The sequence below is a fragment of the Nostoc sp. genome (genome assembly GCF_036917275.1).
Taxonomy (GTDB): Bacteria; Cyanobacteriota; Cyanobacteriia; order Cyanobacteriales; family Nostocaceae; genus Nostoc.
Window position 1 is genome coordinate 57,672 of sequence record NZ_JBALDF010000061.1, and the last position, 57,671, is coordinate 115,342.

Consider the following 57,671-nt stretch of genomic DNA (forward strand, 5'->3'; position numbering starts at 1 on the left):
AGTCCAGAAGCAGGGGCTATTTAGTGAAGGCGCTGTCCAGGAATTATTCATGAATTTATTACCCATCCTGGATTACGTTCACTCTAAGCATATCGTTCACCGCGATATTAAACCGGATAACATTATTGTGCGTCATCGGGACGGTAAACCGGTGCTGATTGATTTTGGTGCTGTACGGGAATCAATGGGAACAGTGGTGAATTCTCAAGGCAATCCTACCAGTTCGATTGTGATTGGTACACCAGGCTATATGCCGAGTGAACAAGCCGCAGGTAGACCAGTTTTTTCTAGTGATTTATACAGTTTAGGAATGACGGTAATTTATTTGTTGACTGGTAGACAAGCCCAACAACTAGAAACGGATTCGCAGACGGGTGAAATTGTCTGGCGACAATATGCCAGTCATCTTAGCCCAATTATGGCAGGAGTAATCGATAAAGCGATCGCTTATCATCCGCGCGATCGCTACCCCACAGCCAGAGCAATGCTGGATACTTTGCAGAGCATAGCAAATCCTATTCCACCGACGCAACCCCTCTTGACTCAACCGACTGTAGTCTCTGCACCGCCACCTCAGACAGTGCCTGTCAAACCACAGCCTAACCCTCAAGGTAATAGTCAGAATAATATCCTTATCGGCAGTTTAATCGCAGGTGGGTTAATTGGTGCATCTGTGATTATTAGCCAGGTAGTAACAAAATCTTCTCAATCTACAGCAGACAAAACGGTGTTACCTTCACAAACACCGTCAACTGTCACAAGCCCCGTTATAGAAACTCCCAAATTGATCCCAACGATCCCATCTGTTCCTACTCAATCTACGCCTATCCCAACTACATCAATACCGCCAGTTGATACCAGGGCTGTCAACACTTATTTCTGGCTTTCCCAAAGACTTATAACTGATGCAGATTTGGATGGTAAAAACGGTTTTGAACTAGATATTATGCGAAATTCTATTTTTGCCAGTCACGGCCGCCGTTTTGATACTCTTGAATTACAAGATTACTTTAATAACCAACCTTGGTATCGTCCTATATATTTACCAAAGGCATTTCCACCTAAATTGCTGTCAAAATTAGAGCAACAGAATGTAGAGTATATCAGCAAATATCAAGCTCGTTACGACTTGAGATATTTTAAGAAATAAGATTTTCATAATTATACCATTTCAGGAAATACCTGATATATATCAGTAGGGGCATACTGCTTTACGTCCTGAGAACCGATGGATTTTTTGCAAATATTTTTGATAAATGCTATACTTTCTAAGTATATTTGCTTAGACTTATCAAAGGATTTCTTAGAGTAATAGTTAGATAATATATAGGTCAGCTAGTGTAACATATTGGACAGATTATTAAATATTTAATAGCCTAAAATCGTCAAATATCAGAGGCTAATCTTAGTGAAGTCTATATGGAGTCAGAGATAAACTCTGTTCTTCTCCCCCAAAGTCCATCTTTAGATACTAGGCAGTTTCATAACCAGGCATTTCTATTTAAGATATAAGATTGCTATATCCAAGATAAGCAATCCATAAGTTAAAAAAATGCCATGTTTATATTTTCTTTGTTATTTTGTATTTAACGGGACAGTTCTTCCTGATTTGGTGGGTTTAAATAACAATTAGTTAAACGATTTCCCCCCAAAGATGCATGTAAAATCTTTGCATTGTGCTTACTTTACTTTCCAATTTACAAGCAGAATGCAAATTGACCAGATAGATTACATGGTAATATTCCCAATCTGCAAATAGCTCATCTACATTAGGAAAACCTTGCCTACGACTATGCTTAAAACAAAAAATCGACGTATTTTTCTGCCTGCTTTTATTAACCATTTAGAAGAAAAGGATCAAACAGTCCGTAAAAAGCAATTTGCTTTACCTAAATTAGATTTACTGCAACCATTACGTCAATGGCTGGACAAATTTGAGATTCAGAATCGGAAATTAGCCAAATTTATTGCTAAACTGATTCCCGCCCAGTGTCCATTCGAGCGTGATATCATGCTTTTTGGTCGCACAATAGGCCACATTCCGCCAATGTGCAAACTCAATCCCCTTTATAACGAACTTGTCTACTTGCGTTTTCGGGCTTTGTGTTATCTAGTAGATCAGTGTGGAGAGGATATTCAATCCTACTGCTGATAACTAGAGAAAATACAATATGGAAATTAAAATTGAGCATCAACCTACACAAGAACACCTCAATGAATTGGGTGTCTCTAAATGGGAAATTTGGAAAAAGGAAGTTTCCAAATTCCCTTGGACTTATGATTCTCAAGAAACTTGTTACTTTTTGGAAGGTGATGTAGTTGTTACTCCTAATGGTGGACAACCAGTGCAAATGGGGAAAGGCGATTTGGTTATTTTTCCTTCTGGCATGTCCTGCATATGGGAAATTACAAGCAACGTGAAAAAACATTATTACTTTGATTAGTCAATAGATAAGAGTGATCCCCTTTGTCTACTTGATGATCCCAAAGCCCAACGCTTCACAACATCTCATAACTTAATTTAGATTTTTACTATATGGATGTTCGCAGCGAGTGTCGTAGAATCCGTAAATTGCTTATATCAATATCGCTCGAAATTCGTTGCGACTCCATCCCCTAAACAATATTCCTAGAAATAAATAGTCTCATTTCCTTCAAATTTGGCAGAAAGTTGTTGCCAGGTTAGTAGTTGATAATTAAAAATGTGAAAGCCATTGATCCCCGACTTATTTTACGAAGTCGGGGATCTGGTGATAGCGATCGCCACCACTCTTAATCTTGGCAGTTCATAATCGTGTTAGTGGGAGTTTAGTTACAGAAGATGCTGTGTAGCAAAAAAAGGTTTCGCTTCACCGCAATTTTATTGAGGAAAATCATTAAAAATGTTACTGCATTTAAGTACTTGGCAAGAAATCGAAGCTTATTTACAGCAGTCAAAGGGAATAATTTTTCCTATTGGTTCCACAGAACAACATGGGCCAACCGGGTTAATTGGTACTGATGCTATTTGTGCAGAAGCGATCGCAGCTGGTGTAGGTGATGCAACTGGCGCGATCGTTGGCCCGACAATCAATGTGGGCATGGCACTGCATCATACTTCCTTTCCTGGCACAATCAGCCTGCGCCCCAGCACTTTAATTCAAGTAGTGCGAGATTATGTAACTTGTTTAGCCAAAGCTGGTTTTACCAAGTTCTACTTTATCAACGGACATGGTGGTAATATTGCCACCCTGAAAGCGGCTTTCTCAGAAACTTACGCCCATTTAGAAGATTTACAGATTCTTAATGCTCAACAGGTGCAATGTCAAGTGGCAAACTGGTTTATGTGCGGTTCTGTATATAAGCTAGCTAAAGAATTATATGGGGATCAAGAAGGTTCTCATGCAACGCCAAGTGAAGTAGCCCTTACCCAGTACGTTTATCCAGAGGCGATTAAGCAAGCGCCCCTTTCACCCGAAGTTGCAAGCGGATACAGGATTTATAGCGCAGCTGACTTTCGAGTGCGTTATCCAGATGGACGCATGGGATCAAATCCGGCTTTAGCAACGCCTGAACACGGTAAACAACTTTATGACTTGGCGGTGAAAGAACTTAGCAATGGGTATTTGGAATTTGTGAACGCAGAATAAAAGTCATAGAAAGACATTGTAGAGATGCGAGTCAAATTGCGGTAAATCGCCCAGACAGTGCCTGGCAAATCTAACTTAGATACTGAAATGCCGCAAACACTGTCTGCGGAATCTAATTTATCAACTTAGTTTATTCTCCTTTCACCGCAGCCTCGATTGCTTTCACAAATGGAGCAACTCACCACTGATCTGAAACTTTTTGAAGTGCCTCAAATATAAATGCACTTTGATTTTTTGGCTTATTGCTCACAATCTGGAGAATCTACTCTGGTTGAAGCGGTTGCCAAGTTTGGCGACGAGTCTAGCTTTTGGTATATTATGCTTGTGCGATCGCTCTCAAAATCTCAACTTTCAACCTCTGAACTCGGAAGTTCGACCTTTTTGCTCGAACGTTGAGCCTTTGAACTCGGAAGTCCGACCTTTTTGCTCGAACCTTGAGCCTCTGAACTCGGAAGTCCGACCTTTTTACTCGAATGTTGAGCCTTTGAACTCGGAAGTTGCACCTTTTTGCTCGAACCTTGAGCCTTTGAACTCGGAAGTTGTACCTTTTTGCTCGAATGTTGAGCTTCTGAAGTTTAAGTTTCGGGTTCTGAGGTTAAAACTTGAAGGTATAAGGTTGGATGATGGTGATTGAAGATGCGGTTTTCTAATTAGCAGAAAGCTGATTGAGCTATTTTTTCTTCTTTAGTTTTGGTTTCAGATGATCTGGCAGATTCTCAGACTGAATTGTATTACAACCCCATTTATAAGCAATTTCAATAGACTTTCCTGCTCCAAGAGCATCATAAAATCCCGTAGCAAAATGAATTGCGGCAGCATCTCCAATTGCATCATTCATCCCAATCACATAGTCAATATGTTCTACAATTGCCTCTGCTTGCACTTCTGAATAGCAAGCATTAAGGAGAACACATTCGACGTGTTCAGCACACAGTTCAAATGTATTTGCTAAAGCCTCTGTAGTGACTAGTTTTGATTGTCCGTTTTCATCTTCTAGCACCAATCCTTCATTTCCAGATCCATGTCCGCAGAAATGGACGATTTGTGGTTCATAATCTAATAAAGCTCGACGTACATCAGCAGCCCGAACAGCCCATTTCTGTTTTAATCTGAATTGATCGCGTTTCTGAGATCGACGTAAACCCTCATCAATTTCTCGTACCTCCTCACCCAAACGTAAGGGAGTTGAATTATTAGGATTTGCTGCCAAAATTAGTATTGTTTTCATGGGGGATGACTTTTTGTGAGTCACAATCTGGAGAATCTCTTCCGGTTGAGGTGGTTGCCAAGATTTGCGCCGCATAACATTCTGGGCATTCAGCAACGTTCTTCTTAACCACGTTAATTCAGGAAACTCCTCAGCAATACGCTCAATCTCGATACACGCCTGAGATGTCCCAGTTTCCCTAAGTTGTGTTAAAACACTGTCTCTTAAGTTAGCAACGCTCTCTCTAGCGCCCATATTGTGAGCAAGAACCTCATTGCTGTGATCAGGATCTTCAGCATAAGGATATTGACAAACTAGCCAGATGTATAAATCCGCTAACTGTTTTTCAGTCAGCTTCAAATGCAAACCATGCACGTAGCGGTTAGTGACTGTTTCAAATACTTCTCGCCCAAAGTCTGTATCTTGCTGAATAGCCGACCAAATAACCGCCCAGCTAATAGGTTCTGCACATTCGACTAATACCTTACCTGCAACTATAGCTTTCTGGTGTGCTTCTTCTTCTAAAGGTAGAGGAATAGAAACAAGGGATTGAGTAAACTCTCTAGCTCCAATCGATTCACGTTTTAAAAGTTCTTCAAGTAACTGTCCTATACATTCAGGCTTAATTGCTGCATCCTTAACCTTTTCGATAAGAACAGCTTTAAAACGCTCATCCCAGCATTTATCAAATTTATTAAGAATGAAGATAGAGCTATGTTCCTCATTCTCCTTATTAATAATAGACACCAGCGTATTTAAAGTTTCAATAGGAGCATTTATGTATGCCAACTTGACTAATTCCGTATAGTAATGTTCTCCTTGGCTGCTGCTGTCATAAGGAAAAGCGACAATAACAGATGCCCATATTTGCCATATTTTAGATGATAGAGTATCTATAAATTCAGGAGTTTCTTGCAAAAGCAACTGTAAAGCTCTACAGCCTGCTAATGCAGGTCGATTAAACGTGTTTGTTCCTATCCAGTCGTAAGCTATTTGACTGTATTGTTCAATGTATTTTTTAGCACTATTGATAATCTTTTCACGAGTTCTTACATCAGCTTCTTGCCATCCGGGAAGTTTAGTTAAATCAGACTCAAACTCTTGTTCATAACGTCGGCTATTTAGCTTGAGAGTCATTTCTCTGTTCAGTTGCCACCAAGCTGATAGATTTCCTGACTCTAATTGTTCCAGAAATAAAGTCACTCGTTCTTTAGGTGGTGGCTCTAGAGGAGATTTTTGTCTGCGCTCCCCCTGCTCTTGCATTATTTGATATTCAGACCTTAGCGTTTCAGCCTGGGTTGAGTTCAAATCAATTGTTGAGAAATAAGATGCAAATTCTTCACGCAAGATATTATTAGTCTGACTAGCTGTAAGGATAGCATCTATCTGCTTCGCATCTTGACGGTGAAATGTCCACTTAATTAGTGTTGCCCAGATTCGCTCTTCTGGAGAATCAACATTTTTCAATTTACCGATCATCCATAAAACATCTTCCTTGTAAAGGATATTTTCTGTTAAAGAACTTGCCAAAACATATGAATCTTGTTCTAACGTTGAGACTATTAGAACTGACTGCTCAACTAGTTTACGCCGTTGATTCAAATTATTGATAAGTGATGATTCAAATTGCGTTTGAAGTTCGTTGTTGTGAGTTATGATTCTTTGATGTTCTCTCCACTGTATTAAAGCTACTTTAGTAAAACTTTCTGCTACATTAGGTAAGTCAAAATGTTCCCAAGCTTTTAAAAGGATAGCATCTGCAAGTTCCTCAAAGGGGTGTCCAAAGCATCTAATACCTTGCTTTTCAACCCAGTTGAGAGCAACTACCAGATCATCTTGCTTAAGTTTTGGTACAAGTTCATAATTCAGAAATCCTTGATACGCTCCAAAAAAGTTTATCTTCTGAGGTGGAGTAAGGACGTTAAATAAATCCTCTGCTATAAAGTGATCGGGCCAAAGTGCGCTCAAAGCATAACCTTTAAGTTGGTCATCTTCATCTTCTGAAACTTGATCACAAGCTAGAGGTTTCAACCGCAATCGTGTGCTTCCATTACCAACTGTGCCGATTGCCTTTGCTGCACTAACTCTGAGGTGAATTGACTGAGATGAATCAAGTGCTAGATTGATGAACTCCTCCTGAAGTTCACAAACCTCACAAGCCTGAGCAATGTCTATCGCTGCATCTCGCGCATCGATTGGCTTGCTTGAATCCTGAATATATGGGTGCAATTGCACCGTTAGCCCAGAATGTTTAAGCTTTTCGTATCTTCCGTAATTATTTCCATATAAATCAAATAACTTTCCCTGCTCGTACTGTTTTAATAAGTTATCAACTATTGCTGCTCGAAGATTTGCATCTGTAGGTATGTCGCTTCGCAACAGTACATCAGGATCAGTCTTCATAATTTTGTGAAGTACATCAGTCCTCATGCTAGCTAACCATGCTGCTGTTTCATGAAGTTGTGGGATTAACTTACGTTCAGGATCATCAGGTGAAACAATTAAACTCATTACTTGCTCTAAAAGTGTTTTGTGGTGAACTAAGTATCGTGCAGCAAGAAACTCAGCATAGGTCTGATGAGCAAAACCAATTCGATGGGGACCGCGCGAAGAAAATAGTTCAGTAACAGACAAAACCTCTTTAATGCAGTTTTCGTCAATTGGAAACTCTTGCTGATTAATACTTTCTTTACATATGCAAATATCCCGAATAGCAATATCAGAATTTGGTATAGTACCATATTCTGGACTTATCCAGATGGCAGAGCGATTGGAAAATAGAAGTAAAGTTGCAATTCGACTTGCTATAACTAATCGGTGTTTTGCATCTAAATTCCCGGTAAAGCCAGAATCGCAGCGATCTGGGTTCACCTCTTCACATAGTTGTAAACAACCTTCTTCGTATAAATCCTTCTGAGAGGAAGAGAACCGTTTATTTTGATAAGTACCCAGAAGTAATTTTAATGTGATTGGCTTGATAGCAAGTGGAATAGCATTTTTATTAAAGACTTCTTGTAAAAAATCATCAGAGTTGATGTTACCCTTATTTGCCGCTTCAATTACATCTACTCGACATAGAGGAGCTAGCTCATATACCGCAACATTAGCTTCTCCCCACTTGTCTTTTAGCTTCTCCTCTAAGCTATCCTTCCAATCAGCCGTCCTACAAGTGATCCGAAAATACAGGCGATCGCAAGGTAGCTGTTCTATTTCACGTTTAAGAATTCTGACAAGTATTTTGATAGAAAGTAATCCCTCATCTAGGCTATCCAGAAAAAGATGTAGTTTATTTGTTCCTTTGCGCCAAGCTTGCAATGTTTCATCGCGGAAAATTGCATCACATAGTTGTTTGTCTGAATCATAATCACCAAGTCTGAACCACAAACAAACATTTTCTGAGCCACTAAACTTGTGAGAAACTTGATGATATGCTTGTTCTGTTGCTGTGGTCTTACCCATACCAGCTTCACCTAGCAGTACCAAACAGGGCATCTCAAATATAGTTTCAAAGGCAACTGAGTCAGATTTGCAAAAATGTCCCCACTCAGAATCTGGATTGACTAAATATCCACCATCACGTAGATCGATGTGACCTGACCGGGAACACCAGAAGCGCTTCCATGTGTAAACCTGACTTGGCATTTTTACTTACAACGGGCTGAGAATATTTTTACTATGTTAACCGCACCCAATCCTTAATGTTGTTCCATCGGAAACGAGCTTTTGAGATATTATGCGTCTGCGATCGCTCTCAAAATCTTAACTTTCAACCTCTAAACTCGGAAGTTGTACCTTTTTGCTCGAACGTTGAGCCTTTGAACTCGGAAATTGTACCTTTTTGCTCGAACGTTGAGCCTCTGAACTCGAAACTTCGACCTTTTTACTCAAACGTTGAGCCTTTGAACTCGAAACTTCCACCTTTTTGCTCAAACGTTGAGCTTCTGAACTTGGAACTTCCACCTTTTTGCTCAAACGTTGAGCTTCTGAACTCGGAACTTCCACCTTTTTGCTCGAATGTTGAGCTTCTGAGGTTGAAACTTGAGGGTTTGAGGTTGGATGATGGGGGTTGGAAGGCGATCGCTTCTTCTTCTGCTCAAACCTGTCAACAATATTACAACTCTCCCTGAATAACACGGGCAATGCTACAAGTATGCGAGAGAATACGACTCATCGCATTAATCATCTCCAAATGGATGGAGCTAGCATTAAGACTCACAGAATCTCCTGAACTGAGATGCTGGTAATGCCTTAGATAAATTTCCCGCTTAATTTGGTTGAGCGACTGCCGCTACGCCAAAACTTCACCTGCGATTAATGCAATGCTTACAAACGCCCGACTCTTATCTCCCATCTTAGGTAAAGCATGAACTATAGATTGGTGAATACTAGTACACATCGACGGAAATAAACTACCCATTCCAAATCGCTCAAAGCCGCGAAATTCGAGCTTTTTGACTTTTGACTTCCGCGTAGCGGTACTAGTCTTGTATTTATCACAAGTCCGGGTGATCGCAACAAGGCGGGCACTCTCACCATCGCATTCACCATAACCTTTACTTAGACTATGTTTCGGACTTTTAGGATAGGTAAGAGTTTTGAGCGAGTGGGAAACGCCTAAATCTGACTTTTATAAGGTTTTGAGAAATCTAAACAGTCCGTGGAGATCAGTTTCGTGGTAAAAAAGAACGGTCTCGTAGATTTAACAAGACGTTAATCATAAACGCTGCCTTCATTTTATCAAAAGTTCCTAGAAAAATATCTGAATCAATCACAGTTAATTACGTTAAAGATGTTAGTGTGATTGCTACAGAATCAAAAGCAAGTCAGAATAGAAAGACTTGCAACAACACTACCTTTACTAATACAAAAAAGTTGAGGTGTCATTTTCATCACTGAAACATTTTAATTAAAACTAATTATCAATCCCAAATCATATATCTGTAAAAAGATTTGCGATCGCCTGTTTTTTCCTCGGTTTTTACTTAACCAGACAAAAGGCTTAACAAATTAGTTGAGCAACTTGTTAAACCTTTTGTTAAAGTTAGGCAAACTTTCGCTACAGTCTAATAGCTAGCTAAGTTCATAGCTGAACAAACCTGCCTCTACCTGTTTAGCGTTACTTGATATTATCAGGTATGATCGCTTTATACAATAGGTCAGAAAGAATCCCTTGTTTGATATCAATCTTACGCGAGATGGCTTTTTCATCAAAATAAAAATCAGCAACGCTCTGCTGTAGGGCAATGATCCCAGGTGTAATTTTTTTCAATTTATAAGTACGACGGCTTGCCACCTTTAGTGCAACTGCTGGAGTTAATTTCTGTTCATCAACTAAAATTTTGGCATAATCGCTTGGGTTTTTTTCAGCCGCTTCTCCTACCTTCTCTGCTTCCTCTAAAAACACTCGCACCAATTGCGGATTTTGGGTGACAAATGCACGCCTGCCAATATAAAACCCGTTGAGAATGTTAATTCCTGCTGCATTTCTCAGATTCCGAATCGGGGTAGTACTTTCCACAGCAGCTAAAAGGGGATCGCCACCCACCCAGGCGTCAACCTTGTCTTGAATAAAGGCATCGCGGGCTTGAGTTGGAGTCAAAGCAACGATTTGAATATCGCTAATTTTTAACCCTACCTCTTTCAACGCTTTTGCTAGTAAATACTGTGCATTCGACCCTACCTGAAAAGCAATTTTCTTACCTTTAAGATCCGCTACTTTCTTAATGGGAGAATTAGCTTTCACCACAATACCTTGGTTTGTACCATCGGTGGGCGTGCGTCCAGTAAGATAGACAACTTGAGGGATGAGGCCTGGGCGTGCAGCTTGGTCAAATATTGGAGGTGTCTCTCCCACAGTACCGATATCCACTTTACCTTCATCCAGCGCTTTTATCAATTGCGGCCCTGCGGCGAATGGTCCAACCCAATTCACGGTTACACCCAATTTTTTAAAAAGTGGCTCAACAGTTTTTTTGGACTTGACAATATCACCAGAACTTTGATACGCCAAGTTAATTACTTTGGCTGTCTGTGCTTGGGTGCTTTGCACAAGGCTACCCACCAAGGAAGATGATAAAGTAAACAGTCCAAGTACTGAATATTGGACAATACGCTTTAAGACTGTACGGCGTTGTGGTTGAAATGGCTTGATCATAAGTTGTGATTTTCCTTGTAAGTTTTAACCTTTAAGTTGTCAGTCTTACTTTCTTTCAGCAAGTAAGATAATAGGACGTTGTTATTTCAACCTCCTAGAACACCACTTTATAATGCAAAATTGAGATTACGTTAATTGAACAAATCTCTTTTTGCATTTAGTAAATTGGTATTCTAGTTGTTTTGAAAAACAGACTTCCTATTTAAATTAGTCTCTACTTTTCACTTATCAGTGTTGGTGGAGTAATAGATGCATATTCTTTAGGTGTGAGCAATGCTTCCTGAACATCAATCTTTTTGGGTAAGATTTTTTCCTGATAAAATAAATCTGCAACACTTTGTTGAGCTTTCATCAATTCTGGAGTAATTCCTTTTAGTCGATAATTAGCGCGTCCAGAAATTATTTCTTGAATGGGTAGATCAATTTTAAGTACGGGTGCTATTAGTTTGGCTACCTCTTTACGATTTGCTTCTGCCCATTGACCATTTTTATCAATCTCTTCCAAGATAATCCGAAGTAATTCCGGATTTTCCCTAGCAAAGTCGCGTGTTCCTACATAGTATCCGCCTGGAGTACCAATATTTGTAGCATCCCTGAGCACACGCGCACCGTGGAGTTTTTCTACTAAAGCTAAGTGAGGATCACCAGTTACCCAAACTGGAATAGTTCCCTGAATAAATGCACCACGGGCTTCAACATTGGGCATACTCAAAACTTTAATATCACTATATTTTAAACCAACTTCTTCTAAAGCTTTGATGATAAAATAGTGAGAAGCTGAACCTTTTTGAAAAACTACTTTTTGTCCTTTTATATCAGCTAAAGTCTTAATTGGAGAACCTTTAGGAAGTGCGATCGCACTCCCTTTACCAGAAATAGCAGTAATTCGTCTACCAGCAAGATAGACGATTCTTGCACCAGCAGCTTGAGCAAAAATGGGAGGAGTTTCTCCAACTGATCCAACATCAATTTTGCCGACATTCATCGCTTCCATAAGTTGCGGACCTTGAGCAAATTGTGCCCACTCAACTTTTATACCCAAGGGTTCCAGACGTTTTTCTAAAATTCCTGTCACTCTAACTAAATCACCAGAGCTTTGATACCCAATTCGCAGCACTTTTGTTTTAGAACTAATGGTTTTTGTTGCTGCTGTCTCGGCTTTTGGATCAGTTGCATTATTTGTATTCTTGCTGGGTGAAGTACAACTTATTAATGTGCTAGATAAAGCCAAAAAACCAGACATTAAAAGTAACGATAGTTTTCTGATTTTTATTGACTTAGTTTTAACAGAATTGCTAAACACTTTTATTCCTCAATGTTAAAAAAATATCTGATTTTAAGATAATTGATCATGTTTTAAATAAATTGTTTTACGTTTTTAAATCTAACCGTAAAGCATTTTCTAAAAATTAATCTTTGTCTGAATTGTAACTATTTTCTTATTTAAGAGTAGTGTTGCTCAACACTCTTTTTAGGATAAAAAATATATTTTAATTCACTTTATAATAAAAGTTTATATAAAAATAATCACAATTTATTTATAAATAAATTGCGATTGTTTAGTGTTTTTTAATTAAATAGTCTTATCTAATAAGTCAAGTTTTCTTCTATATTATTTATGAATAATGGTGGATAATTTTCAACTATCATTCTGGTTTTTGAGAGACGCAATTTCTTGCATCTCTACTTCAGATATAGAGACTAAAAGGGACGACTACCTGCAAGGCTAACCCGCTTTAATACCCGTCGCTCATTCGGATCGAATGCTTGACGATAATGCAAGGTAGCTTGATTATCCCAGTAGACAATATCGCCTACAGACCATTTGTGTTGTCTCCTGTATTTTAGTTTCTTCTTGGGAATAACTACTTATTCGCTAACACCTCTGAAGGAGTAATTTTGGCGTACTCTTCAGGTGTCAAAAACCCGTCTCTAACATTCACCTTTTTGGGGATAAGTCCTAAGGTGTACCACTTGTCTGCAACTTCCTGTTGCTTAATAATGGTTTTCTCAGTAATTGGTACTAGCCCATAATCATATTTTTTATGCATTATTTCTAGAGTTGGTTGATCTAGCTTAGTTACAGGAGCAAGCAGTTCTGCTACTTCTTTGGGATGATCCTTAGTCCAGATTTCTGTCTTTTCTAGCTCCTCTAAAAATACTTTGATTACATCAGGATGAGCCTGATAAAATTGGCGCGAGGTTGAGTAAAAGTTGCCCGTATCCCTCAACTTCCCGCCATCTGCTAAAACACGAGCGATTTTATTTTGTACATTTCTAGTAGCGAATGGCTCCCAAATATACCAAGCATCTACCTTGTTCTGACTAAATGCCGCATTTGCGTCTGCCGGTGCTAAAAAAACTGATTGGACATCGCTCAGTTTCAGTCCCGCATCTTCTAATGCCTTAACTAATAGGTAGTGGCCAATGGAGGCTTTCTGGAAAGCTACTTTTTTGCCTTTCAGGTCGGCTACACTTTTAATCGGAGAGTTTACAGGAACTAAAAGTGAGATAGATTTCCCACTAGGATGTGTATTAGCTAGATAAACAAGAGGCACTCCTGCTGCTTGTGAAAAGACGGGAGGCGATTCGGCTGTAGATGCGATATCCAATCCATTTGCATTCAGGGCTTCTAGCTGTTGTGGGCCAGCCGCAAACTCAGGCCACTGTACTTTAAAACCCAGAGGCTCTAATCGCTTTTCCAAGGAACCCTGCTTTTCTAAAACTGCTAGAGCGCCAAGTTGTTTTGAACGGACAATCCGTACTACTTGCTTGTCAGTTGACTTCTCTGTAATGCTAGATGAAGCTACCGACTCAGGGGAAGCTGCTGATTGCTGAGTGTTATTTTTTGCTTCACTACAACTCGATAAAACCGTCGATAGCATTAAGCAATAGCCCAGAGAAAACAACAAAAAACGACGTGTTGTTCTCTGGTTTTTCCTAAATTCAAACTTTCCTTTTAAAGCTGACATGAGTTGTTTTATTTATTCCCTTTTATGTGGCCAGAACAATTATGATTAATTGCGAATTAAATAACAAAAAGACCTCTTGCTTATTAATATAATTCAAAACTAGACTAATTAAATATTTTTCTATAATTAAAAATATCTATCAATCGCTGATTTAATTCACATTGATTTACTAGCATCATTGTTATTAAATTATGTAAAGCTATTAGAATTACATAAAACAAGCTGTCCAACAATGCATAAACAGCTAGAGCAGGCGGCAAAAGTCTTTTTAACCGCATCGAAAATATAATCCAGTAGTGGGTATAAATCCCCCACTAATTGTATTCTAAATTTTGATTTATCTTTTAATAAATCAACTCTTAGGTTTCCACACTGCATCTTTGATTTTAAAAGTTTTAGGAATCAGCTTTTGACCGTAAAAAAGGTCAACTACCTGCTGTTGTTCGGTGACAAATTCATCAGTTATATCAAACACACCAAAAATAGGGCGTCTCTCTAAAGCCCATTTCCAGACTTCTGGTTTTTCTCTAGTTTGCGCTGCCAACAACTTAGCAACTTCATTGGGGTTAGCTTTAGCCCATTCTTCTACCTTCCTTTGTTCTGACAAAATCACTTTCACCAAGTCGGGGTGATTTTCAGCAAAATTGCGTGTAGCGATATAGTAGGCTCTTTGTGGAGCAACATCAGAACCTTTGACTAAAACTCGTATTTCATTTGCTTGCTCTTTCCGAGCGTAAAATGGATCACTAGTGGGTAACACGTCAACTTTGCCACCTTCAAAAGCAACCTGACTTTCTGGAATAGTCAGGTAAGCAGGCTGAATATCATTGAGACTTAATCCGCCACTTGCTATAGCTTTCAATAGCAAATATTGCAGGGCTGTTCCTTTTTGTATAGCAACTTTCTTACCCTTGAGTTCAGCGAGGGTTTTGATTGGTGAATCTTTACGGACAATAACTGCTTGAGCGCCTGCGTTGGTGCCAGTAGCAGCAACATAAACAATGGGATTATCACCAGCTTGGGCAAAAATCGGTGGTAGGTTTCCAACATTGCCAATATCAACGCTGTTTGCGACCATTGCTTCCATCATTGTGGGGCCGCCCCGGAATTGTATCCACTTGATAGTGATGCCATCAGAAGCAAAGCGCTTTTCCAAATAGCCCTGAGCTTTGAGTAAGTTCAGACCAGGAGTACCGCTTTGATGACCAATGTTGATAACCTCTAGTTTTTTTGAGCTTGCAGTAGTTTTATCAACTTGGGGACTATTAGTTTGAGTGCTTTGAGAGCTACAGCCTGTAACTAACAGAAAAGTCGTAAACACCAGTAAAAAATAACGAGCTATACTCGCAGGCAACCATGACTTTCTGTAGCTTCTGAGCATGATTAAATGTAATTTATTGAGGGAACTGGATATTTTTAGTCTTAATTTTGTTGGACTTGATTTTATTGATGATTCAGGTTTTTTAGTCCTAGATGCTCTCGCAATGTATTGCCAGTGTACTCTTTACGGAATAATCCCCGTTGTTGTAATTCTGGAATCACTAAATCCACAAAATCTTCAAATGCACCAGGAATATAAGCTGGTGAAATCACGAAACCATCAGCGCCTTCATCTTGGAAGATTGCTTGGAGTTGGTCAGCAATTTGAGTAGGGCTACCAACAATTTGTAGAACTAAACGACTTTGACCGTAACGTTTCCCAATTTCTCCCAAAGTTAAACCTTGGTCTTGGCTCAACTTCAAAATTTGGTCATACATACTCTGACCACCTTCACGAAATTCTAATTCACTTAAAGGCTTATCTAAGGGAAATTCCGAGAGATCGTAATTGAGGGCATTAGATAGAGAGGCCAAACCCACTAATGGGTGAACTAATTCATGGTGTAGTGCTTGTTTTTCTCTGGCAATACTTTCTGTTTCCCCGATAAAAGGCACTACAGCGGGTAAAATTTTGCAATCTTCTGGATCACGTCCATATTTTCCCATCCGCGATTTCACATCTTTGTAGAAAGTTTTCATATCAGCGGGTGTGAGTGGAGATGTGAAAATGGTTTCTGCCCAACGAGCCGCAAATTCTTTACCACGTCCAGAAGAACCGGCTTGGATAATCACTGGACGACCTTGGGGGGTGCGAGGAACTGTTAAAGGCCCTCTCGTTTTGAGCCATTTTCCAGAGTGGTGAACGTAATCGACTTTAGAAGGATCGGCAAAAATTCCATTTTCTTTATCTAAAACTAATGCACCTTCTTTCCAGCTATCCCAAAGTTTAAAAGTAGCTTCGATAAATTCATCGGCGCGATCATAACGTGTGTCATGTTCTAAATGTTTTTCTATACCAAAATTTTGGGCTGTACCATCACCACTAGAGGTGACAACATTCCAAGCGGCCCGACCTTTAGAAAGGTGATCTAATGTCGCAAATGTCCTGGCTAAATCGTAGGGAGCATAGTATGTTGCAGAACGTGTTACACCCACTCCGATTTTTTGGGTAGCAACAGCCATTGTCGTCGCAACTAGAACAGGATCTAGGGTGACAGCACCTTGAGTACCATACTTGACACTGGTTTCAAAACTGTTGCCATAGCGGTCTGGAAGCGCCAAAATATCTGCGAAGAAAACTAAATCAAACTTACCGCGTTCTAAAGTACGGGCGACATTTTGATAATACTCTGGTTGGAGAAAACCTGAATGTGTTTTGGGATGACGCCAGATGGCATGACTGTGAATAACATGGGAAGCGTGCATGAAGCCAGCCAAGTGCATTTGCTTTGACATTATGACACTTCCTTGTAAAATTCAAATTTTTTGTAGCTCAGTTTTTTCAATTGGTTAAATTCGCTTATATAATGCATGTGGGTCATCGGGGAGAACTTTTTAATAAATAAAAATAATTTTTGTAATGTCTGAAGTTAGGAAATAGAGTGGGTATAACCCACCCTATAAGGAACTTGATGAACTGAAAATTTAATAGTTATAAGGGAAAAATTTAGGAAGTGGAGTGAGAAAGACCCACTCCAATGTCGTGCTAGTGGAAGATTGAAACTTGTGAATGAAACTTTGTCTTGTTCGTGTTCAATTTTGCTAGTGCTTCCAAGTGACTAGGATTGTAGCTTTGAGTTCTTCTGTAAAATGTCCAGACGGCTCAACTGCTAATAGCGCTTCTCTAAGATCCGTTTCAAATGCTGGGGCGTTATCGCCATAGAAAATTTTGAGAGAAAAGGCTGTGGTATATAAGTAGCCAAGATAGCTATCGAGAGTCCAAGATTTTTCAAATGGCACTTCATAGACTTCTTGACGAGCAAAAGCTGAATTGCCAATTACGACTTCATGGGGAGGATCGACTGGCTTACGAGTGCCTTGTCCTCGTTGTCCAGTCCGTCGCTCTTCACCTAACCATTTCTTCACTATTCCCACAGCAGCTTGTTTCCAAGGTAGATTGCTTTCCCAAGGGTTGTCACCAGTGTTAAGCAGTGCTATTGCACCATCATCAGTAAGCAATTCATAAAGGCGTTCAAGGACGAGTTCGCGTTCCATCCAGTGGAAGGCTCTACCAATAGTGGCTAACTTAAATTTCCCTAAACTAGAGTCGATTAACTCTGCTCCTTGTTCTAACCAAGTAATATTATTTGCTCCTACTGCTGCTGCTTGCCGTTTAGCTTCGGCAATCATATCGGGATCGGGATCGATCGCAACAACTTCCTCAAATCTGGTTCGCAGACCAATTGAAATTAATCCTGGCCCAGTACCTAAGTCAAGAAGTCTTCCTTGACCATTGAGATTAAATATTTCGGCTAGTTTGTCGAATACAACAGGTGGGTATTTGGTTCTATATTGAGCGTAGCCCTCAGCGGCTCCCTCAAATAAACTTGGGTCATAGGTAGGAAGTGTTTTCAATTGAGTCATATCAATTTTGGATTTTAGATTTTGGATTTAAGTAAGTAAGGTGGAGATTATAGAACGCCCACCCTACAAGACAGCGAGTAGACAGCTTAAATATTGGGCATTGGAGAGTAAGGAGTAGGGAAATGGAGAAGCAAATAATTCTTCCTTATGCCCCATGCCCTAGGAATATTGCGTAATAACAGGTAGCTGATCGTTGAGTACCCAATCGCCGATCGCTCGCAATTTGTAGTCCACAGGATCGTGGAGAGTAAAGGTTCGCAAATCCCGCCAATAACGGTCAAATCCATATTTGGTTGCAGTGGCGCGAGTTCCGGTAACTTCAAAGATGCGGTTGGTAATATCTATACCTACACGGGTAGCTAATGCCTTGGCTGCGGAAACTGCGATCGCAACTTCTCCCCTCTCTTGATGAGTCAGTGCTGCATCCTTGTCCCATGCTGCTTGCACCTTTTCGGCTGCTTGGTCAGCTAGAGCGATCGCAGCTTGGATTTCAAGCCAAAAATCCCCGTAATGATGCAGAATATATGGGTCTTGAGTAGCACTATCTACGCCTGATGTAATCCACGGTTTAGTAGTAGTTTTAGTATATTCACGAGCGGCGGCAAAGGCTCCTTTAGTAATTCCCAGATAAACGTTGGTTTTTGTTAGCTGGGCAATAATCCCAAGAAAAGTTGAGAAGGCACTATCAGGGGGATTTGGTGGCCCTAAAATCTCATCTTTTTCTACTAAGACATTATTAAATGTATAACTACCGCTATCAGTGCGACGTTGCCCGATGTTGTCCCAATCTTGATTGGAAACTAACCCTTCCCTGTCTTTGGGAATTATGAATATGAAGGGCAATTCTACGCCATCTTCCAAAGCGGAGAATACCCGATAATCTGCAACAGAAATACCCGTACCAAAGCTTTTAAGACCATTAACTCGAAAATTATCGCCTTCTGGGTTAATTTTCAGCCTAGTGTCTTTTGTATTGATGGCATTTGCCCAAAATAAGTTATTTTTAGCAGTTTCTCTATAATATTTTTCCTTTTGGGCTGGTGTGCCGGAAACGTGACCCAAAGCTGTTAAATTGAGATGATTACCATATAATTGGCCAATTGAACCATCTGCTTTTGACAGTTTTCTAACAATTTTTAAGGCATCAATCCAAGTTGCACCAATTCCACCATATTGCTTAGGTACATTCAATGGGAACAAACCACTTTCACGCAGTCTATTAATTTCCTCTTCTGGAACTCCGGCTTTGGCATCCCGTTCAACTGCGGATTGAGCAAGTTCCTTGGATAAAGAAGTTGCTAGGTCAATGTAATCCTTTGGTTTTGTAATATCTAGCACCATAATCAAATCATCCTTGGTATTGTTTCAGCAGTAGGCAGCAATCAGACACAGAATTTAGGAGAAATGTAGAGTGGGCAAAACCCACCCTACAAGTGAACAGAGGAAATGGAACATGGAACACTGTTGGGGATTGGGGATTGGGTACTGGGGACTGGGAAAACTCTTACCTAGTCCCCAGATCCTAGTCCCCAGTCGCTAGAAATTTATCTGCGGCTTTCTCAACACCTGTACCTTTGAAGAAGTCTTGATTGAGACTGGTGTACAACTCTAAAGGATGGATTGAGAGGAAGTAGCGGAGGTCTTCTTCGGTAATGATTTCCTGTTCTGCCATTGAGTAGGCGTTGGCAGTAACGGCGGTGATATCAGGCACATCCCAGTGACCAGAATCAGAACCCAAGAAGGCTTTAACACGATCGCCAAAGGGATTCGCGGCGCGGTTAAATACTTGGGATACACGGGTATCGTCTGATTCCGTACCGAAGTAGAAATGATTCAAGAAGCGATCGCGCACATCTTCTGGCTGATCAATTCCTGCTAGTTCAAATTCATCGAGTTCGCCTGGATCTTCTGGAGACAATAGTTGATGGTGGAATCCTAAACCGTCACCAATTTGATCTAAGCGTCCATCTACAAGTTCGCCACCGTAGCGAGTATATAACTCTACTAATGCTTCCTTGTCGATAATAGCAGGATTGTTATTTGACAACAAATGTTGTTTATTGCGGGTTTCCCAATGCCAAATAATATCAGCGTATAGACTAGCACCCCAAGCTGAACCACCTTCTAGAAAGGCAAACTTTAGTTGCGGGAAGCGGCGCGTAACTCCACCAAAGAACAGCGATTTGCATAATGCTTCTGCTGCAAAGGCAAAGTGATTAATGTGATTATACTGGGCATTGGTAACAGAACGCTGAGTTGTCCAACCTTGGCTAGAGGCATGAGTTGTGGGTACAACTTTTAGTTCTACGCACTTAGCCCAGAATGGATCGTAATCATACTGGCTATCTAAGCCAAAGTTATCAATCCAAACCACTTCGTTAGCGACTTCTTTACCGTATTTTTCAAAGGCAGGAATTGGACGACGGACGTAACCGGGGATTTGAATCGCTTTGAGTCCCAGAACATTCACTGCATATTCCAACTCTTCAATCCCTTCTTCGGGAGTGTGCAGTGGAATCGCGGCAATGGGTGTTAAGCGATCGCTATAAGGGCGGAAAATGTCAGCATGGTAGGTGTTAACTGCCCGACAAACAGCCCGCCGCATTTCTTCGTTACCGATATTCGGGGCCATCGTTGCCAAGTTGGGGTACACAACGGCAAAGTCTGTACCTGCTTCTTGCAAGCGCTCATGCAGTAACTTGGGCAAGCTAATAGTAGCCAAATTCAAAGTATTTTTTGTGGGACGACCCCACCAGTTAGGGCGATTGCTGCGATAAGCAAAACGTTCTTCCCAAGTTTGTTTATACCACTTAAAGCGGGATGATCCTGGTAAATTTTCTTTGAAACGTTCGACAAGCGCAGTTCCACCAACTTGCTCTAAATAATCCAAAACTGCTGGTTCAAATTCCTGGGTATGTACATCAGTGTCAATGATCGGATAACCAAGTTTTTCTCGAATCTGAGCAGACCTGGTTTTTTGTGGGCGGTCTAGAGCAATTGTCATGATAATTTACCCTAAATTATGCAAAAGATTTTAATGTGTGGGCATTGTGGATGCTTCATGCCTCGTTCCCAGTCTCAGACTGGGAATGCCTATTGGGAGGCTCTGCCTCCCTTACTAGCGGCAGAGCCGCTTTGAGCGCATTTCCAGGTAGAACCTGGAAACGAGTGAACGAGTGAAATCTGGGTTTAGACTCTCGTATTACCCCACCCTAACCCTCCCCTTATAAAGGGGAGGGAACTAGATTTTCGGTTTCCCCCCTTTATAAGGGGGGATTAAGGGGGGTAATACGACTTGTGTATACGCGAATAGCTTTTTACGGGGGGTTGGGGGGATCTTCAAGATTGAGGGACATAACGCGAAAATGGAATTAACGGCCGGCGCTAGCCAAAAATTCATCTGCTGTTTTCTCGACAGCCGTACCTTTGAAGAAATCACGATTCAGGCTGGTGTATAACTCCAAGGGATGAATTGACAGGAAATATTGCAAATCTTCTTCGGTAATAATCTTGCGTTCTACCATTGAATAGGTATTGGCAGCGATCGCAGTAATATCAGGTACGTCCCAATGACCGGAATCGGAACCTAAAAATGCTTTAATCCGATCGCCATAAGGATTAGCTTTGCGGTTAAAGGCTTGGGCTACACGGGTATCATCTGATTCTGTACCAAAGTAGAAATGATTCAAGAAGCGATCGCGGATATCTTCTGGCTTCGTAACTCCTGCTACGGCGAATTCATCCAAATCACCTGGCTCTAAAGGAGATATTAAGTCAGCGTGGAAACCTAAACCGCTACCTAACTGATCCAAACGACCATGTACTAGTTCACCACCATAGCGGGTATAAAATTCTCGCAGTTCTTCATAATTAATATTGGCGGGATTGTTATTTTCTACCAAATGGTCTTTATTGCGGGTATCCCAGTGCCAAATCATATCGGTGTACAAACTAGCACCCCAAGCTGCACCTCCTTCTAAAAAGGCAAACTTGAGTGTGGGGAAGCGGTGAGTTACACCACCAAAGAATAAAGATTTACATAATGCTTCCGCAGCCGATGCAAAGTGACCAATATGGTTGTATTGGTAATTGCTAATCGAACGCCGATTTATCCAGCCCATACCGGAAGAGTGGGTGGTGGGTACAACTTTCAGTTCTACGCACTTTGCCCAGAAGGGATCGTAATCATATTTGCTATCCAAGCCAAAAGTGTCAATCCAAATGGCTTCGTTGGCTACTTCTTCGCCATACTTCTCGAAAGCGGGAATCGGGCGGCGGATATGTCCGGGGATTTGAATTGCTTTGAGTCCCAGAATCTTCACCGCATATTCCAATTCTTCGATCGCCTCTTCGGGCGTATGCATGGGAATAGCGGCAATTGGTGTTAAGCGATCGCTATAAGGGCGGAAAATATCAGCATGGTAAGTGTTAGCTGCACGGCAAACAGCCCGCCGCATTTCTTCATTCCCGATGTGTGGCGCCATAGTTGCCAAGTTTGGGTACACAACGGCAAAGTCTGTACCAGCTTCTTGCAAGCGTTCATGTAGCAACTTTGGCAAACTAACGGTAGCTAAATTTAGGGGATCATTGGTGGGACGAGTCCAGAAGGGAGGGCGGGCGGTGCGGTGAGTGCGGCGTTCTTCCCAAGATTGCTTGAACCATTTAGAGCGAGATGCACCAGGTAAGTGTTCTTGAAAACGTTGTGCGATCGCAGTTCCAGCAACTTGCTCTAAATAGTCCAAGAATGCTGGAGGAAACTCTTGGGTATGTACATCGGTGTCGATGATCGGATAACCTAGTTTTTCCCGAATTTGAGCAGACTTGGTTTTTTGTGGACGGTCTAACGCAATAGTCATAGCATTTTACCTGAATTTTCAAATGAATTTGTCAAACAATTTTGGATTTTAGATTTTGGATTGATTTGACAGATAAATCTATTTGCTCTATATATCAAGGAATTATTGGTCAGCAGGGAAGTAGGAAGCCTTTGAGCTTGGAAGTTGAGCCTTTGAGCTTGGAAGTTGCACCTTTGAGCTTGGAAGTTGAGCCTTTGAGCTTGGAAGTTGCACCTTTGAGCTTGGAAGTTGAGCCTTTGAGCTTGGAAGTTGAGCCTTTGAGCTTGGAAGTTGAGCCTTTGAGCTTGGAAGTTGCACCTTTGAGCTTGGAAGTTGCACCTTTTAGCTTGGAGGTTGAGCCTTTTAGCTTGGAGGTTGAGCCTTTTAGCTTGGGAGTTGAGCCTTTTAGCTGGGAAGTTGAGCCTTTTAGCCTGGGAGTTGAGCCTTTTAGCCTGGGAGTTGAGCCTTTGAACCTGAAAATTGCGTTTTTGAAAGATTTAATTACAAAAATTTGTTTTTCTTGCTTAGAAAAGTTACTGATTTCTGCTTCCTACTTCCCTCCCTGCTTCTCCTACTCCCGCATTTGGGATGACAGATAAAATTAACGCTGTTGTTTGTTCACAGCCCAATCTGTTAATTTAAAGTTCGACTTTGCTAAACCCTGCGAAACTAAAAAATTCTTAGTGCCTTCTAAAAGTTTCACACCCTCGGTTGGTAATGGTTCTTCTGACACCTGTTTGAGTGGGAACGATACTTTGATGATATCAACGGGATATTTAGTAATTTGGGCGTGGTACTGATAATATTCTTCAGAATTAGCTTTTAAATCCTTGGTTGCTTCTGTCAAGATTGCATTAAATTTCTGAGGAAAATCAGGCTGTTTAGCCAGAAAGCTTTCAGTCGCTACAACTAATGATGTTCCTGAAAGACCCTGATGATTTGCTGAAGAATCAATCACTGGAAACCCTTGTGATTTCAGAAAAGGCCCCAGATCACTTGAGGTTGCATAAGCTGCTACATCACCACGTTCTAAAGCTGCTTTTGCTTCAGTAGTCATCAAGTGGACAACTTTTACATCTTTGTCAATTTTAGCTTCAGCTAACAGACCCAGCAGGTATCGATGCATATAAGAACCTTTTTGGGTAGCTATTTTCTGACCTTTAAGTTCAGCGAGCGATCGCGCCCCATTCTTTTTTGCCACTAACCAGGCGGTTGTATTAAATTGAGTGATCCGCAGCAGTCGAGTTTCTACACCCCTAGCTCTTAAAACTATGGCTGGTGTATCTCCTAAAGAACCAACATCTAATTGACCTGCGACAAGCGCCTCATTTAGATCCGGCCCGTTAGGAAATCGTGCAAAAGTAATGTCTTTAAACCCAGCTTTTTGCAGTTCACGATTTAATATTCCCTTTTTCTTTGCCCAACCAAGTGGCCCTGTAGGTTCTGCACTACCTACATAACCTATACGTAGGGTAGAAATGTTGTTAGATGCAGCTACAGCACTATTAGTATTAATATCCTGAATGGATTGAGCAGATTTAGTTTCCCCTTGGCTACATGCTGTAGTTAGTAGCAGTAGGACACAAGCCACTGAGGTTGATAATTTTGAAGGAAGTTTATAGCGGTTCTCGATTGGCTGAAGTACAGTTTTGACCTCTCTCCTAAAAGGAGAGAGGCTTTGAATTTTTCCCCCTTCCCGCGTCGGGAAGGGGATTAGGGGGTTAGGTCTGTCTGCATCTCTGTACCTCACCAAATTGAAAATGGCTATATTTTTACCGATAGAACCTGTTCTTACTGGGAACCACACCATGACTCTTTTCCCCACGATGCTATTTCATCTGCTTGAGAATTTGAAATGTTTGATCGGCTTTTGCTGTTGATGTACGTTTATGTCCCCAACCAACGTTTTCACGGTAACTACCTAGTAACCCGACTTCTACCAATTCTGCCTCGTTGACTGAAGTCTGCATGTCACTTTCTGGTGCTACATAAAGAGCATCAACTGGACAATACAATTCGCACATATAACAGGTTTGGCAATCACTCTGTCTGGCAATGGTTGGCGGTGCATCAGGTACACGGTCAAACACGTTGGTCGGGCAAATGTTCACGCAGATATTACAATTTATGCACCGCGACTCGCTGACCAACTCAATCACACTAACGCTCCTATTTTGGATGGTAACTTTTCTGTACTCTCTAAAGGCTGAACCTTCACCCAGACTTGATCTAATCCGCCACTAATCAGATAATGTTGCTGGTTAGCATCAAGTTCTGGATAGTCTAGGTGTCTGTGCATACCACGAGTTTCTTTACGTTCAATGGCACTGCTGTACATCCACCGGGCTGTGGCTACCATCGCCGCAGCTTCTCGCGCCCGGATTAGTTCTTTATCTGATGTTACCTGACTACTGCGGAGTTCTTGCCAAAGATGATTTAGCTTACCTAAAGACTCGGTTAAGCCTTGTTCTGTACGGAAATAGTTCTTTTCGTAGGGAAATACTTCAGCTTGGACTGCTTGAATAATTTCATTAGTTGCCAAGGTTTGAGAGCGATGCCTTCGGCGGCAAGCTACGCTCCCACTCTGTAATACTACCTCTCCAACACCCTGAACTCGGCGTTGAGTTTTCTGTTCTCCCAAACTGCGAGTATATTCAGCAGCCGATTTCCCAGACCAATAGCCAGAAGATATTGCCCAAGCAGCATTGTGACTACCACCACCAGTGAATCCGCCACAAATCAATTCGCGTGTTGCAGCATCTCCAGCCGCGTAGAGTCCCCGTACAGAACTGGCACAACTCTCATCTACAATCCGAATTCCTCCCGTACCGCGTACGGTTCCTTCTAGGCGCAGAGTCACAGGGAAACGTTGGGTAAATGGATCAATGCCTGCACGGTCAAAGGGTAAAAAGAAGTTGGGCTGTGCTAAACGCATAGATGCCTGCATCGATTCAGCCGCTTTGTCTATGATGGCGTAAACTGGCTGTTGCAGTAATGTCTCGGCAATTACTGAACGTCTATGAGAACTTGCCCCCGGAATCACACTACCGTCTTCGTAGGTGAAAGTTGCCCAATTATAAAACAGGGTTTTGGTAACTGAAGAAAAGGCGGGAGAGATGCCGTAAGCATTGGAAAATTCCATACCCGACATCTCGGCACCTGCTTCTGCCGCCATTAAGTAACCATCCCCTGTCAGGACGTTGCATCCTAACGCTTTACTCAAAAATGCACAGCCACCTGTAGCAATGATCGTGGACTGCGATCGCACTACCCATTTACTACCAGTTTGACGATTCACACCTGATGCACCAGCAACAGCACCATCGTCATCAACTAGTAGTTCTAAGGCGGGGCTGTTGTCTAAAATTCTTACTCCTGCCCGTTGAATTTGCCGCCGCATCAGCCGCATATATTCCGGGCCTTGCAGCGATCGCCGATAGGGTTTACCTTCATCATCGGTGGGAAAGGGATAACCCCAATCTGCTAACTGATTGACGTTTACATAGGTCTGATTCAGTACCCGATCCATCCAGTTGCGATCGGATAAAAAACCACCTAACGATTCCCGACTCGCCTTCGCTGTTTCCCGTGCTTCTGGGTCGGGTGGCACGTACCACACACCATTACCAGATGCAGCAGCGCATCCAGTTGTACCACAGTATCCTTTGTCTACAAGCACAACTCTAGCTCCACTTGATGCAGCACTCCATGCCGCCCAAGTTCCAGCTGGCCCACCTCCAATTACAAGCACATCTGCTTGGAGGTCGAGTTCAAAATCGGTTGTTAACGTCTTCAGCATTTACCATTTCCCCCCATCGATAAAGTCTTAAGCATCAAGTCTTCACCCCATCGATGCTGCAAAATATTCCCAAACCTTTTTGCCTATCTACTTGATGGCTTACTAGTAGCCTTAATTTGTGGCTCCTTAAGACAGGTTGCCACTACATTGGCATCATAGTAACTACTTCAACTTGATACATAAACCGTACTTTAGAATATAACAAAGCTTTTCACAGTTTTGGACAAAAAGCAAGCATTTGAGCAAATAAATTTAAACGTAAAGTTATGTGAAATAAATTTTGTTATCTCTCGCAAGAGACTTGCTTTTTACAGCGTTTTGTGCAAATATCCAATGTTAGTACACAAAGTACTTAATTTCGATAGACTTACCGTGGTTTAATAAATTTTTTCCAACAACAGCAAGGAATTCCATTCCGGCTCAAGGCATCTACCAATGTTTTTCAGAGTTCGAGCAAGAGTAAAAGTAGCTTATAGCTGATAAGCTGTTTAGCGTCTAAAGTTTATAAATTCCAAAACCCTAGCCATGCTTGGTGAGGTGCGTTGGCACAGAGGGAATCGGAAATATCTGGTTTCTGAGAATAACCATTTGGCAAAAGTTTGTAAAAGACTGAAAGTTACAAAATACCTACAACTAAAACTTACAGTTGGTTACAGCTGACTGGATTTTTAGTTATTTAACCCGTTTTAACTGACTTCAGCTACTAGTACAACGCGCCGTAAATAGCGCAAAGTCGAGCCAATCCGTTGGTGGGGTTCCCCCACTTAAAGGAACTGGCGTTGAGCGGCCGGAACCGCCGCTCAGACTTTGCAAGACGAGCAACCATTTCAAATGGCGCAAAAGCCCGGAATACAATTCTTTTGAATGAGTGACTTTTGACTTCCGCCTTGCGGTACTAGTCCCATAGCTGAATTGTATAATGTGTCAAAAGTTTTTGCCAGAAGTCTTTTGTGAAAATTACTTTTTTGAAAGTAAATGCATAGCGGTGAAACAGCGCTAAATCTTTGCAACAAATGAATCGGCTGTAGGGACGTACAGATATACGCCCCTACTTGGAAACCCAAGAAATTCCAATAATTATATATACAGATGTTCGCTCTTCCACAAGGTCTTGTAGCTACCGAAAAAGATTGAGCAGCAGAATTTAGTTGATATTGTGTGAGGAACAAACAACCCATGTCTAAAGTTTTGTGGAATTATTTGCTAGTAATTCCTACTTTGTTCGGTGGCCTCGTAGTCCTGTCTTCAGCTACACTCGCTGCTGAAGTGGAAAAGACAGCACAGCCGACACAGCAAGTAATACCAATTGAAAAGATTACCCCAACTGCCATTACTCAAAGTACTTCACCTGAATCATCTTTTGAACCTTCTCTTAGCACATCAAAAGTTCCAGTTTCAGCAGTACATAGCGATCGCATGGAGCAAGTTACATCTGTTTCCCAACTATCTGATGTTAATCCTAAAGATTGGGCATTTCAAGCATTACAGTCTTTGGTTGAGCGTTATGGTGTGATTACGGGATATCCAGATGGCACATTTAAAGGTAATCGGGCGCTGACTCGTTATGAATTTGCCGCTGGCTTGAATGCAGCCCTCGATCGCCTCAACGAATTGATTGCTACTAGTACTGGAGAGTTGGTACGAAAGGAAGACTTGGCTACTCTGCAAAAGCTGCAAGAACAATTTGCACCTGAACTCACCGCCTTAGGCAAAAAGATAGATGCTTTAGAAACGCGTCAAGCTAAGGTAGAAGCTAATCAATTCTCTACAACTACCAAACTGCTAGGTATTGCCCAATTATTCATAGGTGATACTTTTGGCAATGGTGTCAGTAGTAACAGGGATAACACCAACGTCTTTTTTAGCTACCGTGCTACACTTGCGCTACAAAGTAGTTTTACTGGTAAAGACCAGTTGACCACTAGTTTAACAGCAGCTAATGTTCCTAGTTTGACAGGAGTTTTTACAGGAACTCCAGAGACCCGGTTTAATACTGAAAGGAATACTTTTTACACGGACAGTTCTGTTTATCTTGACAGATTGTTCTATCGTTTCCCACTTGGAGCTAAAACCACTGTGTGGATAGGCGCTAGAACACTCCAACCGGTTACTTTTGCTCCAACGCTAAATCCCTTGGTTGGTAACGCCCAAACTGGTACTCTCTCGCGGTTTGGACTTTTCAACCCTGTAATTTACCGACCCGGCTTTGACGGTGCTGGTGCTGCTTTTGCTTATAAGTTTAATAATCAACTCCTACTCAACGCAGGTTACATAGTAGATGACGGTCTAGCTAGTAACCCCGCAGGCAACGCAACCAACAGAGGAGGACTCTTTGGTAACTCCTATGAGGCGCTTAGTCAACTAACCTTCACACCCAATCGCAATCTAGATATTAGTTTCGCCTACGCCCGCAAATACTTCCCTGCCCCTATCGCCGTTGGTACTGGCCCAACTGCTGCTTTTGGATCTGGTTATAACATCACTGGTGGTACAGGTACTACTGTCGCTATTCGTCCTTTTGGTGCCGCTCCCACCTCATCCGATAACTTCGGACTGCAATTCAATTGGAAAGCCAGTAGTGTAGTTAATGTAGGTGGTTGGTTTGGTTATACCCTTGCTCATCAAGAAGGTACCAATAACGATGCAACCATAATTAATGGTGCGCTTACCTTAGCTTTTCCAGACCTGTTTAAAAAAGCGAATCTAGGTGGGTTGGTCTTTGGTGTACCGCCTAAAGTCACTAGCAATGATATAACAACTCGCACAAACAAAGATACCTCCTATCATCTAGAAGGTTTTTATACCTATAGGGTGAATGACAACATTAGTGTGACTCCAACTGTGTATGTAATTCTCAACCCCGAAGGAAATTCTGCCAATGATCCAATTTGGGTAGGTGCTATACGTAGTACATTTAATTTCTAACTATAGACTTTTTTCTCTCTCCCTACTTCAAGGTCAATACTTGTCTACATTTTGAATAGTAGCATCTTCTAAATTATCTAGTTTGTCAGAATTGTTCGTTAAGTTGGAGGATTTGTAATGTAAACCACCTACCTCAGCTAAAGTATAGAGGGGCCTAGCTTTAACTTCTTCGTAAATCCGCCCTATATATTCGCCTAAGATGCCAACACTGACTAACTGCACAGATCCCAGAAAGAAAATTGCCATCAAAATAATTGTAAACCCAGTTAAAGGCGAATGGGGGAGAAAAAGACGCCAATACAAGACTAATAAAGCCATGAAGATAGCCGCCACCGCTGCTACTAACCCTAAGTAGGTTGATAACCGCAGTGGCACTATTGAAAAGGATACTAGACCATTAATGGCAAGCGCCAAGGATTTGCTGAAAGTGTATTTAACTTCCCCAGCAAAACGGGGGTTGCGCTCGAACCGAATTGCTGTTTGCTGAAAGCCAACCCAAGAACGCAGACCACGAATGTAGCGGTTGCGTTCTGGCATAGAATTGAGAATATTTACGATCTGCCGATCCATTAAACAAAAATCACCAGTATCAGTAGGAATCTCTACATCTGCAAGCTTCTTGAGAAGGCGATAAAAGAAGTAGGCAGTAAAACGCTTAAACCATCCTTCTTTGAGGCGTTGAGTACGTTGAGCGTAGACGACTTGATAGCCCTGTCGCCATTTTTCAATCATATCTGGGATTAGTTCGGGTGGATCTTGTAAGTCAGCATCAAGGATGACGATAACTTGACCCCGGACAAAATTAAGACCAGCAGTAACTGCAATTTGATGACCAAAGTTACGAGCAAAGCTCAGATAGCAAATGCGCGGGTCTTTTTGATGGAGTTCTCGTAGTAATTGTAGGGAGCGATCGCGGCTACCATCATTGATTAAAATTAATTCTACAGGACCATCCATCCGATTCATTACTGCACTGAGTCTGCGGTAAAGTTCAGGAATAATTTCTTCTTCATTATAAATTGGAACAATCAATGAATACTTTGGTATCATCTAAAAATCCCGTTTAATTTTTGAACAGACAAGCTGACGCACTGCTTGTCATAATAAAGGTTTGGTTCTCAGTATACCTAGCAAGACTCAAGTCAGATTATCATAATTTATTTATTCTTCGGATTTGTGTAATCTGAAGATTCTGATTTTTTCAGGTTTTCTACAGCTTTTTTGGGAAAAGTCCGACGATGGCGATACCAAGTAGACCCTCCTACCAGTATTCCAGATAAGCCTAAAGCGAGTAGTAACGGCAAGAAATCGCCTGTATTGACTGCCTTTAGACCAGAACTACCTAGTAGTACAAAAGGTAAGACACTAGGAACAGTACCAAGTGTTGTACCTACAACATAATCTTTAAAGCTAATCGAAGTCAGTCCAGCGACAAAGTTGACCAAACCATATGGCATGATCGGTACTAGTCGGATAGCAAACATATAAAAAAGCCCTCCACGACGCACCTCAGCATCCATAGCTTGCCAGCGTCCTGCTAGTCGGTTTGCAACTGTTTTGCGTCCAATAGTCCGAGTAAAAATAAAGGCAATTATTGCTGCAATAACTGCTCCAACACTAGTCCAGAAAGTACCCAGCCAAGGGCCAAAAATTGCACCTCCAGTCAAATTAAGCACTGTTGAGGGCAAAACTAACATAGTTGCCACAACGTACAAGGCAACATAAATAATAGGTGCCCAGATTCCAGAAGATTTCAGCAATGCTTGAATTTTTGCTGGTTCAATACCGCCAATCAGATATAATGCTACACCAGTTGCAATAATGCAACTCAATGTAAGTAATAAAATACCAGTTTTTAAGTTCCACACTAGAATACTCCTACTTTTTTTCTAACACAACCTAATTTCTCTCAATTTACCCTTTCATTAATTTTTGAAAATCCTGCTTTTGGAAAGCAGAATAAATTAATGAATTAAAAATAAGTGAAGTTATTCGCTACTTTTAGTCCGCCAAATAATACAGCCTTCAGAATAATTGCAAAAACTCCTCTCTTATCTCTTTTCTCAGTTTTTAAAATTATAATTTTAAAACCTCTAACTTATTAGTCAAGCTAGATGGTTCAATATCAATCTTATTAGCATTTTTATCTAACATATCTACTACAATATAACCTTGGGTATATTTGTCTGTAGCCAAGAAATATCTCTTTATTTCATTTATTTTTGTTTTCCAACCTTGGAAATAACATATAAATTTATTCTTTTTATTCTCTACAACTATGACATTTATATATACAGGTTTAGGTTTAAAAGCAGATTTTTCTTGAGCTTCAATAGTATCGTCTGTAAAAAGATTTGTTTCTTCATACTTTACCTTTGTATCTTTTGACAGAAGTTGCATTTGAACCACTGCCGGAATCGTATCCCCAATTACAAAAATTGGCTTATTTTTTGGCTCTAATTGTTGTAATTTGTTACCTAGTTGTTCTGCTGCGTAATAGTATTTCTTCGACATTGATACAGAATAGGAATATTTATAGCTGATCAAAACAGAACATGTTAAAATTGCTGCGAGTGCTACTCCTATATTTCTATTATTTTTTACAAAGGATTTTACTCTTGGGAAAATATCTGCTAAGAAAATTGCCATACTAATTGCTGCAACAGGAGCTAAATAGATAAAATGACGGGGTGGAGCAGCATTGGGTAGCCAAAATATATAATTTAATAAGACTGTTGGTAAGATAAAAAACAAATTTGAATAACTACGTTGTTTATACACCAGATAAATACAGGAGATCACAAATATCAGACAAATTAAAGGATTTAAGCCCCAAATAAAAAGTAGGTTACCACGCAAAAAATTATCAACGTATCTAACAGGATTATTCCATAATAAAAGTTGATCAAGTATTCCATTACTTTCTTGACCAACAATCACTGGAAGTTGAGATTGCATTACTTTAAAAATAATTATTGGAAAAACACTATATAAAATGGAAGTAGAAATAATCTTTTTAAAAGGATAATTTTCGAGAAAAAGACAGGCTGGAATTAGAGGAAACATTAGGATTGCATCAAGCCTGAACATTAAACATAAAGCAAAAGCAGCAATAATTAGTACATCTAATAAAATTAATTTATTCCATCCTAATCTCAATGATCTTAAGAACGAGCGATAACCAATCAAGGCTAATCCTATGAACATGAATAATACAGCTTCAGTCATGGGATGTCCATATTGGCTGGTTGCCCTCCAAGCTGGGATCGATATTAGTAATATGTTTGCTAATAAGGCTATAGTTGTTCCCCAATATCTCCTAGCTAAAAAGAACAAAGGTATAATCATCAAAATAGCACTCAAGGCATTTATATAGTTCATAAAAGGAACTATCAGAGCCAAATTTGTTTTAAAAATTGGTCTAAAAAAATCTAATAATACAAAGTATGCAAAAGAAATATCACGACCATAAAGCATACTGCTTCCTAATGGTTTATTAGATGTGATCGAGTCAATAACACCCATTGCCATGCGGAAAGTATCTCTCTCACCAAAAGTATCTTTGTATACAATTGTTAAGTAAAATATACTAGCTAACCCTAGTAAAGCTATAATTACTAAATGTGTATTGTTTTGTTTCATAACTATTCAGTAGCAGGCTTCATTGTAACTCTACCATAGAGAGTTAAATTCAAAAATATTTTTAAGTAAAAGTTGAGTTATATCAAGTAACCAGCTTTTTGAAGGTGTCTGATTTATATCTTTTTTATCAGCTAAAATTTGAGAAATAGGGAGCTTTTTTTGAGTTAGGTGTGCTTTGGCTGCTCTTTCTCTGGATCGCATGGATGATCACGAAAAGCTTTCAATTTAACCCTCTTCTATCAAATTGGCGAGATAATAATCTATAACCCTTATAGCGTAAGACTTTTACCATAAACTTTGATTTCAGCCATTCTATTAGAAAATAAACGCTCAAATTCTCGCTCTATGTAAAGTTAAAAAAGTGGCTCTTATTTTTATTTTTCTAAAGTGATTAAAGAGGGCTAATTTTACCAGCCCAATGTTTGAGAACTTTCGATAAACTGAAACACCTATTTCTTTAACTGATGTCTTTTCTTGATGTTGTATCCATCAATACATATCACCAGATTTTTCCTTTACCCATTTGCGTTCGGATATGAGCCGTGTATCCAAACTCTACCGCTATGTCACAGACTTCTCCGTAACCATAACTTTTATTCAAGCACAGACCTTGGGGAGTAGACTTTGAAGATGAAGGTCATCCGACAATATAGCGATTCTTGTTTACGTAAAATACATCTGTAAAGGCACGGCAATGCCGTGCCCCTACACCTGGCGATATAATGTTGTACCGCATCTCAATGAGAACCGCTATACAAGCTTTTGACAAAACTTGTATTCTGCACGACAGCCATCTTTGCTCCAAAAGTGTAATGATTACTAGGATTATCCGCAAAAAAGTAAATTTTGTGGGTAGTTATTTTTTATGAATCGTTAATCTACACTGGTTTTTTAAATAATTTCCTGTAAAATACTGATTACAAACTACGGTAATTGCGTCGAGTTACAGTAGTTTTTAGTCCCTTATACCCTGACAAACATGCAAATTCTCTGGTTTATTCCGACTGGATCTCATAATGGACGCTATTTAGGCACAGATATTGGCTCTCGTGTCGCCACACCTGATTATTTGCAGCAAATTGCCCAAGCTGTGGATAATTTAGGCTACACGGGCGCATTGTTACCCACAGGGAGTTCTTGTGAAGATGCTTGGATAACTGCTGCCGCTTTTATATCTGTCACCAAGCAGATGAAATTTCTAGTGGCAATTCGCCCAGGAATTACTTCCCCAGGTGCTGCTGCCCGGATGGCAGCAACATTTGACCGAATTTCTAAAGGAAGATTGTTGATTAATGTGGTTACAGGTGGAGATCGTGTGCAACTGGCTGGGGATGGCTTGCATCTTAGTCATGACGATCGCTATGATTTAACCGATGAATTTCTCACAGTTTGGCGGGGTATAGTCAGCGGAGAAACAGTCGATTTTAAAGGAAACTACCTGGATATCAAAGGTGGTAAACTCCTATTCCCACCAGTGCAAAAACCCTATCCACCCTTATGGTTTGGTGGCTCATCTGCTGCTGCCAAGCGGGTTGCTGCTAAACATATAGATGTTTACCTGACTTGGGGCGAACCTCCACAACAAGTGGCCCAAAAGATTGCTGAAGTTCGGCGATTGGCGGCTGAACAAGGTAGAACAGTAAGTTTTGGGATTCGCTTGCATGTAATTGTGCGAGAAACCGAGTCTGCGGCTTGGGATGCTGCCAATGAGCTAATTAAGTATGTGGATGAGGATGCGATCGCAAAAGCTCAGAAAAACTTGGCTAGTTCTGATTCTGAAGGACAGCAGCGCATGAGTCAACTACATAGTGGTAGTCGAAAAGCCTTAGAGATTAGTCCCAACTTGTGGACAGGAATTGGATTGGTGCGGGGTGGTGCTGGTACGGCCTTAGTTGGAGATCCCGACACTGTTGTCGCTAAGATGCTGGAATATCGCAATTTGGGCATAGAAACCTTTGTGTTCTCTGGATATCCCCATTTAGAAGAAGCGTATCGCACCGCTGAATTATTATTTCCCCGTCTACCTTTGCAGAACCAATCTACACCGCTAACACCACCAGTCTTGAGTACTGTTAGCGAAATACTTGGCAATGAAAAATTTACTAAACAATTAACGAGTGCCTCATGACTATGCCAATTTTAAATTTTTGATTTGGGATTTTGGATTAAGCAAAAACACCAAATTTAAAGTCTAAAATTTGATGCTTCTAGATTTATGCTTGTGGACAATCTAAAATCTAAAATCTAAAATCCAGAATTCCATGACTACTACCTTTAAACACACCAAAAGTAACAATAATATATCCCTGAGCGAGGTGTTAGACAACCCGCAAATCGAGAAAATAGTTCCCTGGATTGTCCCCGTTCTAGTGCTAGTACTTTGGGAACTTGCTTCCAGAACTGGTTTCCTCTCAACTAGAATTTTACCAGCCCCTAGCGGTGTAATTGCTACAGCGATTAAACTAGCTTCCACGGGAGAACTTTTTCACCATATAGGAATTAGTGCTGGGCGGGCGATATCTGGTTTTATAGTTGGTGGTAGCATTGGGTTCGGTTTGGGATTGCTCAATGGCTTTTCCCGTGTAGCAGAAAAGTTATTAGATAGTTCCCTGCAAATGCTCAGGACTATCCCTAATTTGGCATTAATTCCGTTGGTAATTCTCTGGTTTGGGATTGGCGATCAAGCCAGATTATTTCTAGTGTCTATGGGGGTATTTTTTCCGTTATATCTCAATACATTTCATGGCATCCGTAGTGTTGACCCTGGACTGGTTGAAATGGGAAAAGTTTATGGATTGAAAACACCACAACTTCTGTGGCAAATCATTTTTCCAGGAGCTTTATCTTCTATTCTGATTGGTGTCCGTTATTCCTTGGGGATTATGTGGCTAACATTAATTGTGGCAGAAACGATCGCGGCAGATTCTGGTCTTGGTTACATGGCAATGAATGCCCGTGAGTTTATGCAAACTGATGTTGTGGTCTTGAGTATTGTGATCTATGCACTTCTGGGTAAATTAGCAGATGCTATTGCCAGAGGATTAGAAAAAAAATTCTTGGCTTGGAACCCCAATTATCAAAATTAGTAAATGCTAAAGTTACCAAAGTCAAAATTTAAAATCCAGAATTTTAAACTTTTGACTTAATATTCATTTTGAATGTGATTTGCTTTCTTCAACATCTCATCAAATAATTAAATCCCGATTGTTCTAAAAAAGGAGATTTTGCGAGTGAGTACTAATGTACAAGGTACACAACTAAGTATTTTGGATTTGACGAAAGCTTTCGGCAAGAAAACTGTTTTAAACTTGCTGAATTTAGAAGTTAAAGCAGGTGAGTTTGTAGCCATTGTCGGACGTAGTGGTTGCGGTAAGAGTACCTTATTACGTCTTGTGTCAGGATTGGATAAAGCGACTTCAGGCGGAATACTACTAGATGGAGAACCCTTGCGTAGACTCAGCCGCTCCGTAACAGTGATGTTTCAAGATCCCCGCTTACTGCCGTGGAAGCACGTTGTTCAGAACGTGGGGTTGGGCTTGGAAGGTAATTGGCGTGAAAAAGCTTTGTGGGCACTCGATAAAGTCGGACTCAAGGATAGGGCTGATGAGTGGCCATATGTTTTATCTGGTGGGCAACGGCAACGGGTATCATTAGCAAGAGCATTAGTTAGTCAGCCCCGTTTATTGTTGTTAGATGAACCTTTGGGAGCATTGGATGCTCTAACTCGCCAAGATATGCAAAATTTGATTGAGAACTTGTGGCAAGAGCGAAGATTTACTGCGTTTTTGGTTACTCACGATGTGGAAGAGGCTGTGGCGTTGGCAGACCGAGTGATAGTGATTGAAGAAGGGCAAATTTCTCTGGATCTGCCTGTGAGACTTTCACGCCCGCGAGATAGAAGTAGTGAAGCGTTTGTCAATACCAGAGAAGTAATTCTAAAGCGAGTAATGAGCCATGAAGTTACTCAGCCAAATAACCAATTGTTGCAGTTTAGTAGTTGAGATTTAGCTTTCGTTAGTTGATTAATATAATGCTTGAGGTAGCTGCGGTAAAATAGGCTACTTCGAGATTAAAACTTCCTCTTAAAAAGCAGCTATAGCAATCGAAAGTTTTTTATGAACACTCAAAATACCTCTCAAGTCTTCTCTCTGCGACTCTAGGTGATTTTTTCTATATTTACGACCTAGATAAACTATAAAAATAAGAATTATTAATTTATATCGCTTTATTAAATATAGCAATCCTATCTGAGTTGTGAAAAATGTAGATAATGAAACGAACCGCCAAGAACGCCAAGGACGCAAAGGGAAGAAAGAAGAAAGAGACATATAATTTTCACAAATGATTTAGGACTGCTATAGATTAATTTATGCTAAGAGAAAATGGGACTTGATTTTTTAATCAAACAGAGACAATTTCCAAAAATAGCCCTGTAAAGAAAGAAGAGGTAATCTACAATGAAGCTGATTTTGCCGCTTGATCTCGTTGCTGATATTGAGCCACTTCTACCGCCTGATACAGAGGTTGTCAGTGTAGATGTTGAAGGAAATTTAGACGGGGATGCTAGCGATGCTGAAGTTTATTTCAGTTGGTTTTTATCCAGAAGTCCGACGCTCCATAAAATAATAGCAGCAGCACCTGCACTGCGTTGGCATCATGCACCAAATGCAGGGGTAAATCACATCTTGACACCAACTTATTTGTCAAGAGATATTATCCTCACAAATGCAGCCGGAGTGCATGGGATTCTGATCGCAGAATTTGTAATCACTTATATACTGGCTCATGCCAAACACCTGCCAGAATTATATGCTTTACAGGCAGAACGTCACTGGAAAAGAGGTTTCGCTATCGAAGAGTTGACAGATGCAACCTTGCTAATTATTGGTGCTGGTGGTATTGGTCAAGAAATCGCCGCCCGTGCTAAACCCTTCGGCTTAAGAATTATTGGCAGTCGCCGTCATCCCCAAGAGCTACCAAATTTTGATAAAGTAGTGGGTGCTGATGAATGGCGATCGCTTCTTCCAAAGGTTGATTATGTAGTTATTGCCACACCACTAACTCCAGAAACCAAAGAATTTATTGATGAATCTGTATTGCGATCGCTCCCAAATCATGCTTATCTAATTAATATTGCTCGTGGTGGCGTAGTCGATGAATCAGCATTAATAAAAGCGCTCACAGAAGGTTGGATTGCAGGTGCAGCATTAGACACAGTTAACTCAGAACCGCTACCACCAGAAAGTCCTTTGTGGTCACTTCCTAACATCTTTATCACACCTCATACTTCCGCTCATTCACCAAAAAGTAAACAGCGTTCAATAGCGCTATTTATCGACAATTTGAAGCGTTACCAAGCTGGTCAGCCGTTACGAAATGTAGTAAACAAAGAAGCAGGATACTAAGGAATAAGAATTAAATAACATACAATTTATGTCCCTGACTTACCTCACCCTCAATCCCTCTCCGATATATTGGAGAGGGAAGCAAGATAGATGATAAAGTTTTGTATTTTATTTAATCCACGTTCCTAAGCAATTAAAAATTAAAAATGAAGAGGTTCTATGGCTTGGATTACACAATCCAAAATCCGTCTTGGTGCAGTCGCCTGCGGAGGGAAACCCGTCCGCAGCGCTGCACCGCAAAATCCAAAATCCAAAATTGAATGGGAGACTAGCAAATAGTGAAACTAATTTTACCTGATCATCTCATTCCTGATATTGAGCCACTCCTACCATCTGATATAGATGTTGTGGAGGTGGATAGTGAAGGTAATCTTGATGGTGATATTAGCGATGCAGAAGTTTATGTCAACGGATTTTATCTGAAAACCTCTGCCTTTGACAAAATATTGACAGCAGCACCCAAGCTGCGTTGGCAACAGTCACCGAGTGCTGGCGTGAATCATATCCTCACACCAACTTTTTTGCAAAAGGACATTATCCTCACTAATGGCGCAGGGGTTCACGCAATTCCAATTTCAGAATTTGTCCTGGCATTCATGCTCTATCACGCCAAGAATCTGCGGAAATTACAAACTTTGCAGGATGAACACACTTGGGCAAGAGGAGTGTTTCTCGAAGAGTTGGCAGACGCGACTTTATTAATTCTTGGTACAGGAAATATAGGTCAGGCGATCGCATCTCGTGCTAAAGCTTTTGGAGTCCAAGTTTGGGGTAGTCGCCGCAATCCCGAACCCCTACCGAATTTTGACAAAGTTGTGGGTGCTGATGAATGGCGATCGCTCCTCCCAACAGCCGACTATGTAGTTATTGCTACACCATTAACTCCAGAAACTAAAGGCTTGATCGATGAAGCTGCATTGCGATCTATGCGTCAATCTGCATACCTAATTAATATTGCTCGTGGTGCAATAGTAGATGAGACTGCATTACTTACCGCACTCCGTGAGGGATGGATTGCGGGTGCAGGATTAGATACGGTTGCAAACGAACCTCTGCCGCCGGAAAGTCCCTTATGGTCGTTGCCGAACGCCTTTATCACACCCCATTGTTCAGCCTTGTCGCCACGCTTGAGAGAGCGCATAGCACAACTGTTTATCGACAATCTCAAACGTTATCAAACTGGTCAACCCTTGCGGAATGTCGTAGATAAACAAGCTGGATACTAATACCAATTCAATTAATGAATCGGACAAATCCTTTGGTAGAGACTAGTACAGCGGGCGCGTAAATCTAGCTACCATCTCAATTCAGCAGACAAGGGGCAAAATCCTCTTGTTAAAGGTAGGCGTCAGTTTGCCTACCTGTACTAGCAATTACAACATCTCTACAATGATCTATTCAGTCATGCGAGGTTCATGTGACTATCCGCTATAAACGTCGTCAGATACTCCGCTGGCTTGGTGCGATGACAGGCACTACTACAGCACTGATTGCAACAGCTACTAGCTGTACTAACACTTCCACTCAAACTTCCTCCAATCCAACAGTTGATTTATCAGGGGTGACTCTCCGCATTGCTAAGTTTAAGGGTGGTTGGGATCTCCAGTTGAAGTTAGCTGGACTAGATAATTTTCCCTACAAAACTCAGTTCACGGAGTTTACTGGGGGTAATCTTATGGTGCAAGCAATCAATGCCAATGCCATTGATATTGCATCGTGTAGTGAGACTCCACCGATTTTTGCGATCGGGACTCAGGATGCGGTGAAGATTATTGCAGCCACTAAGGGCCCAACTATCGGACAAACTGTCCTTGTGCCAAAAAATTCTCCAGCTAAAACGATCGCAGACCTCAAAGGTAAGAAAGTTGCTTACGTCAAAGCTACGACAGCCCATTACTTCTTGATCAAGATGTTAAAGGAAGTTGGTCTGACTTTGAAGGATATTGATGCGATCGCTCTCTCGATCCCCGACGGACTTTCTGCCTTCAGGAAAGGTGATCTAGATGGCTGGGCTACCTACGGTTATTCGATCCCGCAAGCTAAAAAGGATGGCGCCAGAGAACTGAAGTCTGCAAAGGATATCTTGAGTGGTAACTTCATGATTGTAGCCGCTCCCAGTGCGATCGCAGATTCAGGCAAAAATGCTGCGATCGCTGACTTTCTCTGTAGGATTAAAAAGTCGCAAGCTTGGCGCGAATCGAATTTGGAAACCTGGGCGAAAAGTTATGCTTCAACCATTGGCATAGATGAAAGTATTGTCCTAGAACAAGCAAAGCAGGAAGAAAAACAACGCCATGTTCAAATTCTCCCTACCTCCGATGAAGCGATCGCCTCACAGCAAGAGGTAGCTGACACCTTTGCAGAAGCTGGTGTCCTCCCAGCTAAGGTTAGTGTGAAACCTCTGTGGGACACTACTTTTAATGATGCGATCGCTAAGTGTAGTATTTGACAAAGTATTAGGTATCGAGGCTTAGGAATAAGAATTAAATAACATACAATTTATAGCGGTTCCCATTCAAATGCGGTACAACATTATATTGCGAGGTGTAGGGGCACGGCAGTGCCGTGCCCCTACGCGTGTACCTCACGTAAAAGAGAACCGCTATATGTCCCTGACTTACCTCACCCTCAATCCCTCTCCGATATATTGGAGAGGGAAGCAAGATAAAGGATGAAGTTTTGCATTTTATTTAATCCACGTTCCTTAGGCATTGGGCATTGGTAAAACTCTTACTCAGTCCCCAATCCTCGATCCCTAATCACTTAACTTTCAGCACCGACTTACCTAATGATTGGCAAATAACATCATTTTGCGGTGTATGGATACGGCTGCACAGAACGTCACGGTAGTGACGCTCTAAAGGATTCCTTTTTAATAGACCAGGATTACCTGTCAGTTCTAAGGCAATCTCCACAGCCCGAATCGAGTTAGTTGTGGTGAGATATTTAACAGCTTGTGCCTGTAATCCTATGTTAGGTTGATACTCGTCCTTGTCAATATCTTCAGCCAAGCTATAAATCAATCTATTGTTAGCAAACAGCAGTGCTTCTATCTCACCCACAGCAGTTTGGAAGCGTGGCAGAGTTGCCAGTGGCTCTTTGAGATTAGAAGGCGATCGCTCCCAAAGATACTTAGCAAGCCAGTCTCGCGCACTAGTAGCAACACCGAGATATAAAGCACTCACTGTTAAACTGCCCCAAGTGGAAATCAGCGGATCAAACGATGGCGCAGCAGATATGGGGCTGATATTCAAGGCATACTCTGAGGGGATTAATACATTCTCCAAAATGAGATCGTGGCTGCCTGTAGCTCTCATCCCCAAGTGATCCCAGGTTTCGACAATTTGCAAACCGGGCAGATCGCGCGGAACCAGAAAACTTCCAACTTGTGGTTCATCCTCAGTTGTCCGGGCCCAAACAACAAAGTAACTGAGGATGGGACTGCCCGTGGTGTATTGCTTGTGGCCTGTTAAACGCCAACCCTCCGTTGTTCGTTCGGCAATTGTGGCAGGCAATCCGCCTCTAGCTGGTGTCCCTAACTCAGGTTCGACACGAGCCGCATTCAGCAGAGCAACGCCTTCAATCGATTCACGACACAGCCGCTTATATACTTCTGGATTCCAGCGACGGCTACGACCCGCATGGGCATGTTGGAGATAGTGCATTGTCAGTACTAGCGCGGTCGAAGCATCGCCACGCGCTATCCCTTCAATGACTCGGCAGATAGTTGGTAGCCCCAAATCCTGACCACCTAATTCCCGGGGAATCGTGAGGCTGAGTAATCCTGCCTCATGTAAAGCTGTAAAATTCTCGAAGGGAAAGGAACCATCTTTGTCGTGTACTCCTGCACGGGTGGCAAAGTCCTTGGCCAGAGCCTCAACCCGGTCGAAAATATTGGGGATTTGTAAGCTTTTGGCTACAAAGGTGTCTGGCACTGCTTGCTCCAACTGTGACATAAATACTCCTTCAAAACTCACTTTACTACTACTGAATTAGAAATATCTTGCAATAAAAAGGGATTGGGGACTGGGAAAGAATTCTTTTAATCTCTAATTTTTCATCTCTTTGAATGCATCTGAATTTTTACCCTGCCTTTGAAAGACATAACTTTGCAGCCGAGAGTAAACTCAAATCTTCTGAGACGGGCGAGACTCCATCTTGCGAAAAATTGATGTTCTTGCAAACTTGAGATGCTTCCATCAGAGTTAAGCGCTCGCAACTTTTTGTAGCCTAAATTATGCTTTATTTTCTTCCTCAGTTTCTGACCTTAAACTCAGGTCTTTTGCTGAACTTTAAGTATACTACTTAAAATAGATCGGAATTTAGTATTTAATAAGGTTCTGTAACTATGACACAAACTGTGACTTTACCCATAACTTTGCCGCTACTGGAACCATAACTTTGCCGTCAACAACACTATAACCCTCATTCTAGCGTCAGCTAATTTTGGATGAAATTGACAGTTTGGAAGCATAACTTTGCCGCCAGTCCGAATTGGAATGATAAGTTTGCCGTGAGTCCAATCAAGCATAGAAAGCAGGAAAGCGCCGGATTTTTTTAGAATGGAGCAGAAGCGGTTTATGCTGGTATGGGATAGAAACTTTCGACTATCCATCTGTTCTGAGTAACTACTGGAGTATTAGAAGATCCTCCTAACCACTGAGAACATTGCGAACAATAGCCTAAACTGGATTGCCAGCCTAACCAAAGTAGCTGGCGATGACAATGAGGACAATTTTGCACAAGAGGATGTTGATGTATTAAACAAGCTCTGACATCTTTAAATTTTTCTCAAAATTTCCATCTATGGCAGCCATATTAATTCAAAGTGAGGAATATGTAGACTTAACGTTTAAGCTAAGAGGCGCACCGATTCCTCTTGATAATGGTTATGTTATCTATAGTGCTTTGTCCAGTATCTGTCCTAGCCTTCACGAACTAAAGTCTATTGGGATTCATCCGATTGCTGGAATACCGACCAGGAACAATTTGCTTGAGCTAACTGCTCAATCTCGTCTAAAAATTCGGATTTATCATCAGCAAATTCCTTTAATTTATCCTTATTTAGCGGGTCAAGCTTTTCATATAGATCAAAATTTTTATCAACTAGATATTCCTGACTACAAGCCGTTAATTTATTCAGAAAGTGTCTATTCCAGATTAGTGATAATTAAAGGGTTCCAAGACTCTACTAACTTTATTGAAGCTGTGCAACGGCAAATGGATAATTTAGGAATACAAGGAAAAATTGAACTTCTTACCCGACAAGATGGAACACCTCAACGAAGACAATTAACCATCAATAAAGAAGGGCAACAGTTTAAAGTTAGAGGATTTGGCGTAAAAATCAGTGAACTCAATCCTGAAGATTCCCTAACCTTGCAAGAACAGGGCATTGGTGGGAAACGAAAGATGATGTGTGGAATATTTGTCCCAGCGACTCGCAGCAAGGAAGAAGAGGAAACCTGATGATAGTCTCTACCCAACCCAAAATTTCCCTATCTCTCCATGCTGCGGATATGACAATAACGCGTCGGAATGACTGGACTTTACATGACTTTAAAGCGATTGGAAAAGCAATATCGCTTATCTCGTCAACGGGGAGGACATATATCATGGTTTTTGACTGCTGATACTATTGAATTATTATGGGAAGGAAGTGATTTCATCGCCCTATCTTGGTTAATTAATGAGTCTTTTAAATTAGATGATACAGGTTTAATTCATTTAGCAGGATTAGACAATGATGCAATAGATTTAAGTCAGAAAATTTATATTCATGAGGGAATGTGTGCTGTTTTTATGCGACTTAATAAGTTTTATCAAGCAGGAGAGATAATTAACACTGAACTAACGTTTGAAGAAAAACAAGTCGAGTATCAATATAAATCCCTAACTTGGTACGCACATCAAAGCTTTGCAGAGAAGTTATGCGAGGCAGATACCCAACAACTCAGACATGATTACATTCAAATAACCAGTTGGTTGTATTTAGGGGGAATTGTTCGCCATGCTCGAACGCAGAATACTACAAAACTAGAAGAGAAACCTGAATACGCTTTAGCATTATTATTTGTACCAGTAGTTTGTCATTATTGCTTACTTCATATACCATCAGAAGACTTAAAAGAAAGGAAACCCCATCGCTACTTGGTGGTGATTCCAGAAATAAAGGATTTTGAAGACGCTTCTCAAAGGAGATGGCGATTACAGCAATTAGAAACATCAAGAAGAAATTTCATTAATAATTAAAAAAACACCTTGGCAAGAATTAAGAATTTGGTCCTTGTTAGCGATCGCCAGTTATAAACCCAAAGATAAACCCACCAATAGTGATGAGAGTTCATTCTCAAACAGTCAGAAATTAGAAGAAGTGAATGATGAGTCAGAAGAAGAATGACAATAATATTCCCAACTATTATCTTTACGGAACAGTCCTTACTCGTTATGGTTTAGCGTCCTTAAATCATGATATTAGACGAGGAAATAAGACTACTCTGCAAAAAGGCTACTGGAATGGTAAAATTCATTCTTTTGTAGGTTCAAGTGCGATTCGTTGGGCGTTACGTTTTTATCTTCAAAAGCAAGGTTATTTAGTTAATCGAGTTTGGAATGAGGACGAACATATTAATCGGTTAACAAGTGAAGATTTCGATCCAGAACAATTTTATGATGATGATATTTTTGGGTTTGCTTTATTGGAGTCTGCTGAAACAGAGGAGGAGACTTCAACAACAAAGAGAAAAAGGAAACAAACAAAACTTAGCACTCCTAATCAGCGAATGGGTGCTTTAGGGATGAATATGGCTGTTTCGCTAACGCCTTATGATGGTGCAGTCAAGTTAGGGGCAAAAAGTGGCAGAGAAAAGGATAGTACATCGCTTCATTTTACAGAATATCATGCAACTAGATATCAATATTCTTTTGGAATTAATGCTACTCATCTCAAAGATTTTTCGCGGATTTTACCTTTGATAGATGGGATTATGAATCTACCCAAGGTAGGAGGGAGTAGTAATATTTTTCATTATCCTTTCTGTCCCGATAGTTTGGTACTTCAATGGACAAATCATTTTGCTTCATATATTTCCTATTGCTTTGAATATTGCGATCCTAAGAGTAAGGAAGCAAAACTTACAAAAGAGTTTATAGATGAAGTGGAATGCGGACAGATTGACCCTAGTAAATTGTGGATTGGGGGAACAATTGTTAAGGAGTTACAACAATTGGATAGGTTTGATAATTCCCCTTTTAATAAGGCGCATATTTATCGAAATCGAAATGAACTGATTGAAGCTTTGAAAACAGTCATTAAAAGAGATTTGGGCATAGAAAAATCAAAATGATTGCACCATTAATTCTCTATTTGGATGTTCCATTTACGACTTTTCGGGAGTCCTATGCAAGGGAAATAGGAAAAACCTATCCTGTCCCTCCTCCAGCGACAGTGTATGGGATGTTGTTGTCTTTGGTAGGGGAAACGAATGTCTATCGCCACTGTGGGGTAGAATTGGCGATCGCGATGTTATCTAGCCCCAAAAAGTCGCGAGTTTTGCGTCAAATGAGACGCTTTAAGAATGCTGATTTTAGCCATCCAGCCTGCTCTAGTTAATCGGGGCTGGGATATCAACACTCAGATTCGAGAGGAAGTGACGCTGACAAAGGGTAGGGTGATTGTTAGGGGTAAGCTTGCAAGTCGAGGTGAGCAGAAACGCGCTGATTATGTGCTGTATCACAAACCCGGTGTACCACTGGCTGTAATTGAAGCTAAAGATAATAATCACAGTGTCAGTGCGGGAATGCAACAAGCGATCGCAACTGGCGAACTAATTGATGTACCATTCATCTTTAGCTCGAATGGCGATGCTTTTATGATGTGCGATCGCACAATTACCGAGGGACAGCGAGAACGGGAAATCGCCCTTGCGAAGTTCCCGACACCGCAAGAACTATGGCAAAAATACTGTAATTGGAAGGGAATTGACTCGGATATTCAGCCGATTGTTTCTCAAGATTACTATCCTAGTTCTGATAAAAAACAGCCACGCTATTATCAACAGATTGCTGTTAACCGCACAATTGAAGCGATCGCCAAAGGAGAAAATCGCATTCTGTTAGTGATGGCAACAGGTACAGGTAAGACTTTTACCGCTTTTCAGATTATCTGGCGCTTGTGGAAATCGGGGGCGAAAAAGCGTATCTTGTTTTTGGCAGATCGGAATATTTTGGTTGACCAAACTAGAGTCAATGACTTTAAACCCTTTGGCTCAAGAATGACCAAAATTCAGAAGCGACAGATAGATAAATCTTACGAAATTTATCTATGTTTGTATCAAGCAGTAACGGGAAATGAAGAGGCGAAAAACATTTATCGCCAATTTTCACCAGATTTCTTTGACTTAATTATTATAGATGAGTGCCATCGGGGAAGTGCGGATGAGGATTCGGCATGGCGAGAGATTTTGGAATATTTTAGCAGTGCAACGCAAATTGGCTTGACAGCTACCCCAAGGGAAACAGAAGAAGTTTCTAACAGCCTTTATTTTGGCGAGTCAATTTTTACCTATTCACTCAAACAAGGGATTGAAGATGGCTTTTTAGCTCCCTACAAAGTAATTCGCATTGACTTAGATAAAGACTTGAGTGGATGGAAACCCAAGCCAGGACAACGGGATAAGTATGGTAAACAAATTCCTGACCAAGTATTTAATCAGCGAGATTTTGATAGAACTCTGGTGCTAGAGAAGCGCACTGAGTTAGTTGCACGGATTATTTCTGATTATCTTAAATCAAGCGATCGCTTTGCCAAAACAATCGTTTTTTGCGAGACGACTGACCACGCAGAACGGATGCGGGTAGCATTAGTAAATGAAAATACTGATTTGGTGGTAGAGAATAGCCGCTACATTATGCGAATTACTGGGGATGATGCTCAAGGTAAAGCAGAATTGGATAATTTCATCGACCCGGAAAGTAAATACCCCACGATTGTTACTACCTCTGAGTTACTGACGACGGGTGTTGATGCTAAAACTTGCAAATTGATTGTTTTAGACCAGCGCATCCTATCAATGACTAAATTTAAGCAAATTGTTGGTCGTGGAACTCGCATTGATGAAGACTACGGCAAAATGTTCTTCACAATTATGGATTTTAAAAAAGCGACGCAGTTATTTACTGACCCTGATTTTGATGGCGAACCTGTACAAATTTATCAGCCTAAACCTGATGAGCCAATTAATCCGCCTGATAATGGAGACGATGAGCTAGTCATAGATGATGGTGAGCTTACCCGCAAGCAAAAGCGAGAAAAGTATGTAATTGCGGATGAAGATGTTGCAGTTGCTTTTATTCGAGAGCAATACCACGGCAAGGACGGTAAGCTGATTACGGAATCGATTAAAGACTATACTCGCAAAACGGTTAGCAAAGAGTATGCTTCATTAGATGCTTTCTTAAACAAATGGCATTCTACAGAGCAGAAGCAGGCTATTATTCAGGAGTTACAAGAATTGGGTGTACCTTTGGAAGCCTTAGAAAAAGAGATTGGTAAGGATTTTGACCCATTAGACTTGATTTGTCATGTTGTTTTTGACCAACCGCCACTCACACGCAAAGAAAGGGCAAACAATGTTCGCAAGCGTAACTACTTTAGCAAGTATGGCAAACAAGCCAGAACGGTTTTAAATGCTTTGTTGGATAAGTATGCTGATGAAGGAATTGAAGATATTGAAAGTCTGGATGTGTTAAAAGTTAAACCCATCAGTGATTTAGGCACTCCGTTAGAGATAATTAGTATTTTCGGTGGAAAAAAAGCTTATTTAGAAGCTTTGTCCGTACTCAAGTCAGAATTGTATCGAGTATCTTGACTTCCTAAATAGGATATGATTTCTCTTCTAGGTTAATTGTGCCAATCGGCGATCGCAGTCTCATATTATGTCAATCAGCACTACAATTAAGACTATTCAAGATATCATGCGGAAGGATGCGGGCGTTGATGGTGACGCGCAACGCATCAGCCAGTTAGTTTGGATGATTTTCCTCAAGGTTTTTGATGCCCGTGAAGAAGAATATGAACTGTTAGAGGATAATTATAAATCTCCGATTCCTGAAGGGTTGCGTTGGCGTAACTGGGCAGCAGATGCCGAAGGTATTACTGGAGATGCTTTACTAGATTTTGTAGACAATGCTTTATTTAAAACTTTCAAAGAACTGAGAACTACCGCAACTGATGCCCGTGGGCGGATGATTGGTAAGGTGTTTGAGGATGCCTACAACTATATGAAAAATGGTACTCTCATCCGCCAAGTAATTAATAAGCTCAACGAAGTTGACTTTAATAAACAAGAGCAGAAAAGACAGTTTAGCGAAATTTACGAGAAGATTCTCAAAGATTTGCAGAGTGCGGGAAATGCTGGAGAATATTATACTCCGCGTGCGGTAACAAAACTTATTGTAGATAGAATAAAGCCGCAATTGGGCGAAGTTGTCCTTGACCCTGCTTGCGGTACAGGTGGCTTTTTAACAGCAACAATTGATTACATTCGCCAAAATTTTCAAAGTGCTGATGTTCCAGAAATTCTGCAACGGACGATTCGCGGTACTGAGAAAAAGCCATTACCTTATAACCTTTGTGTAACGAATTTGATTTTACATGGGATTGATGTGCCGTTAGCAGAACATGACAACACTTTGGCACGACCATTGCGCGATTACAGTCCCAAAGAACGGGTGGATGTAATTATCACTAATCCGCCTTTTGGTGGGATGGAGGAAGATGGCATTGAGGACAATTTTCCCGCTACCTTACGTACACGAGAAACGGCAGATTTATTTCTAGTGCTGATTATCAACTTACTCAAAGAAGGCGGTAGAGGCGCAATAGTTTTGCCTGACGGGACACTATTTGGGGAAGGTGTAAAGACGCGCATTAAAGAAAAACTACTGCAAGATTGCAATCTGCATACAATTGTTCGTTTACCAAATGGTGTATTTAATCCCTACACGGGTATTAAAACTAATCTACTATTTTTCACCAAAGGGGAACCGACAAAAACAATTTGGTATTATGAACACCCTTACCCAGCAGGTTATAAGTCATACTCGAAAACTAAGCCAATTCGCTTTGAGGAATTTGCACCAGAGCAAGAATGGTGGGATAACCGCGAGGAGAATGAATTTGCTTGGCAAGTTTCAGTTGCAGATTTGAAAGCGAATAATTACAACCTAGATATTAAAAATCCTCACAAACTTGATGTAGAACACGCTGATTTAGATGAGATGTTAGCAGAGCATCAAAAACTCATGGCAGAGTTGGGTGAGGTGCGGAGTAAGTTGAAATTTGAGTTGATGGAAGCATTGGAGAGAGATGAGTGATGGAAAGATGCGGTTAGAATTGATTTATCTTCTCCATATAAGAGGAATGAAATATGCTAAATGCAGTTGAATTTCAAGCAAAAATTCAAAATGGTTTAATTCAGATTCCTGATGAGTACAAACAAGAACTTGGCGAAGGAGAGGATATTAAGGTAATTGTTTTAGTAAAGAAAAAATCATCTCGACAAAGAGACATAATTGATGAATTGACAGAGAACCCTGTGCAGGTGGATGGATTTCTCAACCGTGAAGAAATTTACAATCGCTAATTATGACATCTGGTGCATCATTCGTTGATACAAATGTTTGGCTTTATCGTTTGTTTGACGATAAAAAAATAGAAGTTGCAGAAAGAGAAAGAAAGCGTAATATTGCTATTACTATTACGAACGCTGAAGGAATAATTATCAGTACACAGGTTGTCAATGAGGTTTCTAGCAATTTACTGAAAAAAGCAGCCTTTAATGAGGAGCAAGTTAAAGCAGTGATTCAGTCACTTTATCATCACTGCACTGTGGTAGAGTTTAACCTAACTATTTTTGAATCTGCTTCTAATCTCCGCAGTCGATTTAATTTCTCTTTTTGGGATAGTTTAATTGTTGCTTGTGCTTTAGCTGCGGGAGCAAGCATTCTCTATTCTGAAGATATGCAGGATGGGTTAATAATAGATAGTCAATTACAAATTGTGAATCCGTTTAAATGAAAGTAGATACATTTTTTCAGAATTTTGAATTGTTCACTGATGCGCCAAATGCAATTGAAAAGTTACGAGAAATAATTTTGCAATTGGCAGTGCAGGGTAAACTTGTGCGTCAAAATCCAAGTGATGAACCTGCAAGTTCTTTGTTTGAAAAAATCAAGGTTAAAAAAGAAAAGTTGATTCAAGAAAAGAAGCTTAAAGAGACTCAATTATTACCTGCCATTACTCAAAATGAAATAGAGTACACGATACCAAATACATGGTGTTGGGCAAGGTTAGCTAATATTTGTGAGTTTATAACAGATGGGACTCATTATACACCCAAGTATACCGAGCATGGGCGAATATTCTTATCATCTCAAAATGTTAAGCCTTTTTCTTTCATGCCAAACAATCATAAGTTTGTTTCTGAAGAAGCATATCAAGGCTATATCAAAAATCGAAAACCAGAATTTGAAGATATACTTTTGACACGAGTTGGTGCCGGAATTGGAGAAGCTGCTGTTATAGATCAAGAATTAGAATTTGCAATTTATGTAAGTTTAGGACTGCTACGCCCATTTAAAGAATTTATCGATCCTTATTATTTGGTAATCTGGCTTAACTCGCCCATAGGCACTAAACATTCTCAGAAAAATACCTATGGAAAAGGTGTTTCACAAGGTAATTTGAATTTAGGATTAATACGAGGATTTGTTGTATCTGTTCCTCCCCTTGCCGAACAAAAACGCATTGTAGAGAAGTGCGATCGCCTGATGTCTCTCTGCGATACCCTAGAAGCCAAATTGAAACAAGGACGAGACAGCAGCGAGAAGCTGATGGAAGTTGCAGCAAAGCATGTGCTAACAGCTTAGTAGCAAGTTTTACCGAGAGTTAGAGTATATTTGTAATTTGTATCTAAAATTATGAGATTTAGGATCACCCCGTGTCCTTTGTTGCTAACACTTCACTGACAATCACGCTCAAAGTCCCAACCCTCAACGATGACAAAGCAGATTTCATTCGGATGTTTGGACTTTGGCAGCAAATCAGAGGAATCGATATACCAAAAGTTATCTTTGATTTTTCAAGTTGTTGCTTTCTTCGCCCAAACGCTGTAGCGTTTTTAGGTGGTTTAGCTCGCCTCATTGAAGCTCGTGGTGGTCAAGCTACCTTTGCCTGGGATACACTTCAAAGTGATATTAAAGGTAATCTTACTCAAAACGGCTTTCTATTTGCCTTTGGAGAAAATCAGCAAGGGTGGAAAGGAAATTCCGTTGCTTACAGGGAAGATCCTAGTGACGACCTTGAAAGCATTCTGAGTTACCTTGATGAGCAATGGCTTGGGCGTGGTTGGGTAGACATTAACCAAAATCTCAAGGATGAAATTATCCAGAACGCTCTTGAAATCTATAGCAATGCTTTTGAACACGGGCTATCGGATATCGGTGTATTCACTTGTGGACAGCGTTATCCTAACTTAAATAAACTAAAGCTGACTGTGATTGACTTTGGCGTTGGCATTCCAGCTAATGTTCGCCACTTCCTTCAAGACAGTCAGAAATTAGCTGAAGAAACTTTAAGTTGGGCGTTTAAACCTGGTAAGACAACCCGATCCAGTAGAATAAGTGGAGGTATTGGACTTGATTCATTAAAAAAATTTGTAAAGAGTAAACAGGGTAAAATAGAGGTGTACAGCCATGACGCTTATGGTTTAATTGATGAAAATCAGGAAATCTACCAGAGCGCACCAACTTTCTTTGAGGGAACTTTAATAAATATCACATTAAATGCGATGTAAATCACTACAACTTTACAGAAAATGAATTATTTTTATAGTACAAAGGTTCTAATGGAGGTTTTAGAGCCATGAAATACAAAGTCTACGAATTGATTGGCGAAAATTGTATTAGCCGAAATGCTGGGCAGCAAATCTATGATCGAATTCATCCTCAACTCCAAGCAGGAAAGTCAGTAGAGCTAGACTTTGCTGGCGTAAGAAGATTTTTGACCGTGTTTTTCAACATTGCCATTGGTCAGCTATTGCGCGATATCAAAGCTGAAGACCTGGATCAGCTTCTAGTTGTATCTAACCTCAGTCCTCTTGGTCAACAAACCTACGATAATGTGATTGAGTATGCAAAGCCTTATTACTCAGATGAGCAATATCGTGAAACCGTAGATGAAATGGTTCTTGAACAATCTGCCTGTTAGTCATGTCAGTTAAGTACAGCGTAAAGGCAGATGTTATTGACATCAAAACTGATTCCCCCCAAAAAGGGGATATTTTTTTGGTTGATACGAATGTTTGGTACTGGCTGACATATCCCCCCGCCAGCTTGCCCCCCGATTCATATCAGAACAGCTATTCAAACTACATAGAAGCTAGCGTTGCGGTAGAAGCTACTCTTTGCTGCTCTGGCTTATCTCTTGCTGAGTTAGCTCATCGTATTGAAACTGAAGAACATAAATTATCGCGCTATGGCTCGACCACAGACCCAGACTACCGTAAGAAGGCGAAGGAATACCGTCATAACTACATCCCGGAACGAGCCAGGGTTGTCTCCAAAGTAGAAGCCGCGTGGAATCAGGTTGAGGGTCTTTCTGTCCAAATTGATTTAAAACTCGATAAAGCCACTGTAGATGCTGCTGTCACTCGCTTCAGAACTCAGTGCCTAGATGGCTATGACTTATTTATCCTTGAATCCATGAAACAGGAGTCATTGACTAAGATTATCACCGATGATGGCGATTATGTGAATGTACCTGGAATTCAGATGTTTACTGCTAATCCAGGAGTAATCAAAGCAGCAAGGAAAGAGGGAAAGTTGATAATTAGGTGAGCTTGGGGCAATTATTATTTGACAGATGAGGAATTTTTTAATAAATCAACTTTGTGCATCTTCAAATCCCATTAGGTATAGATGCGATCGCTTCGTTAACAAATTGCGAATTACTTTGGTGAAATTGTCCCGTCATTCTGAGCTTGTTTAATCGCTCGTTTCAAAATTAAAACTGCCATTTGAGATAAAGAACGCTCCTCTGCATCAGCCAATTGTTGCAGGGCTTCTTTGTCTTCTTCTTCCATGTAAATAGTTACTGTTACTTTTCCCATGTCGTTATTATAAGCGATTTAGTGTCTTTTTAATTTAAATACATTAAAACACACTAACTAACATAAAAACAATTTATTTTAGCGTATAATTACAGAACAGATAAGTCAAAAGCCAGCCATCAACTTTCTCACGGCGGATGCTGGCTTTTGGCCCCCATATCACAGGAGACATATACAATGTTAAAGCCTGTTAGCTACAAAACAGATAAACATAGAGCTGATCAACAAGCTTTAGATGATTTTGGCATTACAGAATTACTAGAAAAGCTCAACAACTACTCTGATACTGACTTTGATAGCACTTGGATGCAACTCCAGCAGCAAGAAATAGAAACTCTCGCTGCGATTTTGATTTCTCAGTTAACTCAGAGCATCAATGGTAAGTTAATTGCTGCTTATCTCAATCTCATCCGGCACAGTAACCAAGATATAGTCCCAGGCTTGATTAACCTGAAATACCCAGATGCATCTATTGAGCTTCCTGTCAACTTTCCTGATGTAGCTAAGACACCCAGATTTTTATATGGCGATCGCTTGCGTTGGATCTCTGCTGAAAGTGATACAGACTGGGGTATTGTCATAGGTCGATTTTATAGCTTTGCTAGCGATCGCTGCTGCTGGAGTTGGTGCTACCTGATTTGGTTGAGCAAAGATAGCCCCAGTGCTGCTTGGACATCTGCCGATATTGCTTGGGAAGAAGATTTAGAACCAATCAGCGAGGAGACAGACTGATGAATCCTCATCCACTCCAACAGCGAGAGCAAGATTTGATGCAATTCTACAGTTATTGTCAATTGGGTATGACTCCCAAGCAATTTTACACCAAGTGGCAGGTGAACTACGAAGAAATTGCTCAGATTTGCGATCGTTCCCTGTCTACCGTTCGGCGCTGGTTTGCTAGAGGTAAAAACTACCGCCGCCCCATGCCAACGGATTTACGCCACCTGGCGCTGATGAACTTTTTGCTAGAACACTTTGAGGAGATTCCCGAAGAACTTTTGCAGAAGATGTGTTTTCCAGACAAGAGTGAGTAGAAACTGAATCTAATTTCAATATCAAAATGATATTTCTTGCCAGCCACCATGACAGTAGGCTGGCTTTTGTCTTGGAAATTACAGATTTTACTAGGAGAACTCGATGACTTATCTTGAAAAGCTCAATCCTTGGTGTATAGTCCGGCTTTTCCCTAATATGCAGAACCAGATTGTAGCTCGTTTTCGTCGCCGCAGTGATGCCGAAGCTCATTTACAAGTTTTGCGCCGACTCATTCCTAGTGTGAGTTTTACACTGATTTTCAATGCGGGGGTAGAGCAACAAGATTTGACTGCTTTAAAGTAAAGTAAGTAGCGATGCCTGCGACGGGCTACGCCAACGCATCCTTCTATTACCTGAAACTACCATTGAGCGATCGCCTGAACAACCTTTACAACTGGCAGATTTCGACAAGCAAGCGCTACATACAAGTACTTTATCACAGACAAACTGTAATTCTTTTCTAGGGCGATCGCATTCATCAACAATTCAGGGAAAATCTCAAAAGCTTTAGTAATCTCGGTGAAGACTTTTAGCGAACATTCTGCACCTTGGAGGATAACATTCAGTGCATCACGAAGTTTTTTATAAGTCCTGCTACGTGAACATTCAGGCAGAGTATTTTAGATATTTTTATTGCTTACTCATAACCACTAAAAACTAAATTGTGCCAATTAAGAGTGTAGAATGCTTAAGAAGTTTGGTTAGTTTTTAGGATTTTTTAAATTTATACAAATATGAATAATTTTTATTAATAATTTGTGTCTTTTAATAAAACCGATTGTAACTCTGTTACCGTCTTTGTTTCCCATTTCGTATACTCTATTGGGTTATCATGAAATTTTTGCCATGCTTTCCGCATAAGAAATGGTAGATTGTCCTTACTATCAGGTTGCTTGTGGTAAGGAACTAGACCAACTTTTTCCCATACCTTTATGACTTGTTTAGCCAGTTGGCGTAAAATTTCATTTGGGTAACAGTATTCATATTCTCCATCAGGTGAATCTACCAAAATTAACTTAAAATGTTCCCATTCTTGAGTTATGTTTTCTACTTGTTCAGAGTCTCCAAGTTCCTCTAGTGTTAATAAAATTGCTCTCATTCTTGCTTCGTCGGCAGGATGACTTCCTTCTTCCCCAAAACTTGGATAGTAAATTTCTGGCTCAGATTCCAGCAACAATCTTAAATGAGACCAGCCATATGCACAACCAACTAAGTAAGTAGCACAAATATCACAAGAAAACTCAACTATATATTCCTGTAACCATGTTTGCTATAATAATTTAAAATGATTTTGATAAGCTTTTGATGGAGTTTTATTTTTTAGGATGTCCCTTTGTTCCTTAATATATTTACATAGAATTTTTGAGAAAGGTTGAGTAATTTCTGTTTCGTAATAGTTATATAGCAAATGCCCTAGTTCATGTACAAAATCTGGTATAGCTAGTAAAAAATGATCTTCACATAAAGGAATATTAATTATATTTTCTATAGGAAGGGCAGAAAAATAATCTGAACTGTGAGTACTGATTAAAGGATACTCTTCACAAGAGTAATTTACTTGCTCACAAAAGAGTTTAGCAAATTTATAAAAATAGTAATCTTTTCTATTAAAATGATATAATAAAGTGAGCTTAGATGTTTCTAAAATATTTACGTCTTCTGCATAACGTCTATATGAGTTAATCTGATTTTTTAGTATAATTTCTACACCAAAATCAGGATCATTAATAATTTCCTTTATATCATCAGCTAATTTTTCTAATTCTGTATATACATTGTTAATATGTAATTTCAATTCGTCTGGTAAATTGTTTAAATCTTTCAAATGTTCAATTAATGTATGGCAACGTTTAAGTAATAACATTACTTGTCCGCAAAAGAATTGTGACATCATAAAATTTATCTACCTTCTTCGCAATTTGCGATATAGCCTTGTAGTTTCAACGTCAAGTTGTTCACATAGTTCATCAAGATGACCAATAAACTTCTCTGTTAAAGGTTCATTGCTAACTAGACCTTGTTGAACTTCTTCAAGATCATTTTTATACCAAGAGATATCTCCTTTATGTTGTTCCTGTAAACGCTTAATAAAAAAGGGTGGTACTTGAGAAGGATTTTGTTCACCTTCCCCTACTCCATTACTGTCACTTAGTTGTGCAACTATTTGTCCTAAGATATTAGCAAGATAATTTCGTGCCGTAATAATTTCTTGATACGTTATTTTATTTGCACTCTGTAGCTTAAAGTGGTGCTTTTTTAGCAGAATAATATAATCGTTCAAATTTTTGAACAAATTAGCGGTACTTTTGTATTCTTGAGAAATTATTCCAATTCCGCTCATAATCTGTCACCTCACTTATTTTATTCATTTTCATCTTCATCAGTTAAATACGCACCTCTTTCCTCTTGATCAGGCTCATCTTCACTATAAAGAGCAGCTTCATCATCAGATTCACTAGCTATAGGTTCAAGGAAAGTATCTCCTAATTTGATAGTAACGGGATATCGAGCAGATTTGTCGGGGGCAGCCCAAGCCCCCAATTGTGATAGGCTAAAGACATCACTAAGTGCCTGTGTTATATCTAAGTCTAAATTGCTATATGCAATTTTAATATGTAATGGATTCGCTGTGCCTGAAAAATTAAATGGCCATCCAGTTGTACAGACAATACCTTCTGCATTATCAATTATAAAGTAGTCACCGATACTAGGATTTTCTACACTATTACTTAGTTCGTTGGTTTGCTTGTAGTACAACCGTAAACGTGATGAACTGGTTTTGTGAATTTCTATTACTCCTACCTGAACATCTTTTACTAAAAATCCTTCTTGCTGTAAAGCATTAATTGCCTTGATAAATCCCTGATATTCTTCTATATAACTCCGCCCATCTCGATGAATGATAATTGATTTAGGGTGCAAATCTAAAGAGTTAATATCTTTCTGTAAATCTTTCTTTAATATGCTCAGAATTTGTCTTTCTGTAAGTTTTTCT

At 40.4% G+C, this 57,671-nt stretch carries 53 protein-coding genes (2 of these 53 cut by a window edge); 30 read left to right on the plus strand and 23 right to left on the minus strand.

All coding sequences use genetic code 11. The features are described 5' to 3' along the window. From V7K35_RS24295 to V7K35_RS24315, 5 genes are all read left to right on the plus strand, one after another. Positions 1–1,150, plus strand: partial view of a protein kinase domain-containing protein gene (locus V7K35_RS24295; protein WP_335082376.1) — the 3' portion only. Its footprint begins 314 nt before the window's first position; 1,150 of the gene's 1,464 nt are visible here — the last part of the coding sequence; its start codon lies beyond the left edge, outside the window; it ends in the stop codon at positions 1,148–1,150. Positions 1,151–1,792: 642 nt separating this feature from the next. Beyond that, positions 1,793–2,152 (plus strand): Mo-dependent nitrogenase C-terminal domain-containing protein, encoded by a 360-nt coding sequence (locus tag V7K35_RS24300; RefSeq protein ID WP_335082378.1) that lies wholly within the window; start codon positions 1,793–1,795, stop codon positions 2,150–2,152. 19 nt (positions 2,153–2,171) lie between these two features. Continuing rightward, positions 2,172–2,444, plus strand: coding sequence for a cupin domain-containing protein (locus tag V7K35_RS24305; protein WP_334795309.1), 273 nt, complete (start codon positions 2,172–2,174; stop codon positions 2,442–2,444). Between the two features lie 438 nt (positions 2,445–2,882). Further along, positions 2,883–3,629, plus strand: a complete 747-nt coding sequence (locus tag V7K35_RS24310; protein WP_335082380.1) for a creatininase family protein — start codon at positions 2,883–2,885, stop codon at positions 3,627–3,629. 226 nt (positions 3,630–3,855) lie between these two features. After that, positions 3,856–4,263, plus strand: a complete 408-nt coding sequence (locus V7K35_RS24315) for a hypothetical protein (protein WP_335082382.1) — start codon at positions 3,856–3,858, stop codon at positions 4,261–4,263. Between the two features lie 36 nt (positions 4,264–4,299). Here the strand turns inward: V7K35_RS24315 and V7K35_RS24320 are convergent, their stop codons facing one another. After that, entirely contained in the window at positions 4,300–8,478 is a 4,179-nt protein-coding gene (locus V7K35_RS24320; protein ID WP_335082384.1) for a CHAT domain-containing protein, read from the minus strand. A 56-nt stretch (positions 8,479–8,534) separates the two neighbouring features. Here V7K35_RS24320 and V7K35_RS24325 point away from each other — a divergent pair, with 56 nt between their 5' ends. Next, positions 8,535–8,963 carry a hypothetical protein gene (locus V7K35_RS24325; protein WP_335082386.1) on the plus strand — a complete coding sequence of 143 codons (429 nt, stop codon included), beginning with the start codon at positions 8,535–8,537 and terminating at the stop codon, positions 8,961–8,963. A 989-nt stretch (positions 8,964–9,952) separates the two neighbouring features. Here V7K35_RS24325 and V7K35_RS24330 read toward each other — a convergent pair. From V7K35_RS24330 to V7K35_RS24375, 10 genes are all read right to left on the minus strand, one after another. Further along, complete coding sequence (locus V7K35_RS24330; protein WP_335082388.1) at positions 9,953–10,990, minus strand: aliphatic sulfonate ABC transporter substrate-binding protein; 1,038 nt, start codon at positions 10,988–10,990, stop codon at positions 9,953–9,955. A 214-nt stretch (positions 10,991–11,204) separates the two neighbouring features. Then, on the minus strand, positions 11,205–12,293 hold the full coding sequence (locus V7K35_RS24335) for a sulfonate ABC transporter substrate-binding protein (protein WP_335082390.1): 1,089 nt from the start codon (positions 12,291–12,293) through the stop codon (positions 11,205–11,207). Positions 12,294–12,691: 398 nt separating this feature from the next. Beyond that, positions 12,692–12,853, minus strand: a complete 162-nt coding sequence (locus V7K35_RS24340; RefSeq protein WP_335082582.1) for a TauD/TfdA dioxygenase family protein — start codon at positions 12,851–12,853, stop codon at positions 12,692–12,694. 2 nt (positions 12,854–12,855) lie between these two features. Then, on the minus strand, positions 12,856–13,962 hold the full coding sequence (locus tag V7K35_RS24345; RefSeq protein ID WP_335082392.1) for an aliphatic sulfonate ABC transporter substrate-binding protein: 1,107 nt from the start codon (positions 13,960–13,962) through the stop codon (positions 12,856–12,858). 352 nt (positions 13,963–14,314) lie between these two features. Beyond that, the gene (locus tag V7K35_RS24350) at positions 14,315–15,316 is read right to left on the minus strand and encodes an aliphatic sulfonate ABC transporter substrate-binding protein (protein ID WP_335082394.1); all 1,002 of its coding nucleotides are present in this window, start codon (positions 15,314–15,316) and stop codon (positions 14,315–14,317) included. Between the two features lie 89 nt (positions 15,317–15,405). Beyond that, a complete protein-coding gene (locus V7K35_RS24355) occupies positions 15,406–16,737 on the minus strand; it encodes an LLM class flavin-dependent oxidoreductase (protein ID WP_335082396.1) in 1,332 nt (443 codons plus the stop codon). A 306-nt stretch (positions 16,738–17,043) separates the two neighbouring features. Then, positions 17,044–17,865 (minus strand): class I SAM-dependent methyltransferase, encoded by an 822-nt coding sequence (locus V7K35_RS24360; protein ID WP_335082398.1) that lies wholly within the window; start codon positions 17,863–17,865, stop codon positions 17,044–17,046. 159 nt (positions 17,866–18,024) lie between these two features. Then, complete coding sequence (locus V7K35_RS24365) at positions 18,025–19,206, minus strand: acyl-CoA dehydrogenase family protein (protein WP_335082400.1); 1,182 nt, start codon at positions 19,204–19,206, stop codon at positions 18,025–18,027. 181 nt (positions 19,207–19,387) lie between these two features. Beyond that, positions 19,388–20,869 (minus strand): amidohydrolase family protein, encoded by a 1,482-nt coding sequence (locus tag V7K35_RS24370; protein WP_335082402.1) that lies wholly within the window; start codon positions 20,867–20,869, stop codon positions 19,388–19,390. 367 nt (positions 20,870–21,236) lie between these two features. Next, positions 21,237–22,721, minus strand: a complete 1,485-nt coding sequence (locus V7K35_RS24375; RefSeq protein ID WP_335082404.1) for an amidohydrolase family protein — start codon at positions 22,719–22,721, stop codon at positions 21,237–21,239. Positions 22,722–22,786: 65 nt separating this feature from the next. Between V7K35_RS24375 and V7K35_RS24380 the strand changes: the two genes are divergently transcribed. Next, positions 22,787–23,299: a hypothetical protein gene (locus tag V7K35_RS24380; protein ID WP_335082406.1), complete on the plus strand. Its 513-nt coding sequence runs from the start codon at positions 22,787–22,789 to the stop codon at positions 23,297–23,299. A 2-nt stretch (positions 23,300–23,301) separates the two neighbouring features. Here the strand turns inward: V7K35_RS24380 and V7K35_RS24385 are convergent, their stop codons facing one another. Genes V7K35_RS24385 through V7K35_RS24395 form a run of 3 tightly spaced genes read right to left on the minus strand, consistent with a single transcriptional unit; the run spans position 23,302 to position 26,499 of the window. Further along, positions 23,302–24,510: an ABC transporter substrate-binding protein gene (locus V7K35_RS24385; RefSeq protein WP_335082408.1), complete on the minus strand. Its 1,209-nt coding sequence runs from the start codon at positions 24,508–24,510 to the stop codon at positions 23,302–23,304. Between the two features lie 19 nt (positions 24,511–24,529). Then, positions 24,530–24,859, minus strand: coding sequence for a ferredoxin family protein (locus V7K35_RS24390; protein WP_335082410.1), 330 nt, complete (start codon positions 24,857–24,859; stop codon positions 24,530–24,532). Then, on the minus strand, positions 24,856–26,499 hold the full coding sequence (locus V7K35_RS24395) for an FAD-binding protein (RefSeq protein ID WP_335082412.1): 1,644 nt from the start codon (positions 26,497–26,499) through the stop codon (positions 24,856–24,858). Before V7K35_RS24395 ends, V7K35_RS24390 begins: the two co-directional genes overlap by 4 nt. A 1,176-nt stretch (positions 26,500–27,675) precedes the next feature. Between V7K35_RS24395 and V7K35_RS24400 the strand changes: the two genes are divergently transcribed. After that, the gene (locus tag V7K35_RS24400; RefSeq protein WP_335082415.1) at positions 27,676–29,424 is read left to right on the plus strand and encodes an iron uptake porin; all 1,749 of its coding nucleotides are present in this window, start codon (positions 27,676–27,678) and stop codon (positions 29,422–29,424) included. 33 nt (positions 29,425–29,457) lie between these two features. Here the strand turns inward: V7K35_RS24400 and V7K35_RS24405 are convergent, their stop codons facing one another. The 3 genes from V7K35_RS24405 to V7K35_RS24415 all read right to left on the minus strand — a co-directional run bounded on the left by V7K35_RS24405 (position 29,458) and on the right by V7K35_RS24415 (position 33,066). After that, positions 29,458–30,474 carry a glycosyltransferase family 2 protein gene (locus V7K35_RS24405; protein WP_335082417.1) on the minus strand — a complete coding sequence of 339 codons (1,017 nt, stop codon included), beginning with the start codon at positions 30,472–30,474 and terminating at the stop codon, positions 29,458–29,460. A gap of 107 nt (positions 30,475–30,581) precedes the next feature. Next, the gene (locus tag V7K35_RS24410) at positions 30,582–31,292 is read right to left on the minus strand and encodes a TVP38/TMEM64 family protein (RefSeq protein ID WP_335082419.1); all 711 of its coding nucleotides are present in this window, start codon (positions 31,290–31,292) and stop codon (positions 30,582–30,584) included. 208 nt (positions 31,293–31,500) lie between these two features. Continuing rightward, positions 31,501–33,066: a hypothetical protein gene (locus V7K35_RS24415; RefSeq protein WP_335082421.1), complete on the minus strand. Its 1,566-nt coding sequence runs from the start codon at positions 33,064–33,066 to the stop codon at positions 31,501–31,503. A 979-nt stretch (positions 33,067–34,045) separates the two neighbouring features. On the opposite strand from V7K35_RS24415, the gene ssuD reads away from it, so the two are divergent. The 6 genes from ssuD (at position 34,046) to V7K35_RS24445 (ending at position 40,920) form a co-directional block, all read left to right on the plus strand. Then, on the plus strand, positions 34,046–35,194 hold the full coding sequence (gene ssuD / locus V7K35_RS24420) for an FMNH2-dependent alkanesulfonate monooxygenase (protein ID WP_335082423.1): 1,149 nt from the start codon (positions 34,046–34,048) through the stop codon (positions 35,192–35,194). 133 nt (positions 35,195–35,327) lie between these two features. After that, entirely contained in the window at positions 35,328–36,152 is an 825-nt protein-coding gene (gene ssuC, locus V7K35_RS24425; protein WP_335082425.1) for an aliphatic sulfonate ABC transporter permease SsuC, read from the plus strand. Positions 36,153–36,296: 144 nt separating this feature from the next. Next, positions 36,297–37,067: an ATP-binding cassette domain-containing protein gene (locus V7K35_RS24430; RefSeq protein WP_334795285.1), complete on the plus strand. Its 771-nt coding sequence runs from the start codon at positions 36,297–36,299 to the stop codon at positions 37,065–37,067. Between the two features lie 456 nt (positions 37,068–37,523). Then, positions 37,524–38,471, plus strand: coding sequence for a D-2-hydroxyacid dehydrogenase (locus V7K35_RS24435; RefSeq protein ID WP_335082427.1), 948 nt, complete (start codon positions 37,524–37,526; stop codon positions 38,469–38,471). Positions 38,472–38,746: 275 nt separating this feature from the next. Further along, the gene (locus tag V7K35_RS24440) at positions 38,747–39,697 is read left to right on the plus strand and encodes a D-2-hydroxyacid dehydrogenase (protein ID WP_335082584.1); all 951 of its coding nucleotides are present in this window, start codon (positions 38,747–38,749) and stop codon (positions 39,695–39,697) included. Positions 39,698–39,888: 191 nt separating this feature from the next. Then, positions 39,889–40,920 carry an ABC transporter substrate-binding protein gene (locus V7K35_RS24445; RefSeq protein WP_335082429.1) on the plus strand — a complete coding sequence of 344 codons (1,032 nt, stop codon included), beginning with the start codon at positions 39,889–39,891 and terminating at the stop codon, positions 40,918–40,920. Positions 40,921–41,230: 310 nt separating this feature from the next. On the opposite strand, the gene V7K35_RS24450 is transcribed toward V7K35_RS24445, so the two are convergent. Continuing rightward, complete coding sequence (locus tag V7K35_RS24450; RefSeq protein ID WP_335082431.1) at positions 41,231–42,427, minus strand: acyl-CoA dehydrogenase family protein; 1,197 nt, start codon at positions 42,425–42,427, stop codon at positions 41,231–41,233. 850 nt (positions 42,428–43,277) lie between these two features. Between V7K35_RS24450 and cas6 the strand changes: the two genes are divergently transcribed. From cas6 to V7K35_RS24510, 12 genes are all read left to right on the plus strand, one after another. Next, positions 43,278–43,940, plus strand: a complete 663-nt coding sequence (cas6, locus tag V7K35_RS24455; protein ID WP_335082433.1) for a type I-MYXAN CRISPR-associated protein Cas6/Cmx6 — start codon at positions 43,278–43,280, stop codon at positions 43,938–43,940. Between the two features lie 84 nt (positions 43,941–44,024). Then, positions 44,025–44,723 carry a type I-MYXAN CRISPR-associated Cas8a1/Cmx1 gene (gene cas8a1, locus V7K35_RS24460; RefSeq protein WP_335082435.1) on the plus strand — a complete coding sequence of 233 codons (699 nt, stop codon included), beginning with the start codon at positions 44,025–44,027 and terminating at the stop codon, positions 44,721–44,723. A gap of 125 nt (positions 44,724–44,848) precedes the next feature. Further along, on the plus strand, positions 44,849–45,817 hold the full coding sequence (locus V7K35_RS24465; protein WP_335082437.1) for a CRISPR-associated protein: 969 nt from the start codon (positions 44,849–44,851) through the stop codon (positions 45,815–45,817). Then, on the plus strand, positions 45,814–46,083 hold the full coding sequence (cas5, locus tag V7K35_RS24470) for a CRISPR-associated protein Cas5 (RefSeq protein ID WP_335082439.1): 270 nt from the start codon (positions 45,814–45,816) through the stop codon (positions 46,081–46,083). Before V7K35_RS24465 ends, cas5 begins: the two co-directional genes overlap by 4 nt. Beyond that, the gene (hsdR, locus tag V7K35_RS24475; protein WP_335082441.1) at positions 46,049–48,340 is read left to right on the plus strand and encodes an EcoAI/FtnUII family type I restriction enzme subunit R; all 2,292 of its coding nucleotides are present in this window, start codon (positions 46,049–46,051) and stop codon (positions 48,338–48,340) included. Before cas5 ends, hsdR begins: the two co-directional genes overlap by 35 nt. Before the next feature lie 67 nt (positions 48,341–48,407). Beyond that, on the plus strand, positions 48,408–49,847 hold the full coding sequence (locus V7K35_RS24480; protein WP_335082443.1) for a type I restriction-modification system subunit M: 1,440 nt from the start codon (positions 48,408–48,410) through the stop codon (positions 49,845–49,847). 53 nt (positions 49,848–49,900) lie between these two features. Further along, positions 49,901–50,116, plus strand: a complete 216-nt coding sequence (locus tag V7K35_RS24485) for a hypothetical protein (protein WP_335082445.1) — start codon at positions 49,901–49,903, stop codon at positions 50,114–50,116. 2 nt (positions 50,117–50,118) lie between these two features. After that, a complete protein-coding gene (locus tag V7K35_RS24490; protein ID WP_335082447.1) occupies positions 50,119–50,550 on the plus strand; it encodes a PIN domain-containing protein in 432 nt (143 codons plus the stop codon). 104 nt (positions 50,551–50,654) lie between these two features. Then, positions 50,655–51,401 (plus strand): restriction endonuclease subunit S, encoded by a 747-nt coding sequence (locus V7K35_RS24495; RefSeq protein ID WP_335082448.1) that lies wholly within the window; start codon positions 50,655–50,657, stop codon positions 51,399–51,401. Positions 51,402–51,553: 152 nt separating this feature from the next. Then, positions 51,554–52,327 carry an ATP-binding protein gene (locus V7K35_RS24500; RefSeq protein ID WP_335082450.1) on the plus strand — a complete coding sequence of 258 codons (774 nt, stop codon included), beginning with the start codon at positions 51,554–51,556 and terminating at the stop codon, positions 52,325–52,327. 68 nt (positions 52,328–52,395) lie between these two features. Further along, the gene (locus V7K35_RS24505) at positions 52,396–52,740 is read left to right on the plus strand and encodes an STAS-like domain-containing protein (protein WP_335082452.1); all 345 of its coding nucleotides are present in this window, start codon (positions 52,396–52,398) and stop codon (positions 52,738–52,740) included. Between the two features lie 2 nt (positions 52,741–52,742). Further along, the gene (locus tag V7K35_RS24510; protein ID WP_335082454.1) at positions 52,743–53,369 is read left to right on the plus strand and encodes a PIN domain-containing protein; all 627 of its coding nucleotides are present in this window, start codon (positions 52,743–52,745) and stop codon (positions 53,367–53,369) included. Between the two features lie 110 nt (positions 53,370–53,479). Here V7K35_RS24510 and V7K35_RS24515 read toward each other — a convergent pair whose 3' ends face one another. Continuing rightward, positions 53,480–53,641 (minus strand): ribbon-helix-helix domain-containing protein, encoded by a 162-nt coding sequence (locus V7K35_RS24515; RefSeq protein ID WP_335082456.1) that lies wholly within the window; start codon positions 53,639–53,641, stop codon positions 53,480–53,482. Between the two features lie 177 nt (positions 53,642–53,818). Between V7K35_RS24515 and V7K35_RS24520 the strand changes: the two genes are divergently transcribed. The 4 genes from V7K35_RS24520 (at position 53,819) to V7K35_RS24535 (ending at position 55,140) form a co-directional block, all read left to right on the plus strand. Continuing rightward, complete coding sequence (locus tag V7K35_RS24520; RefSeq protein ID WP_335082458.1) at positions 53,819–54,373, plus strand: hypothetical protein; 555 nt, start codon at positions 53,819–53,821, stop codon at positions 54,371–54,373. Beyond that, positions 54,373–54,675: a helix-turn-helix domain-containing protein gene (locus V7K35_RS24525; RefSeq protein ID WP_335082460.1), complete on the plus strand. Its 303-nt coding sequence runs from the start codon at positions 54,373–54,375 to the stop codon at positions 54,673–54,675. Before V7K35_RS24520 ends, V7K35_RS24525 begins: the two co-directional genes overlap by 1 nt. A gap of 103 nt (positions 54,676–54,778) precedes the next feature. After that, positions 54,779–54,979, plus strand: a complete 201-nt coding sequence (locus V7K35_RS24530; RefSeq protein WP_335082462.1) for a hypothetical protein — start codon at positions 54,779–54,781, stop codon at positions 54,977–54,979. Positions 54,980–54,990: 11 nt separating this feature from the next. After that, positions 54,991–55,140, plus strand: coding sequence for a hypothetical protein (locus tag V7K35_RS24535; RefSeq protein WP_335082464.1), 150 nt, complete (start codon positions 54,991–54,993; stop codon positions 55,138–55,140). Positions 55,141–55,424: 284 nt separating this feature from the next. Here V7K35_RS24535 and V7K35_RS24540 read toward each other — a convergent pair whose 3' ends face one another. The 4 genes from V7K35_RS24540 to V7K35_RS24555 all read right to left on the minus strand — a co-directional run. Continuing rightward, positions 55,425–55,850: a hypothetical protein gene (locus V7K35_RS24540; RefSeq protein WP_335082466.1), complete on the minus strand. Its 426-nt coding sequence runs from the start codon at positions 55,848–55,850 to the stop codon at positions 55,425–55,427. 96 nt (positions 55,851–55,946) lie between these two features. Next, entirely contained in the window at positions 55,947–56,570 is a 624-nt protein-coding gene (locus tag V7K35_RS24545; RefSeq protein WP_335082468.1) for a hypothetical protein, read from the minus strand. 9 nt (positions 56,571–56,579) lie between these two features. Next, positions 56,580–57,017: a hypothetical protein gene (locus tag V7K35_RS24550; protein ID WP_335082470.1), complete on the minus strand. Its 438-nt coding sequence runs from the start codon at positions 57,015–57,017 to the stop codon at positions 56,580–56,582. Positions 57,018–57,037: 20 nt separating this feature from the next. Continuing rightward, positions 57,038–57,671: the final stretch of a hypothetical protein gene (locus V7K35_RS24555; protein WP_335082472.1), read on the minus strand. The gene runs 1,757 nt beyond the window's last position; the window shows 634 of its 2,391 coding nt (coding positions 1,758–2,391); its start codon lies off the right edge, out of view; its stop codon occupies positions 57,038–57,040.

What these genes read in the sequence shown, in the direction of transcription:
- V7K35_RS24545 (WP_335082468.1), bottom strand. Translation starts at nt 56,570, where the DNA reads ATGATGTCACAATTCTTTTGCGGACAAGTAATGTTATTACTTAAACGT.
- V7K35_RS24485 (WP_335082445.1), top strand. Translation starts at nt 49,901, where the DNA reads ATGCTAAATGCAGTTGAATTTCAAGCAAAAATTCAAAATGGTTTAATT.
- V7K35_RS24435 (WP_335082427.1), top strand. Translation starts at nt 37,524, where the DNA reads ATGAAGCTGATTTTGCCGCTTGATCTCGTTGCTGATATTGAGCCACTT.
- cas8a1 (WP_335082435.1), top strand. Translation starts at nt 44,025, where the DNA reads ATGACTTTAAAGCGATTGGAAAAGCAATATCGCTTATCTCGTCAACGG.
- V7K35_RS24310 (WP_335082380.1), top strand. Translation starts at nt 2,883, where the DNA reads ATGTTACTGCATTTAAGTACTTGGCAAGAAATCGAAGCTTATTTACAG.
- V7K35_RS24510 (WP_335082454.1), top strand. Translation starts at nt 52,743, where the DNA reads ATGTCAGTTAAGTACAGCGTAAAGGCAGATGTTATTGACATCAAAACT.
- V7K35_RS24395 (WP_335082412.1), bottom strand. Translation starts at nt 26,499, where the DNA reads ATGCTGAAGACGTTAACAACCGATTTTGAACTCGACCTCCAAGCAGAT.
- V7K35_RS24530 (WP_335082462.1), top strand. Translation starts at nt 54,779, where the DNA reads ATGACTTATCTTGAAAAGCTCAATCCTTGGTGTATAGTCCGGCTTTTC.
- V7K35_RS24330 (WP_335082388.1), bottom strand. Translation starts at nt 10,990, where the DNA reads ATGATCAAGCCATTTCAACCACAACGCCGTACAGTCTTAAAGCGTATT.
- V7K35_RS24320 (WP_335082384.1), bottom strand. Translation starts at nt 8,478, where the DNA reads ATGCCAAGTCAGGTTTACACATGGAAGCGCTTCTGGTGTTCCCGGTCA.
- ssuC (WP_335082425.1), top strand. Translation starts at nt 35,328, where the DNA reads ATGACTACTACCTTTAAACACACCAAAAGTAACAATAATATATCCCTG.
- V7K35_RS24490 (WP_335082447.1), top strand. Translation starts at nt 50,119, where the DNA reads ATGACATCTGGTGCATCATTCGTTGATACAAATGTTTGGCTTTATCGT.
- V7K35_RS24360 (WP_335082398.1), bottom strand. Translation starts at nt 17,865, where the DNA reads ATGACTCAATTGAAAACACTTCCTACCTATGACCCAAGTTTATTTGAG.
- V7K35_RS24400 (WP_335082415.1), top strand. Translation starts at nt 27,676, where the DNA reads ATGTCTAAAGTTTTGTGGAATTATTTGCTAGTAATTCCTACTTTGTTC.
- V7K35_RS24505 (WP_335082452.1), top strand. Translation starts at nt 52,396, where the DNA reads ATGAAATACAAAGTCTACGAATTGATTGGCGAAAATTGTATTAGCCGA.
- V7K35_RS24385 (WP_335082408.1), bottom strand. Translation starts at nt 24,510, where the DNA reads ATGGTGTGGTTCCCAGTAAGAACAGGTTCTATCGGTAAAAATATAGCC.
- V7K35_RS24325 (WP_335082386.1), top strand. Translation starts at nt 8,535, where the DNA reads ATGTTGTTCCATCGGAAACGAGCTTTTGAGATATTATGCGTCTGCGAT.
- V7K35_RS24550 (WP_335082470.1), bottom strand. Translation starts at nt 57,017, where the DNA reads ATGAGCGGAATTGGAATAATTTCTCAAGAATACAAAAGTACCGCTAAT.
- V7K35_RS24345 (WP_335082392.1), bottom strand. Translation starts at nt 13,962, where the DNA reads ATGTCAGCTTTAAAAGGAAAGTTTGAATTTAGGAAAAACCAGAGAACA.
- V7K35_RS24370 (WP_335082402.1), bottom strand. Translation starts at nt 20,869, where the DNA reads ATGACAATTGCTCTAGACCGCCCACAAAAAACCAGGTCTGCTCAGATT.
- V7K35_RS24525 (WP_335082460.1), top strand. Translation starts at nt 54,373, where the DNA reads ATGAATCCTCATCCACTCCAACAGCGAGAGCAAGATTTGATGCAATTC.
- V7K35_RS24300 (WP_335082378.1), top strand. Translation starts at nt 1,793, where the DNA reads ATGCTTAAAACAAAAAATCGACGTATTTTTCTGCCTGCTTTTATTAAC.
- cas5 (WP_335082439.1), top strand. Translation starts at nt 45,814, where the DNA reads ATGATTGCACCATTAATTCTCTATTTGGATGTTCCATTTACGACTTTT.
- V7K35_RS24415 (WP_335082421.1), bottom strand. Translation starts at nt 33,066, where the DNA reads ATGAAACAAAACAATACACATTTAGTAATTATAGCTTTACTAGGGTTA.
- V7K35_RS24375 (WP_335082404.1), bottom strand. Translation starts at nt 22,721, where the DNA reads ATGACTATTGCGTTAGACCGTCCACAAAAAACCAAGTCTGCTCAAATT.
- V7K35_RS24405 (WP_335082417.1), bottom strand. Translation starts at nt 30,474, where the DNA reads ATGATACCAAAGTATTCATTGATTGTTCCAATTTATAATGAAGAAGAA.
- V7K35_RS24520 (WP_335082458.1), top strand. Translation starts at nt 53,819, where the DNA reads ATGTTAAAGCCTGTTAGCTACAAAACAGATAAACATAGAGCTGATCAA.
- ssuD (WP_335082423.1), top strand. Translation starts at nt 34,046, where the DNA reads ATGCAAATTCTCTGGTTTATTCCGACTGGATCTCATAATGGACGCTAT.
- hsdR (WP_335082441.1), top strand. Translation starts at nt 46,049, where the DNA reads ATGCTGATTTTAGCCATCCAGCCTGCTCTAGTTAATCGGGGCTGGGAT.
- V7K35_RS24535 (WP_335082464.1), top strand. Translation starts at nt 54,991, where the DNA reads ATGCCTGCGACGGGCTACGCCAACGCATCCTTCTATTACCTGAAACTA.
- V7K35_RS24365 (WP_335082400.1), bottom strand. Translation starts at nt 19,206, where the DNA reads ATGGTGCTAGATATTACAAAACCAAAGGATTACATTGACCTAGCAACT.
- cas6 (WP_335082433.1), top strand. Translation starts at nt 43,278, where the DNA reads ATGGCAGCCATATTAATTCAAAGTGAGGAATATGTAGACTTAACGTTT.
- V7K35_RS24450 (WP_335082431.1), bottom strand. Translation starts at nt 42,427, where the DNA reads ATGTCACAGTTGGAGCAAGCAGTGCCAGACACCTTTGTAGCCAAAAGC.
- V7K35_RS24305 (WP_334795309.1), top strand. Translation starts at nt 2,172, where the DNA reads ATGGAAATTAAAATTGAGCATCAACCTACACAAGAACACCTCAATGAA.
- V7K35_RS24355 (WP_335082396.1), bottom strand. Translation starts at nt 16,737, where the DNA reads ATGTCAAAGCAAATGCACTTGGCTGGCTTCATGCACGCTTCCCATGTT.
- V7K35_RS24480 (WP_335082443.1), top strand. Translation starts at nt 48,408, where the DNA reads ATGTCAATCAGCACTACAATTAAGACTATTCAAGATATCATGCGGAAG.
- V7K35_RS24465 (WP_335082437.1), top strand. Translation starts at nt 44,849, where the DNA reads ATGATGAGTCAGAAGAAGAATGACAATAATATTCCCAACTATTATCTT.
- V7K35_RS24515 (WP_335082456.1), bottom strand. Translation starts at nt 53,641, where the DNA reads ATGGGAAAAGTAACAGTAACTATTTACATGGAAGAAGAAGACAAAGAA.
- V7K35_RS24500 (WP_335082450.1), top strand. Translation starts at nt 51,554, where the DNA reads ATGTTTGGACTTTGGCAGCAAATCAGAGGAATCGATATACCAAAAGTT.